This window comes from Sphingopyxis sp. (genome assembly GCF_035565275.1).
Lineage (GTDB): Bacteria > Pseudomonadota > Alphaproteobacteria > Sphingomonadales > Sphingomonadaceae > Sphingopyxis.
On the sequence record NZ_DATMST010000138.1, the window covers coordinates 1 to 56,633 of the forward strand.

Consider the following 56,633-nt stretch of genomic DNA (forward strand, 5'->3'; position numbering starts at 1 on the left):
CTCGGAGGCGCGAGCATCGGCGCGATCCGTGCCGGCACCACAATGGGGAGCGCCGCCTCGACGGCTTACAGGCTCGGCCAGGAAACCTCGGGCTCATCCAGCGTCGGCGCCGGACTTGGCGGCATTGCGACGGCCGCGAAGGGTACGGCGGCCAATCGTTTCCGATCCGATGCGGCTCTTGGCGACGCCGCCGAGCGCGGCCGTCAGGCGGCATGGAATGCTGGGACAACCAGCGCAGCGGGACCGACAAATGCTGCCGCCACCGGCGCGGCCAACGCCGAAGCCGCCAACTCCCCGGGCGGGGCCCCTGCTTGGGCACAACGCCTGCAGAGCGAGCAGGCCGCCCGCCATCGCCGTCAGACGGCGATGCACGTCATCAAGGAAGGCGATCGCGGCGGCGCGGGCGCCGCGCCCGACATCAAGGAAAGGGACTGATCCATGCGATTCAAACGTGCCGCGCAGCGTTATGGACGAACGCCGGAACCCGAGACGCCCTATCAACGCGCGGGTCAGCAATGGGACCTGCGCCTCGGCGAGGCGCGCGTGCAGGCGAAGAACTGGCGCCTGATGGCGTTCGGCGGACTGGCGCTGACCATCGGGCTATCCTCGGCGCTCGTCTGGCAGTCGATGCAGAGCCGCGTCGTCCCCTATGTCGTCGAGGTCGACAAGCTGGGGCAGGCGCAGGCGGTCGCGCCGGCTACGGCCGAATATCGCCCGGCCGATGCCCAGATCGCCTGGCATCTCGGGCGCTTCATCACGAACGTCCGTGCCCGCTCGCTCGACGCGGTGTTGATGCGCGAGAACTGGCTCTCGGCCTATGACTTCGCGACCGAGCGCGGCGCCTTGTTCCTCGGCGAATATGCACGTAGCGCCAACCCGTTCGCCGAGATCGGACGGCGGACCGTGGCGGTGCAGATCAACAGCGTCGTGCGCGCTTCGGACTCGTCGTTCCGGATCAACTGGACCGAGCAGGCCTATGAACGCGGCAGCCTCATCGGGACGTCGCGCTGGACCGCGGTGGCGACGATCAAGATCCAGACCCCGCGTTCGGCCGATGTCCTTCGCAAGAACCCGCTGGGGATTTACGTCGACGCTATCGATTGGAGCCGCGAGCTCGATACGCTCGCACCCCGATCGGCGGTGCAGTCGCTGCCGCCGCAATCCGCGCCCTCAGGGCAGGCGGGGGATTCCTCGCCGCCCACCGGCTTACCGCTCGGCTCGCCGCTTGAACGGGATCCCGGCGAGACCAGCGCCCCCGATGCCGTTCTTCAAGGAGATGCCCAATGATCCGGATATTGATCCTGTCGACCAGCCTTGTCGCGCTTGCACCGCCGGCGCCCGCGCAGTCCGCAGTGGGCGTTGCGGCAGCCAACAAGGCGGCGCTGCGCGAGCCCGCGGCGAGCGGATATCTGCACGCGGTCCAGGTCTATCCGTTCGCCGATGGCGTGCTCTACCGGCTCTATACCGCGCCCGAGCGGATCAGCGATATCGCGCTTCAGCCGGGCGAGACGCTGACCTCGGTCGCCGCGGGCGACACCGTGCGCTGGACCGTCGGCGATACGACAAGCGGGAGCGGCGAGGGCAAGCGCACCCATATTCTCGTGAAGCCGTTCGGCGCCGGCCTCTCGACCAACCTCGTCATAACGACCGACCGGCGCGTCTATCGAATCCAGCTCACCAGTCGCGCTGCGGCGGCGATGAGTGCGATCAGCTGGACCTATCCGGCCGACGAATTGCTCGCGCTTGCGCGCGGGCGGGCTGCAGCCGAGGCGGCGCAGCCGGTTTCGGCGGCGGTCGAGATCGAACGGCTGAATTTCCACTACCGGATTTCGGGGGACAAGCCTGCATGGCTGCCGCTGCGCGCCTTCGACGACGGCCGCCAGACATGGATCGAGTTTCCCCCGGCGATCGCCGTCACCGAGGCCCCACCCTTGTTCGTGCTCGGTGATAAGGGCGAGGCCGAGCTGGTGAATTACCGCGTGTCGGGGCGCTACTATATTGTCGATCGGCTTTTCGGCGCTGCCGAGCTCCGGCTCGGCGCGAAGAAGCAGAAGATCGTCCGGGTTACGCGGCTGGGCGACGGCGTGCGTCGGCAAGGGCGCGGCCAATGACCGACGCAGCCATCCCGCCCGAGGCTCCGGCCCCGAAGGTCGACCCGGAAACACTCGTGCTGCGCGCAAGGCCGGCGCGCGTCACGCGCTTTCGCCGCGGCGCGATTATCGCGATCAGCGGCTTCGGCGCGACCGCCATCGCCGGCGCGGCCTGGCTGGCGTTCAAGCCCGGCGGCTTGGGGTCGATCGGACCGGCGGACGACCGGTCGCCGATTGCCGCGAAGTCGCCGTCCGATGCTCTTGCCGGGGCCCCGACGGGTTATGACGATGTGCCCCGGCTGGGTCCGCCGCTCCCCGGCGATCTCGGCAGGCCGATCCTCAATCACCAGCGTGACATGCAATATTCGGCGCCGGTCGACGCTGTCGACGAGGCCGCTACCAAGGCGGCCCAGGCAGCTGAGGCCGAGCGCCAGCGGATCGCTGCCGAGCGGCGCGCCGCTCGCGAATCCGGGGTGATGCTTCAACTTGCGAATACAGTCGCTCCTGGCGCCGTGCCTGTCGCGGGCGAACCCGCCGGTAGCTCGCAGCCATCGGATATGCCGGTCGCCGCAAGCGATCCCAACGGGCAGGGCCGGAAGAATGCGCTCGCCGGGCGGGCGGGCGCAGGGGATCACATCAGCCCGCACCGGCTCGTCTCGCCGGTGTCGCCATGGACGGTCCAGGCCGGGAGCGCGATAGCCGCGAGCCTGATCACCGGGCTGAACTCGGATCTGCCGGGCCTGGTGACAGCGCAGGTCACCCAAAACGTCCATGACAGCGTGACCGGGCAGCATCTGCTCATCCCGCAGGGATCGCGGCTGATCGGCAGCTATGACAGTGTCGTGGCATTTGGCCAGAGCCGCGCGCTCGTTGTCTGGCAACGCATCATCCTGCCCGACGGATCGTCGATCCGGCTCGACAATACGCCGGCGAGCGACTCGCAGGGATATGCGGGACTCTCCGACCGGATCGACCGCCACACCTGGCAGCTTCTCAAGGGTGTCGCGCTCTCGACCCTGCTCGGGGTCGGAACCGAACTCGGCACCGGGAGCAGCGAGAGCGATCTCGTCCGTGCGATCCGAGAAGCGACCCAGCAGGCCGGCGCGCGTGCGGGCGATCAGATTGTAGGCAAGAGCCTTGATATCCAGCCCACCCTCAAGGTGAGGCCCGGCTGGCCAGTCCGGATCGTGGTGCACAAGGATATCGTCCTGCGGCCGTGGCGCGGAGGCCATGGCTGATGCCCGATCTCAAACTTGCCCGGCTGCCCGATCGCACCCCGATCAAGATCGGGATCGTCGTGATGCCCGAATTGAATGATCGGCTGGCGGCTTATGCCGCCGCTTATGCCGAAGCCTATGGCACCGAGGAGCCGGTGGCAGAACTCATCCCGGCGATGCTTGCCGCCTTCCTCGACAGCGACCGCGCCTTTTCGCGAGCGAAAGCACGAAAGAGCTGAGGAATGCCCCGGCGTTCGCGATACAGGCCGCGGTGGAGCACGCCCGTTTTGCTCGAGAATGACGAGGCGGTCGTCCCTCGCCGCGCGGTGGCCCGCTATTCGGCAGAACTGGTCGCGGAGACGAAGCGAGTCTGGCAGCCCTATTATGCTGCCGCACTCACCGACGAGGACGCGCGGGAGATCATCGAGAATATGATGAGCTTCATGCGCCTGGTGGCGAAGATCGGCGGCCAGCAAAAAAGTTAGATCCAGTTTGGCCCAAGTCGGGGGGTATTTGGTCAATCCGGCATTAGCATTCGAAGCAGCCCTTGCAGTCCGGGTTCGTGCGGCCGTGCCGCCGATCCGATCATCAACGGAGTGAATTCGATATGCGTAATACCCGCCGGCCTGACCGAACTGGACTATCCCAACCGACGACCGCCCGAAGGGCCGTACTCTATGCGCGAGTATCCTCGAAGGAGCAGGACCGGGAGGGATTCTCGATCGACGCGCAGCTCAAGCTGTTGCGCACCTACGCCGCCGAGAATGAAATCCGGATCGTTCAGGAATTTGTCGATGTCGAGACCGCGAAAGCCGCGGGCCGGACCAATTTCAACCAGATGGTGGCTCATCTGCGCCGACATCCGACGGTCGATACGATCTTGGTCGAAAAGACCGACCGCCTGTATCGAAATTTGCGCGACTGGGTGACGCTCGACGATTTCGACATCGACGTGCATCTGGTGAAGGAAGGCGTCGTACTGTCGCCCGACTCCAAATCGTCCGAGAAGTTCATGCACGGCATCAAGGTGCTGATGGCGAAGAACTATATCGACAACCTGTCCGAGGAATCGCGCAAAGGGATGCTGGAAAAGGCCGAGCAGGGGATTTGGCCAAGCATGGCTCCGCTTGGTTATCGAAACGTCATGGGACCGCATGGCAAGAAGATCATCGAAGTCGATCCCGACACCGCCCCCGGCGTGACCCGGCTATTCGAATGGTATGCAACGGGCCGATATTCGCTGAAGGAAGCCGGCAAGAAGGCCCGCACGATGGGGATGGCGTACCGCAAGAGCGGAAAGCCGCTCGGCGTCAGCACCGTCCACAAGATTTTGCGGTCGCGAATCTACACCGGCGAGTTTGAATGGGCTGGACGCCGCTATCGGGGTTCGCACCAGCCGCTGGTCAGCCTCGACCTTTGGGAAACTGTCCAGAATATTCTGGACGGTCGGAATCACCCCCGCGATCATGGCGAGGAAAAGGGCTTCCTGTTTCCGGGTCTCATCACTTGCGGTCATTGCGGCGGCATGCTGGTCGGCGACATCAAGAAGCAGAAGTATATCTACTACCGGTGCAGCCGGTTTAAGGGAAATTGCAAGGAGCCTTACGTGCGCCAGGAGAAGCTGCTCGAGCAGTTTGTCGATGCCGTCGCGCGGGTGTCAATGACGCCGCAGATGCATCGGTGGCTTGGCCAGGCGCTGAAGGAAAACAGCGACCTCATCGAAACAGAACACGCCCGGGTGCTCGATCGTCTCCGCCGCGACCAAGACGACATCCGTGAGCGCATGAAGCAGGCTTATCTCGACCACGTGGACGGCAAGCTCGACGAAGCGCTCTTCGCCCGAATTTCGGAAGACTATCGTGAGGACCTGAAGGGCCTTTCGCGGGAGTTCGATCGCCTGTCGGACGCTGATCATGCTTGGCTCGACGATGGTATCGCGCTGCTTGGCATCGCCAAAGATGCCCGAAGGATGTTTGCGGAGGCGGATTTCGCCGGCAAGCGAAATATCCTGAACCACCTACTATCGAACTCTTCCTACAAGGACGGAGAGGTGACGGTGACCTTCCGTAAGCCCTTTGATATCATTGTAGAAAGTGTGCCGCCGAGCGGTCGATCCCAACGCGCGAAAGACGTCGATTTGTCTAAAAGTAAGAAATGGCTCCCCGGGTAGGATTCGAACCTACGGCCGCTCGATTAACAGTCGAGAGCTCTACCGCTGAGCTACCGAGGAACATTCCGCCGAAGCGGACAAGGCGGTCCCTTTGCCGTCGGTCGCAGGATTAATCAAGCCCTCAAACGATAAATTGTTCCATCGCGATGCGTTCGTCCAGTCCCTGGTCGGGATCGAACAGCAAAGTCAGCGGCCGGCTGCGGTCGGTGGTGACCAGAACTGTTTTTACATCGCGGATTTCGCGCTGGTCGGCGACCGCGCTGACGGGGCGCTTCGCGGCTTCGCGGACGTTGAAGCGGATGCTCGTCGATTCGGGGACCAGCGCGCCGCGCCAGCGTCGCGGGCGGAAGGGGCTGATCGGGGTGAGCGCGAGCATTTCCGACTCGAGCGGCAGGATGGGACCGTTCGCCGACAGGTTGTAGGCCGTCGATCCCGCCGGGGTCGATACGAGTACGCCGTCGCATGCCAGCTCTTCCAGCATGGTTTTTTCGTTGATCATCACCTCGAGCTTCGCCGCCTGACGCGTTTCGCGCAGCAGCGAAATCTCGTTGATCGCGGGCAGGATATGGCGCTCGCCGCTGATCGTCGTGATGTCGCCCGACAGGGGATGGATGAGGAACGGGCGGGCCGCCGCAATCCGGTCGAGCAGCCCCTCGATTCGAAACTCGTTCATCAGAAAACCGATTGTGCCGCGGTTCATGCCGAAAACGGGCAGGCTGCGACGCTGGTCGAGCAACTGGTGCAGCATGTGGAGCAGAAAGCCGTCGCCGCCGAGCGCGATCAGCAGGTCGGCTTCGGCGAGGTCGACGAAGTCGTAGAGCGGCCGCAATTCGGCCTCGGCCTCCATGGCCACGGGCGCGTTCGACGCAACAAGCGCGATCTTGCGATGCATATCGGTCCGTTCCCCCGTGCCTTCAGATATTGGAGCGGCGTGTCAGCCGCCCGTTGCACTCATGTGACGCGCGACCGCCGGTTTGGACTCTCGCTCGATGTGAAAGTCATGCGCGCGGGGTTTGCCAGCCAATGCCGCATCAATCAAGCCGTCGACGTCGCCCCCTTCGCGCAAGCCCGCGCGCAGGTCGACATGATCGTCCTGGCCCAGACACATATAGACGCGGCCCTCGACAGTCAGGCGGATGCGGTTGCACGTCGCGCAGAAATTGTCGCTGAGCGGCGTGATCAATCCCAACGTGACCGGACTGCCTTCAACCGCAAAATAACGGGCGGGACCGCCTGTGCGCTGATCGACGGGGCAGATGGCGCGGGCGGCGCGCAGCGGAGCGATGAAATGGTGGAGCGGGATATAATGATCGCTGCGGTCCTCGGTGACTTCACCGAGCGGCATCGTTTCAATGAGCGTGAGATCGCAGCCCGCCGCGGTGCAATAATCGAGCATCGGCAGCAGCTGGTCTTCGTTGAGGCCGGCAAGCGCGACCATGTTGATCTTGACCGCCAGCCCGGCGTCTTGCGCCGCACCGATTCCGCGCAGCGCGATGTCAAGGTCGCCGACGCGCGTGATGTGCCGGAAGACCGCTGCGTCGAGCGTGTCGAGACTGACGTTGATGCGGCGTATGCCCGCCGCTGCCAGCATCGGGGCGTGCTCGGCGAGCCGCATCGCGTTGGTGGTCAAGGTCAGTTCGTCGAGACCGTGGCCGATCATCGCCCCCAGCCGCATCGCGAGCGTGTCGATTCCACGCCGCACGAGCGGTTCGCCACCAGTCAGCCGGATACGGCGGATGCCGCGTGCGACGAAGCGCTCGGCAAGCTCGCCCATTTCCTCGATGCTGAGCACCGCCGACTTTGGCAGGAAGGTCATGTCCTCGGCCATGCAATAACGACAGCGCAAGTCGCAGCGATCGGTGACCGACAGGCGCAAATAGCTGATCCGGCGGCCATGTCCGTCGATGAGCGGCGCCGCGGATGCGGCATCGGGAGAGAATGTGACAGCCACGCGCATCTTGTGATGCAAAAGGCAAGCGTTTGGCAAGCAAAGCCTGTTAGAGGGACGTCATGAATCGACCGTCCGAATCCCTTTCCGCCTGTGTCCGAAAACTCGAAGGCCTGCACGCGCGCCACGATGCCGATGCCGGCGTCATTCTGGTTCAGGTCGACCAGATGGCGCGCATCAACAACAGCGCCGGAACCGCGGCAGGCGACGCCGTGCTCGACGAGATCGGGCGGCGGCTGAAGAATTTCGCGAACGACGAATTCGGACAGGGCTCTTGCGTCGAGCGCCTCGAAGGTCCGCGCTTTCTGATCGTCCCGTCGATGCCGCTGTCGCTGGGAGCGCTTCGCGCGCAGGAACGCGCCCTGCACGTCGCGCTCGCCGAGCCGATCGTCGGCGATCCGAACGGCCGCCTGTCGATCCGCATCGCCGCCGCCCTGATCACGCGCGACGAGTCGGTTGCCGAGCAACTTCGGGCAGCCGGTGACCAGTTGTCGCGGCCGGCATCGGCACGCGATGGCGCGATGGTGCACGCCGCACTGTCGCGGAACGAGGTCGTGATTCATTATCAGCCGCAATATGATGTCGGCACCGGCGCGATGACCGGGGTCGAAGCGCTGCTGCGATGGCAGCACCCCGAACTCGGCCTGCTCGGTGCGGGACCGCTCGTTACCGCCGCGCGCGCGGCGCGGCTCGAATGCGAACTGACCGAACATGCGCACCGCGTCGCGCTCGCCGAAATGGCCGGGTGGCCGCGGGAACTTTCGAAGCTGCGTGTCTCGCTCAACATCACCGCCGCCGATCTGGGTGATCCCGAATTCGCAGGCCGGTTCGCGGGCATGGCGAACGCGGCGCGGGTCGATCCCGACCGGCTGACGCTCGAATTGACCGAACAGGCCATGCTGAGCGACCCGGCGAGCGCCGCCGACCAGCTGGCGCAGATTCGTCGGCTGGGGTCGGCCATCGCGATCGACGATTTCGGCACCGGCTATTCGAGCCTGTCGCTGCTCGCGCGGCTGCCGATCGATTATCTGAAGATCGACAGCGGTTTCACGCGGACGATCGACGGGAGCGACCGCGATCGTATCGTCGTGCGCGCGATCGTCGATCTCGCGCGCGCACTCGGCCTGCTCGTCGTCGCCGAAGGGATCGAGAACGAGCGCCAGCTCGAACGGCTGAAAGAACTGGGCGTCGCGACCTGGCAGGGTTTTCTGCGTTCGGGGCCGGTGCCGGCGGATCAGCTCGTGGGGTTGATGCGGGCCTAGCTCGCCTGCCTTGCCAGCTTCCCCAGCCCCTTCGACAGCTGCAGCGCCCCGTTCAGGCGCGCGCCCGTGCTCATCCAGTCGCCGCTGACCGACAGCTTGTTGTCGGGACGGATGCGCGCGCGGCCCTTCAGCCTTTCGACATAGGCGATCAAACCGGGGACGTTGGCGAACTGGTCGCCGTGGAAGCTGACGAGCGCGCCCTTGGTGCCGACGTCGAGCTTCGCGATCCCCGCCAGCTTGGCGTTCGCCTTGATTTCCATCAGCTGGATCAGGTTCGCGGTCTCGGGCGGTAACGGGCCGAAACGGTCGATCATCTCGGCCGCGAAGGCATCGAGCGCCGGGCGGTCGCTTGCCTCGTTGAGGCGGCGGTAAAGCGCCATGCGCAGCGGCAGGTCGGGGACATAATCCTCGGGGATCAGGATCGGCGCGTCGACCGTGATGACCGGCGAGAGCGCTTCGCGCGGCGGTGCGGCACCCATGCCTTCGGCCTTGGCTACCAGAATCGCCTCTTCGAGCATCGACTGATAGAGTTCGAAACCGACCTCGCGGATATGTCCCGACTGCTCGTCACCGACGAGATTGCCCGCGCCGCGAATGTCGAGGTCGTGGCTCGCCAGCTGGAAGCCCGCGCCGAGCGTATCGAGATCGCCGAGCAGCTTCAGCCGCTTCTCGGCGGTATCGGTGATCGCGCCGCCTTCGAGCGTGGTGAGATAGGCATAGGCGCGCGTCTTCGACCGCCCGACGCGGCCGCGCAGCTGGTAGAGCTGCGCCAGCCCGAAGCGGTCGGCGCGATGGACGATCAGCGTGTTCGCGCTCGGGATATCGAGACCGCTCTCCACGATCGTGGTCGAGACGAGCACGTCATATTTGCGGTCGTAGAAGGCGCTCATCCGCTCCTCGACCTCGCCCGGCGCCATCTGGCCGTGCGCGACGACATATTTGATTTCGGGGACCCGCGTGCGCAGGAATTCCTCGATATCGGGCAAGTCCTTGATCCGCGGGGTAACGAAGAAGCTCTGTCCACCGCGATCATGCTCGCGCAGCAGCGCTTCGCGGATGACCACGGGATCCCACGGCGCCACATAGGTGCGCACCGCAAGCCGGTCGACCGGCGGCGTCTGGATCACGCTGAGCTCTCGCAGCCCCGACATCGCCATCTGCAGTGTGCGCGGGATCGGGGTCGCGGTCAGCGTCAGCACATGGACGTCGGTTTTGAGCTGCTTCAGCCGTTCCTTGTGGACGACCCCGAAACGCTGCTCCTCGTCGACGATGACGAGGCCGAGATTCTTGAACTCGACCGATTTCGCGATGACGGCGTGCGTGCCGACGACGATATCGATCGTTCCCGCAGACAGGCCGTCGCGCGTCTTCTGCGCTTCGCTCGCCGGCACGAGGCGCGACAGGCGGCCGATGTTGATCGGGAAGCCTTTGAAGCGCTCGACGAAATTCGTGTAGTGCTGGCGCGCAAGCAGTGTCGTCGGCACCACGACCGCGACCTGCACCCCGGCCATCGCCGCGACGAAAGCGGCGCGGAGCGCAACCTCGGTCTTGCCGAAGCCGACGTCGCCGCAGACGAGCCGGTCCATCGGGCGCCCCGACGCCATATCGGCAAGGACGTCGCCGATCGCGCGGTCCTGATCGTCGGTTTCCTGATAGGGGAAGCGGTCGGCAAAGGCGGGGTAGGCGGCGTCCTGCGCGAGCAATTCGCCCGAGCGCAAAGCGCGTTGCGCCGCGGTCGCGAGCAGTTCGCCCGCGATCTCGCGGATGCGCTCCTTCATCCGCGCCTTGCGCCGCTGCCACGCTTCGCCGCCGAGCTTGTCGAGACCGACGCCTTCGCTCTCGCCGCCGTAGCGCGAGAGGACATCGAGATTTTCGACGGGAACGTAGAGCTTGTCACCGCCAGCGTAAGTCAGCGCGACGCAGTCGTGCGGGCTGCTCCCGACCGGGATCTGGGTCAGTCCCTCATAGCGCCCGATGCCGTGGTCGAGGTGGACGACAAGGTCGCCGACGCTGAGCGTCGCGAGTTCGGCGAGGAAGGCATCGGCGCTCTTGCGGCGCTTCTGGCGGCGGACGAGGCGTTCGCCGAGGATGTCCTGCTCGGTGAGCAGGCTGATCGCGTCGCTCGCGAAGCCATGATCGAGGGGCAGGACGACCATCGCGGTCGCGCCGCCGCTCTCCGTCGAAGCGGTGCCGAGGGCTTCCTGCCAGCCGTCCACGGGCGCGAGCGAGGTCACTCCATGATCGCGGAGCAACCCGGACAGGCGCTCACGCGCGCCACCCGAATAGCTGGCGATGATCGTTCGGCGCCCCTTGCGGCGCTCGTCCGACAGATGGTCGGCGACCTTCGCATAGACATTTTCGTCGGCGGTCCGCTCGGGGGTGAAATCGCGCGCGGCGAAGGTTTCGAGATCGACCACCGTGGCGGACGGGGGCACGTCAAAAGGCGTGATGATATGGATCGGGCGATCTTTAGCCGCTCCAGCCCATTCGCTTGTCATCAGATAAAGTGTCTCGGGCGCGAGCGGACGGTAACTGCCCGGCGACTCGCGTTCTGCGGCAACGCGATTGGTGTGATAATCGGCGATCGCGGCAAAGCGTGTCTCGGCGGTCGCCTCGGTGCGGTGCCCGCGCAGTACCGGCGTCGCGGCGTCGATATGGTCGAACAGCGTCGCCAGCCGTTCCTCGAACAGCGGCAGCCAGTGATCCATTCCCGCCTGCCGGCGCCCGTCGCTCACCGCCTGATACAGCGGGTCGCCCGTGGCCTGCGCGCTGAACAGCTCGCGATAGGTCGAGCGGAAGCGCTTGATCGTCGCCTCGTCGAGCAGCGTTTCACTGGCGGGCAGGAGTTGCAGCGCCTTGGCGGGGCCGAGGCTGCGCTGGTCGGCTGGGTCGAAACGGCGGATGCTTTCGATCTCGTCGCCGAAGAAATCGACGCGCAGGCCATTTTCCTCGCCTGCCGGGAAGAGGTCGAGGATGCCGCCGCGCACCGCGAACTCGCCTTGATCGGCAACTGTGTCGACACGGCTGAAGCCGTTCGACACGAGCAATTCGGCGAGCGCGTCGCGGTCGATCCGCTGGCCCGGCGCGAGCGTCGTCGCGAGCTGTCGGATGCGGAAGGGCGTCAGCGTGCGCTGCGTGATCGCGGCGACGGTGGTGAGGATCAACTCGCCGCGCTTCGCGGGGAGTTGCAACGCCGACAGCGTCGCAAGCCGGTCAGCGCTGACGCGCATCGAGGGGCCGGCGCGGTCATAGGGTAGGCAGTCCCACGCCGGGAAGCGGTGGACGATGAGGTCGGGTGCAAAGAAGGGCGCGGCGTCGGCGATCGCCTGCATCGCCGCATCGTCGGTCGCGACATAGACGAGCCTTTTGTCGCTCGCGCGCGCAAGGTCGGCGAGTAACAGCGGCAGGAAGCCGTCGGCCGCCCGCGCCAGCGTCAGCGGCGCCGACGCCGATCCGATAGCGGCAAAAATGTCGGCGGCGGAGATCGTCATGGCAGCGGGATATAGTCCAAGCGGCGCATCGCCGCGATGAGGGTTGGGTGGTCGAGATGCGCGGGCGGCTCGCCGGTACCGAGCGCCCACGCCATGATGTCGACGTCGTCTTCCTCGACAACGGCTTCGTACCAGCCGAGTTCCTCTTCGCCCCATTCCGCCGAATAGCGATCGAAAAAGCCGCCGATCATATAATCGGCCTCGCGCGTGCCGCGATGCCATGCGCGGAATTTCAGGCGTTTCAGGCGGTCTTGCATGGCGGGCCTTTTATACGTCTCAGTCGATCTGGCAACGGGGACGGCATCGGCGATTTTTCGCTGTCCTACATCGTCGCTGCGGGATAGCGTCGCCGGATGACGCAGACGATTTTCCTGTCCATTGCCACTGCTGCCGCGCCCGGTTCAAAGCTCGCCAAAGAGGGCCAACAGAAGGGGTACCTGGTGTGACCTTTGTGACCTTCCGGAAAAAATTCGGCCGTGAAAAATCACGCAGGTGGCGGCAGGGTTGATCGAGGCCCATGCGACCTGAAATCCTGAACCCGTTATTCGCCGCGCTCACCGACCTGAAAGGGGTGGGGCCGCAGCTTGCCAAGCCGCTCACCCGGCTGGGGCTGGAGCGCGTCGTCGATGTGCTCTTCCATCTGCCGACCGGACTTATCTCGCGTTTTCCGGTCGAACGGCTCGATCAGGCGCAGGCTGGGCAGACGATCATCGTCGAACTGACCGCGCAGGATTATCGTCCGGGTCGAAGCCCGCGTGCGCCGTTCGGGGTCGAGGCGTTCGACGATGCGGGCGATCATGTCCGTCTCGTCTATTTCGGCCGGACCTCGGGGCTCGCACGCAAGCTCTTCCCGCTTGGCGAGAAGCGCCGCGTATCGGGGCGGCTCGACCTTTATGGCGACATGCGCCAGATCGTGCATCCCGATCATGTTGCCGAGCCCGGTGACGAGGCTGGCATTGCGGAGCATGAGCCCGTCTATCCGCTGACCGAAGGGCTGACGAATGCGCGGTTGTCGCAGCTCGGGCAGGTCGCGCTCGAACGGCGCCCCGAACTTGCCGAATGGATCGATGCGCCGTTGCTTGCCGCCCGGAACTGGCCGGCGTGGAACGGGGCGATCGAACGCGCGCACGCCAGCCCGCGCGACGAAGCCGCGCGCGACCGGCTCGCCTATGACGAGATTTTCGCAAGCCAGGTCGCGCTGATGCTGATCCGGCAGGGCCTGCGCACGCGCAAGGGCAGGGCGATCGTCGGCGATGGCCGGCTGACCGATGCGCTCAAGCTGCCATTCGGGCTGACGGGCGCGCAGGAACGCGTCGGGCGCGAGATTGCGGGCGACATGGCGCAGGACACGCCGATGCTGCGGATGCTGCAAGGCGACGTTGGATCGGGCAAGACGCTTGTCGCGCTGCGCGCGATGCTTGGGGCGGTCGAGGCGGGGACGCAGGCGGCGCTGCTCGCGCCGACCGAAATCCTCGCGCGCCAGCATTTTGCGACGCTGCAACGCATGCTTGGCGGGCTGCCGGTCAACCTCGCGATCCTGACCGGCCGCGACAAGGGAAGGGCACGCGAATCGACGCTGATGGGACTCGCCGACGGCAGCATCGACATTCTCGTCGGCACCCATGCGATCTTCCAGCAGGCGGTGGCCTACAAGGACTTGGCGCTTGTCGTCGTTGACGAACAGCATCGTTTCGGCGTCGCGCAGCGGCTGATGCTGACGCAAAAAGCGTCGCGGCCGCCGCATCTGCTGGTGATGACCGCGACCCCGATTCCGCGCACGCTGCAACTCGCCAACCATGGCGAGATGGACGTGTCGCAGATCGACGAGATGCCGCCGGGGCGCACACCGGTCGATACGCGCGTCATTTCGCTCGACCGGATCGACGACGTCATCGACGGCCTCGACCGGCACCTTGCGGGGGGCGCACAGGCCTATTGGGTCTGCCCGCTCGTCGCCGAGAGCGAGGGAAGCGAACTCGCGGCGGCTGAAGACCGCGCTGTATTGCTTCGCGAACGGCTGGGCGAGGCGCGCGTCGGCCTCGTCCACGGCCGGATGAAGGGGCCGGAGAAGGACGAGGTCATGGCGCGTTTCCAGGCCGGCGAGATCGGCGTCCTCGTCGCGACGACGGTGATCGAGGTCGGGGTCGACGTGCCCGCCGCCAGCCTGATGATCGTCGAACATGCCGAGAATTTCGGGCTTGCTCAGCTCCACCAGCTTCGCGGCCGCGTCGGGCGCGGCGCGGCGAAATCGGTGTGTCTCCTGCTGCGCTCGCAGAACCTCTCGGAAACCGCACGCGAGCGGCTCGCGCTGATGCGCGAGACGAACGACGGCTTCGTGATTGCCGAGAAGGATCTGGAGCTGCGCGGCGGCGGGGAATTGCTAGGGCTCAAGCAATCGGGCGATGCAGACTACCGGCTGGCGACGGCCGAACAGCTGGTACGGTTGCTGCCCGCCGCGCACGATGATGCGCGGCTCTTTGTCGAGCGTGACGGCGGAATGGATGGCGCACGGGCCGAAGCGGTGAGGCTCTGCCTTTACCTGTTCGAACGCGATGCGGCGGTGCCGTTATTGCGGAGCGGGTAAATGTCGCCCCTGCGAAGGCAGGGGCCGCTGGCAACATGGCGCAACGACGATCGCGGCTCCCGCCTTCGCGGGGGGCGACGATTTTAGTAGTCGCCTAATTCACATCCCCGCGTGCGCCCATGGCACGGATCATCGGCAGATAATCCTCGACCGAGATCGACTTGTCGAACTGCACGCCGGTCTTGCCGCCCAGCGACCAGACGACCTTCGCTGCGGTGCGGCCGATGATCGGCATCCGGAACACGACAAGATCGCCGGGTTCTAGCCCGCGTTCGAACCGCATCAGCAGGCCGTCGGAGCTGATGTTGACGCAGGTGCACATTTCCTGCCGTCCGTCGGGCATGACGAAGGGCAGGCGACAATAGACGTCGCTACGCGGAGCGATCCGCTGGTCGAGGCCGACATAATGGGCCTTGCTGGTGTCGATCTTGCGCATTTTCGTGGACCTTGTTGATTTGGGCATGACGATCCACTGGATAGCTGAAGAAGTGGTAAACGCTTTTTGCGCCTTACCGGGTCACGAGACCATGTTTTTTCGACCCGAGGCTCAGCGGAACGTCGCCGGCCGACGGTATGATCCGGTGCGCCGGATCGCGAACGACGACGCCATCGACCTTCACCGCGCCCTCGTCGAGCTTGCGGCGCGCCTCCTTGTTCGATGCGGCGAAACCGAGTTCGCGCAGCGCGTCGACGATGGTGATACCGTCGGCGGGCGCCGCGACCTGCGGCAGGTCGCCGCCAATCTGCCCCTTTTCAAAGGTTTGCGTCGCCGTCTCGGCAGCGGTCTGCGCAGCGTCCCCGCCGCGGCACATCGCGGTGGCTTCGTTGGCGAGGATTTTTTTCGCTTCGTTGATCTCCGCGCCGTCGAGCGCTTCGAGCCGCGCGATCTCGTCCAGCGGCAGGTCGGTGAACAGCTTCAGGAACTTGCCGACGTCGCGGTCGTCGCAGTTGCGCCAATATTGCCAATAGTCAAAATGGGACAGTTGCGCGGGATTAAGCCAGACAGCGCCGGCGGCGGTTTTGCCCATTTTGGCGCCCGCAGCGGTGGTGAGCAGCGGAGTCGTCAGGCCATAGAGGTCGGCGCCGTCCATCCGGCGGCCAAGCTCCATCCCGTTGACGATATTGCCCCACTGGTCCGACCCGCCCATCTGCAGTCGCACGCCCATATCTTTCGACAGATGACGGAAATCATAGCCCTGCAGGATCATGTAATTGAATTCGAGGAAGGTCATCGGCTGTTCGCGTTCAAGCCGCAGCTTGACCGAATCGAACGTCATCATGCGGTTGATCGTGAAGTGCGTGCCGACTTCCTGCAGCAGCTCGATATAGCCGAGCCGGCCGAGCCAGTCCTGATTGTCGACCATCACTGCGTCGGTCGGGCCGTCGCCGAAGGTCAGGAACTGCTGGAAGATGCTGAAGATCGAAGCGATATTCGCGGCGATCGTCTCGTCCGACAACATCTTGCGGCTTTCGTCGCGACCCGTCGGGTCGCCGATCCGCGTCGTCCCGCCGCCCATCAGGACGACAGGCTTGTGCCCGGTCTGTTGCAGCCGGCGGAGCATCATGATCTGGACGAGGCTGCCGACGTGCAGCGACGGCGCGGTCGCGTCGAACCCGATATATCCCGGGACGATCTGTTTGGCGGCGAGCGCATCGAGCCCTTCCGCGTCGGTCGTCTGGTGGATATAGCCTCGTTCGTCGAGCAGGCGCAGCAGGTCGGATTTGTAACTGGTCATAGCGGGCGGGCGCTTAGCATGGGGTTTGATATTTGGATAGCATGCGCAGGGAACTGATCTGTCATCCCGATACGCCGGGAAAGGCGGTGCGGTCGGTCGCGGTCGACGTGAGCCTGTCGTTCGACGACGGTTTTGCGCTGCGTTATATTGTCGAGGGTGCGATTGGCGAACTGGTCCTGCCGAACGGCGAGGGCGAACTGGTCATCGCCGACAGCGCGACCGACGGACTGTGGCAAAGCACCTGCTTCGAAGCGTTCCTGACCGAAGAGGGGCAGCCCGACTATACCGAATTCAACTACAGCCCCGATGGCCGCTGGGCCTGTTACCAGTTCGACGACTACCGCTCGCTGCTGCGTTCCGACGAACTGGCGCCATGGGAAATATCCGCCGAACGCAGCGAGCAAACCTATGCGCTGCACATCGAGCCGGGCATTTTTCCCGACATGGGCGCGAAGCTCGCACTCTCCGCCGTGATCGAGGAAGTCGGGGGCACCAAAAGCTATTGGGCGCTCGCGCACCCGCCCGGCAAACCCGATTTCCATCATCCCGATTGCTTTGCGCTCACGCTTGGGGCACCCGACGCGGCATGACTTTCCAATTCGGTATTGACCGCCTGCTCGCCGATCCGGCGCTTCGCAAACCGCTCGAAGGCAAGCGCGTCGCGCTGCTCGCGCATCCTGCTTCGGTCACCGCCGATCTGACCCACAGCCTTGATGCGCTCGTCGCTGCCGGGCTTGATATTACGGCCGTTTTCGGGCCGCAGCATGGCGTACGCGGTGACCTTCAGGACAATATGATGGAGTCGCCCGACTTCACCGATCCGACCTATGGCATGCCGGTATTCAGCCTGTACGGCGAGGTGCGGCGGCCGAGCGGGCAGTCGATGCACACGTTCGACGTGATGCTCGTCGACCTGCAGGATCTGGGTTGCCGCATCTACACCTATGTGACGACCCTGCTCTACATCCTCGAAGCCGCCGCCGCGCACGGCAAGGCGGTGTGGGTGCTCGACCGGCCCAACCCCGCGGGGCGCCCGGTTGAAGGCACACGGCTTCTGCCCGGCTGGGAGAGTTTCGTCGGCGCGGGACCGATGGTGATGCGCCACGGCCTTACGATGGGCGAGATGGGGCACTGGTTCATCCGCCACTTCGGCCTCGACGTCGATTACCGCGTGATCGGGATGGAAGGCTGGGATCCGAAGGGACCCGGTTTCGGCTGGCCGGAAAGCCGCGTGTGGATCAACCCCAGCCCGAACGCCGCGAACATCAATATGGCGCGTGCCTATGCCGGGACGGTGATGGTCGAAGGGGCGACCTTGAGCGAGGGCAGGGGGACGACCCGCCCGCTCGAACTGTTCGGCGCGCCTGATATCGATGCTAGGGCGGTTATCGCCGAAATGCAGCGCCTCGCGCCGCAATGGCTCGGCGGATGCAAGCTGCGCGATATCTGGTTCCAGCCGACCTTTCACAAGCATGCGGGGGAGCTCAACAGCGGCGTGCATATCCATGCCGACGGCCCTTGGTACGACGACGATGCGTTTCAGCCGTGGCGCGTGCAGGCGCTGGGCTTCAAGGCGATCCGCAGCATCTATCCCGATTATCCGATCTGGCGCGGTAAGGATTTCAAATATGAGTACACTGACGATGTGCTTGCCATCGACGTGATCAACGGCGGCCCGGGCCTGCGCGAGTGGGTCGACGACGCGGGCGCAGGGGCCGGAGATCTTGATGCGCTGGCGCTGCCCGACGAGGCGGCATGGCGCGAAGAGACCGCCGACCTGCTGATATATTGACGAGGGGAAAGGTGATGCAGCGACGGCAATTTCTGGGCACCGCGGCAATCGGCGGGCTGGCAGCGGCGTTACCGGTGCCGGTGCTGACAGCCGATACCGCCGCTCTTCCCAACCTTGCCGCCAAGGCGGTCCCGATCGGCAAGGCCGAGCGCATGGCGCGGATCGCCAAGGCGAAGGAGCTGATGCGCGCGAACGATATCGGAGCGCTGCTGATCGAGCCGGGGTCGAGCCTGATCTATTTCACCGGCGTCGAATGGTGGCGCAGCGAGCGGTTGACGGCCGCGGTGCTGACGCGCGAAGGCGAGGTCGCAATCGTCACACCCTTTTTCGAGGAACCGTCGGTGCGCGAAAGCCTGGGCGTCGAGGCCGAAGTGCTGACGTGGAACGAGGACGAGAATCCGCTTGCGGCGGTTGCGGCGTGGCTCGGCAAGCGCGGGCTGGCGAAGGGCAAGATCGGCGTCGAGGAAACGGTGCGCTATTTCGCCGTCGATGGCCTCGAGAAAGCGATGCCGCAGGCGACGGTTGTCAATGGCGCGCCCGTCGTGCGCGGGTGCCGCATGCACAAGTCGCCTGCGGAAATCGCGCTGATGCAGATCGCCGCCGACATCACGCTCGCCGCCTATCGGCATACCGCGCCGCGGGTCGAGGCGGGGATGACGCCGGCCGACATAGGCGCGATCATGGCGGCCGCGACGAGGGCGCTCGGCGGCAAGAGCGAGTTCGAACTGATCCTGCTCGGCGAGGCGAGCGCTTATCCGCACGGGTCGGGCAAGCCGCAGGCGGTGAAAAGCGGCGAAGTCGTGCTCATGGACTGCGGCGCGACGGTGCACGGCTATCAATCCGACATCTCGCGGACCTTCGTCTATGGCAAGGCGACGGCACGCCAGCGGCAGGTATGGGACCAGATGCGCAAGGGGCAGGACGTTGCCTTCGCCGCCGCGAAACCCGGTACGCCCGCGGGCAAGGTCGATGATGCAGTACGCGCCTATTATGAAAGCCTCGGCTGGGGTCCCGGCTACAAGCTGCCCGGCACGTCGCACCGCACCGGCCACGGGATCGGTCTTGATGGGCACGAACCGGTCAACCTCGTGCGCGGTGAAATGACGAAGCTCGCGCCGGGCATGTGCTTCTCGAACGAACCCGGCATCTATATTCCCGGCGAGTTCGGCATCCGGCTGGAAGATTGCTTCTACATGACCGACAGCGGGTCGAAGTGGTTCAGCGAGCCGCCGCCGTCGATCGACAAGCCGTTCGGTTAGTCCGGCGCCTTCGGTTGCTGGACGAGGCTGACGAGCACGAAAGAGATGATCATCAGCAGATACCAGCTGCCGAGTTTTTCGAGGCCCACCATGTGCCAGCCATCATCCTGGCTGGGGTAGGTCCACGCGCGCGCGAAGGTGCCGATATTCTCGGCGAACCAGATGAACAGCGCGACGAGCGCCCAGCCGACGAGCAGAGGCATGCGCCGGTGGACGTGGAGCGGGCGGAACCACACCTGACAGCGCCAGAAGAGCAGCGCGGTCGCGGCGAACAGCAGCCAGCGAATATCGGGCAGCCAGTGGTGCGCGAAGAAGTTGACGTAGATGGCGGCGGCAAGGACGAAGCTCATCCACGTCGGGGGATAGTCCGAATAGCGAAAGTCGAAGATGCGCCAGACGCGCGCGATATAACTGCCGACCGCGGCGTACATGAAGCCCGAGAAGAGCGGCACGGCGCCGATGTGGAGCAGGCTGGCCTCGGGATATTGCCACGATCCGGCGGCAGTCTTGAACAGCTCCATCACCGTGCCGACGATGTGAAAGATCAGGATGACGAGGGCCTCCTTCGGCGTTTCGAGCCGGAAGGCAAGCATGCCGAGCTGGATCAGCACCGCGCCGATCGTGATCGCGTCGTAGCGGTGGAGCGGGGCGTCATCGGGCCAGAACAGATGCGTGCCCAGCAAGAGCGCGAGCATCAGCGCGCCGAACAGGCACGCCCAGCCCTGCTTGAAACCGAAAACGAGGAACTCGAGAAACCAGCCGCGCGGTCCGGACGTGACCGCCATCGCTTCCAGCCGCGAGCGGACGGCATGGAAGCGGCTGTGAGCCCCGCCGGGCTCAGACATAGACGGCGACGTAAGCGATCAGCGCCGCCGCGGGGAGCAACAGCGCCTGCGCGAGCACCGTGCCGGCAAGGCGGCTCAGCGAGATGAAGGTTATGGCGCGGCGGAAATCGGCTTCGTCGACTTTGCCCTCGACCGCGTCGTCGGTCATTACCGAGAGCTGCGGATCGATGAAGGCAAACAGGAGTATCGTCGCGAAGCCGTTGATCAGCGCCGAAAGCTGCGAGGCGGTGACGCGAAATTCGGGCGCGAGATAGCCGGCATAGAGCGAGGCGACGACGCCGACGGCGAGCAGGGACTGGGCGAGACAATTGGCGATCAGCACGCCCCAGCCGATCCCTTTCGGCATCTGCCACCCCTTGAGGTGCGCGAGGCTGGGGAAGGTCAGCGAGCGGCGCAGCGTGCGCAGCCCGCTCGGGCTCACCGCCTTCAGCGCGAGTTTCGTCGTCGAGCGGTTGTCCTGATACCAGCCGATCGCGGTGGCAAACATCCGCTGCCCGGTGGGAACAAGCAGGATGCCGATCAAGGTCGCGACACTTGCGGCGGCGAGGACGAACTGCATGTCGATGAAGAGCGACGCGCCGCTACCGTCGTGAATGCGCGTTTCGATCCGCTTGGCGAGGAAAGGGCCCAAAAAGCTGTTCGACGTGCGCGAAAAGAGCACGAGGATGTTGAACAGCGCGAACGACATGGCGATCCGACGCGTGCGAACACCTGCGATGCGCGCGGCATAGGCGAGCGCGCCGATCAGGTTGATGAAGCCCGTGAGGAGCAGGATGGTGACGAGGGGGAGGTCGATCATCGTTGCGGATTAGCCGGAGCGGTGGACGATTTCGAGACGTTTCACTCGGAATCCTCGACCGGCATTTCCGCCGGGACGAACAGCCCTGTGCCCGGGTCGCGCTCGAATGCGCTGCCGACCGGCTCATCAATCAGGTGTAGCCAGCTGTCATCGCGGTTGAGCACGGCGCCGAGCGCAACATAGCTGAAGGGCGGATTGCCGCTATCGACGTCGAACGCATCGGGCGGGTCGCTCTCGATCCGCCAGCCGCTGTCGGGAAACTTGTCGCCCTCGCGCGGTGGATCGGGCTCCTCGCGATAAAGAAATTCGACTTGGCGCTGCCCGTCGAGGATCGCATTGTCCACGAAACAGCGGTCCCAATAATCCCGGCTGGCGGATGCAGGCGGGGGAGGCGTCGCGCGATCCTCGTTCCAGCTGATATCGATGATATGGCCGCGATCGAAACGTATGCGGTCGCCGGCCTTGAGCTGCGGCATGTCGGCGGGTTCATTATCGAGCGTCCCCGTCATGCGTACGCCATCGGTGTCGGTGACGATGACCCACATGCGTTCTCTTTCCCATTCGCCCGCTGGAATCGATCGGAACAACAGCTTGACGAGGTCACCCGGCGCGACGGCAAGCAATTCATTTTCGGACGGAAGTTCGAAAGTATAGGGTGCGTCTGCGGCGATCGGCCGCGGGTCGCTGATTTCGTAGCGGCCGAACCAACGCTGAAATTGTCGGCGAAGCGTCATGCGCCGGTCAATGCTTTCGCGTCAGCTCGCGCATCGCATCGTCGAGCCCGGCGAGGCTGAGCGGATACATGCGGTCGTTCATCAGCTGTTTGATCAGCTTCACCGACTGTGTGTAGCCCCAATGCGCTTCGGGCACCGGGTTCAGCCAGACCGCGGCAGGATAGACATGGGTGATGCGCTGGAGCCAGACCGCGCCGGACTCCTCGTTGAAATGTTCGACACTGCCGCCGGGATGGGTGATTTCATAGGCCGACATCGATGCGTCGCCGACAAAGATCACTTTATAATCATGGCCGTATTTGTGGAGAATGTCCCACATCTGGTGGCGTTCGGACCAGCGGCGCTTGTTGTCCTTCCACACGCCTTCGTACGGACAGTTGTGGAAATAGAAGAATTCGAGATTCTTGAATTCGGTGGTTGCGGCGCTGAACAGCTCTTCGCAGAGCTTGATGAAGGGGTCCATCGATCCGCCGACGTCGAGGAACAGCAACAGCTTGACCGCATTGCGCCGCTCCGGGCGCATCTTGATGTCGAGCCAGCCCTGCCTTGCAGTGCCGTCGATCGTGCCGGGAATGTCGAGCTCGTCCGCCGCGCCCTCGCGCGCGAATTTGCGCAGGCGGCGGAGCGCGATCTTGATGTTACGGGTGCCGAGTTCCTTGGTGTTGTCGAGATTCTGGAACTCGCGCTTTTCCCAAACCTTGAGCGCGCGTTTGTGCTTGCTCTCGCCGCCGATGCGCACGCCCTCGGGATTATAGCCCGAATTGCCGAAGGGCGAGGTGCCGCCGGTGCCGATCCACTTGTTTCCGCCCTCGTGGCGTTTCTGCTGTTCCTCGAGCCGCTCCTTCAGCGTCTCCATGATCTTGTCCCAGTCGCCGAGCGACTCGATCGCGGCCATTTCCTCGGGGGTGAGGAATTTCTCGGCGACCGCTTTCAGCCAGTCGGCCGGGACGTCGACCGGGTTCTGGCCATAGTCGGAGATGATCCCCTTGAAGACCTTGTTGAACACCTGATCGAAGCGGTCGAGCAGGCCTTCGTCCTTCACGTAGATCGCGCGGGAGAGATAGTAAAATTGCTCGGGACTGCGGTCGATCACCTCGCGGTCGAGCGCCTCCAGCAGCATCAGATGCTCTTTCAGGCTGGCGGGAATGCCCGCGGCGCGAAGCTCGTCGAGAAAGCCGAAAAACATGGGCAAGGGGTATCGCTTTCGAGGCGCGTGCGCAATCACTTTACGTGAACGTAAAGCTATGCCGGGTTGACGCCCCGTTAACCAATGTCGGGCATATCCCGTCGATCATTCAGGGACGTGGGCAAGCCAATGAAATTCGATCCGATCAACCCCGCCGCGCAGATGCTCGACCAGTCGGTCGCGAGCGATTGTGGCGAACTGGCCGTCGGGTGCAGCGACGCGGCAGGGCGTATCGAACGTGCGACCGACCAGATGGATCGGCAGGTCGCCGAACTTGGCCGGCTCGAGGAATATGTCGTCAGCCTCGAGGCCGACCAGCGCCAGATCGCCGATTCGACCGACGAGGCGAAAATCCTGTCGGCGCGAGCGTGCGAGCAGCTCGATACCGGCGCCGAACGCGTCAACGCCGCGGTGACCGAATTCCGGTCGGTCATCGACCTCGTCGCGCGGCTGGGCACGCACGTCACCAATTTCGCCGCGGTGATGGAGCAGGTTCAGCAGGTCAGCCAGTCGATTGAATCGATCGCCAAGACCACCAACATGCTCGCGCTCAATGCCGCGATCGAGGCCGAGCGCGCCGGCGATGCCGGCCGCACCTTCGCGGTCGTTGCCGCCGAGGTGAAGAAACTCGCGCAGAACACGCGCAGCGCCACTGACGAAATCCGTCGCAGCATCGGCAGCCTCGCGACGGAGGCGAGCGGACTGGTCGCCGAAATCCAGTCGGGGGTCGAGCAGTCGAGCCGCGCCGAAACGCAGTTCGAAACGATCACCGACGCGCTGCACGATGCGACGCACCTTGTCGCGCTTCTCGACGACCAGAGCGACCGCATCGCGCAAAGTTCGGCTATGGTGCATGCCAATGGGGCGAAGGTGCGCGAGGCGCTCGACAGCATCGTAACCTCGGTGCGCGACAATAGCTCGACGCTGGTAGGCACGCGCGATTCGATCCTGTCGATGGAGCATGTGTCAAACCGCATGTTCAACGCGGTGATCTCGGCGGGCGTCTCTCCGCAGGATTCCGCGATCGTCGAACTGGCAGCAAAGGTCCGCGACGAATTCGTCGGGCTGGCCGAACGCGCGGTTGCGCACGGCGAACTGTCGATGGAACAGCTTTTCGACACCCACTATGTCCGCGTGCCGAATTCGAACCCCGAACGTTTTCGCACGACGCTCTGCGACTGGGCCGACGCCCATTGGCGCCCGCTGTTCGATCGCATCGTTGCCAGCCATCCCGAGATCAAGATGTCGTCGGCGGGCGACATGAACGGCTTTTTGCCGACGCACATCACCGAATGTTCGCGCGCGCCGACCGGTGACCTCGAACATGATACCGCGCATTGCCGCAACGGCCGTATTCTGCTCGACGAAACCGACATGGCAGCAAAGCGAAGCACCGCGCCCTTCTTCATGACTGTCTATCGGCAGGAAGGCGACGGGATCAATTATGTCACGGTGCGCAACGTCTACATGCCGGCCGTCATCAACGGTCGCCGCTGGGGCGATGTCGAGGTCGCTTACCAGCTATAACGCCGCACCCTGCTATTCGTCTCGGCTAGCGATCCTGCTGCGACGGTGGAGGCGGGGCTTTCGGAAAATGCGGCAGTGCGGGATCGAGGGCCGCCCAGCTTGGCGCGCTGTCGGTCCAGATGACTGCTTGCGGCGGAAAGGCATTGCTGTCGTCGAACATGCTGACACGTATGCCGCGAAATCCCGGCGCGCCCGACCCCATGGTGAAGACATGCGATCCGCAATTGGAGCAAAAGGCGCGTCGCGTGACATTGCCGCTGTCCGCGATATTCTCATACCAGCTCAGTTCGCCTTCGGTCGCAATGGCGTCATCGCGAAAGAAAGCGTTGGTTGTCCCGTTGCCGCCGCCGAATTTCTGGCACGTCCGGCACCAGCATGTCCGCCCGCCAAGAGCGTTGCCTTCGACCGCAATCTTTACCGCGCCACAAAGGCATTGGCCGGCAACGGGCATCGGCCTATCCCTGACGCCGCGCCATGAACGCCAGCTTTTCGAACAGCATCACGTCCTGTTCGTTCTTGAGCAGCGCTCCGTGAAGCGGCGGGATCGCCTTGCCGACATCGCGGTTCTGCAGAACCTCGAGCGGCATGTCCTCGTTCAGCAGCAGTTTCAGCCAGTCAATGAGCTCGCTCGTCGACGGCTTTTTCTTCAGGCCCGGCACCTCGCGGACCTCGTAGAAGATGTCCATTGCACGGGACACCAGCGTTTTCTGGATACCGGGGAAGTGGACCTCGACGATCTCGGCCATCGTGTCGCGATCGGGGAACTTGATATAGTGGAAGAAACAGCGGCGCAGGAACGCGTCGGGCAGTTCCTTTTCATTGTTCGAGGTGATGACGACGATCGGCCGTTCCTTCGCGGTCACCGTCTCGTCGGTCTCGTAGACGTGGAACGCCATGCGATCGAGTTCCTGAAGCAAGTCGTTCGGGAATTCGATGTCGGCCTTGTCGATCTCGTCGATCAGCAGAACGGGCAGCTTGGGGCTGGTGAACGCCTCCCACAATTTGCCCTTGCGAATGTAATTGCGGATGTCGTGGACGCGCTCTTCGCCGAGTTGGCCATCGCGCAGGCGCGCGACCGCGTCATATTCGTACAGGCCCTGCTGCGCCTTCGTCGTCGACTTGATGTTCCAGGTGATCAGCGGCGCGTCGAAGGCCTTGGCGATTTCCTCCGCCAGCACGGTCTTGCCGGTGCCGGGTTCGCCCTTCACGAGCAGCGGGCGGCGCAGCAGGGTCGCGGCGTTGACCGCGACCTTCAGATCGTCGGTGGCGATATAGGCGCTGGTACCTTCGAAACGCATCGTGCGCTGCCTTTCCCTTAACGTGAACGTCAAGCGGGCATAGCGGTGACGGAGGGAGGGTGCAACCCAATCTCCCCTCCCGCAATCGGGAGGGGAGATCGGGATTATGGATGCAGGCGGCTGGCGGCGCGAGCGGACATCAGGTCCCACAGTCCGCTATGCTGGGCGATCAGTTGCTGGGCCCCGAACACCATCGCGCGTTCGACCGCCGGCGTGTCGGCGACGGCGCCGGCGAGGCGTGCGGTTTCGCGGAGATCGGGAAGCGTGCAGGTCGGCGGTGCGAGGTCGAGCCGCTGCGCGCTGATGTCGAGCAGGACACGGATGGTGCGCCAGTCGAGCGCCAGCGCGATCGCGGCACCGAGGGCGCAACCGTGCCGGTCCGATTCGGCGAGCATGTCGATCGCCTTGCGCTGCGCCGCGACCGCAGCCTCGCATTGCGCTTGGCCCTGCGTGCTCGGCACGGGGCCGACGGCGGAGGCGATCTTCGACAGGAAGGCGCGTTCCTGCGCAAAGGCTTCGGCTGCCTCCTCCATCCACTCGTGCGATGCGGGATCGACTGCCTTGCGCGCGGCATTGTCGATGACGCCCGGATAGCGCCCGTGGAGAAGGCAAAGGAAATGGACGGCATCGGCGAGGTTGCGCATCGCTTCGGGGGCGCTCGACAGCGCGCCCGAGCGGACATGCGGATGCGCGCCCGTGCCCTCGCTGGCGACCAGCGAATCGAGCATTTCGGCGACGCCGCGCGTCTGCACCTTGGGCTGGGTCGACTGGCTCAACGCTTGATCCTCGCTGGGGCCGGGGCGCGCGAGCCCAAGCCGATGGAATTGCTGAGAATCGGTCATAGGGCAACGTCGTAAACGTCGCGTTTATATGCGGACGCCGATTTGCCCGACCGCCTGTTCCAGTCAGGGACAAGGCAAGGAGGCCGGCAAACTCCAGGGGAAGCTTGCCGGCCTCATCATACGGGCGAACGGCCGGACTGGGGAGAGAGTGTGTCCGGCCGGTTCCGCCTTATGCTGCGATCGCGAACTCCTCGGTCTTTTCACCCTTGGGCGCATTGGCTTCCACCCCGCTCAGCGCCGGCTGGGCAGCCGTGGCCTTCGCCGGAAAGAGCAGGCGCGAGGCCAGCACGATGAGGCCGAGCGCGAAATAGGCCATGAAGGTCTGCGCCGGGAAGAAGAAGAGCGGCGCGATGAACGCGAGGCGAAGATACAGGGGGTTGAAGCCGAAGTCCTGGCCCACGGCCTCGCAGATACCGAAGAAGGTGTCGCGGCGGCGGAAGAGATTGGTGGTTTCGTTTTCCATTTTTTCGTCTTTCCCTTTGGCTGCGAGCACTGCCCCGCGCCGATGCCCGATGCATCGCAAAGGCCGTGCCAGTTTTTGCGAGCCCCAGGATTTTCAAGCTTTTTTGTGTCAGCCGCGTCGGGCCGCCTGCTCTGAACCGTGAATCATTTCCCGTTTGATGGGACTGGTTGCCATTTGATGGGTGGAGCCTGAACCGCTCATGAAGCCCCGCATGCCGACCAAGCGCTATCTGGTGGACAAATATGAAGATTTAAAGAGTGGTGGCGGAAAAAATTGTGCGTCGCAGCATTTTCGCCGTGGATCACCCGCCGCCAAGCCGGTCAGGCGTCGCATTCATCCGAAGCGGATCGATCGAGGATTCTTCCCTTGCAAATGGGTCTTTTCCTCCTTCGGGAATTTGGTATTATTGGAATGGTTACTTTCGGGGGGAAGTAAATGATTCACCGCATATGGATAATCGTCGCCATTGTTCTGGCACTTTCCGGATGCTCGGGCGCAATATATCGTCAAACGGCAATTATAGGCACGGATCCTGTCGCGATCAGCGTCGACGCCCGCCAGAGAATACTTCTCAGTCAGTGGGAAAAAGCCGGCGCAAATGATCCCGTCTTTCGGCGTTTCTGTGCGGAGGCCAGTCCGGATGTCTTCACGGTGCTGGGCGCGTCGGCGAGTGGTGGTGGCAGCTTCGGTATTGAAAACAGTCCGAAAAGTGTCAGCGCTGCGCTGCAGGCGGCCTTTTCCAGCGCTGAAACGGGTGCGACGATCGCGCGCACGCAAACCGTGACGATGCTTCGCGAAATGATGTTCCGGACCTGCGAACGCTATCTCAGCGGTGCGATCAGTCGCGACGAGCTTCCGATTGTCGCTGTGCGCGACCAGCGGGTCATGGTGTCGATTCTCGCGATCGAGCAGCTGACGGGATCGATCACGCCCCGGGCGGTTTCGATTGCCGCCGGCGGCAGCGCTTCCACCGGATATAATCCGACCGAAATGGTGAAGCTTCTCGTCGCGGGGCAGACCGAATTGAAGACGGCCGAAGAAGAGGTTGCTGCCAAAGTCAAGAAACTGGCCGAAGCCGACGTGCCGGCAGGGAATTGCGCCGCACTGCGACAGAAGAAGGCGGCCGGTACGCCGGCGCTTGCCGCCGACGAAACCACCAGGCTGACGGCATGCGACGACGCGCAGGGCGCGCTCGACAAGAGCAAGACGGCGCGCGACCTCGCGCAGGCGCGCTACGACGATCTGGTCCGCGGAAGCCGCAGCGGGCTGGGCCTGTCGTCGGCTTCGACGACCGGGATGGCGGATTTCGCCGACGACGACGCACGCGCCGACGCGGTTGCCGCCGTCGCGCTGACCGTCGAAAAGATCGTCGGGAACACGTTCGCGCAGGATGAAACGCAGCTTTTCTGCATTCGCACGATTTCCAATCCCGACGCGCCAGGCGCGATCCAGCAGCAATGCCTGAATTATCTGATGACGCGGGTCGCGGCGGACGAGGCTGCGCTCGCCCGACAATATGGGCTTACGCCCGCTGTAGTCCGGTCGAGCTTCGATGACGGAACCAGAATCGGTCAGAATCGCGCATTGTTGGTACGCGCCATCATGACCTGTTTCGCTCGTCCTGATCAGGGTGCGCCCTTCAAGTCCGGATTGACTGCCGACGCGGTGTTGGCGCCCACCGCCGACGCGCTGCTGGCCGCTGCGCGCGAGGGAGAGCCCGCGCTCACCGACTATTTGTTCGATCAGGACGCCGACTATGAACAGCGCGTGAGACAAATCGTCGCCACCCATTGTACGGCAGGGAATTGAGCAATGACGATCCAGATTTTCATTTGCGATACGCCGGCCGCATTGGTGACGACGCTCGGCGAACTTGCAGCGACGGGGAGGAGCAAGGTCATTTACCAGACCCCCGATGCCGCGGCCGAAACCGGGGACGTAATACGCTATCTGGTGAAACCGCCAAGATCGCCGGGGGCGAAGCTCGAAAGCTATGCCGGCAAATATCTGATCGTCGCGGTCAGGGACTGATCCGGTTCCATCGCGGCGGCCCGGGGATCGGCATTCTCGACCGCGTCAGCCCTTGAAGGTCAGTCCTTGAAGAAAAACGGGCGGCCTTGCGGCCGCCCGTGTGATCTTCGATTTTTTTGCGCCGTTACTGGTCGAGGAAGCTGCGCATCTTGCGGCTGCGCGACGGGTGCTTCAGCTTGCGGAGCGCCTTCGCCTCGATCTGGCGGATACGTTCGCGCGTCACGCTGAACTGCTGACCCACCTCTTCGAGCGTGTGGTCGGTGTTCATCCCGATGCCGAAACGCATGCGGAGAACGCGCTCCTCGCGGGGGGTAAGCGACGCCAGAACGCGGGTCACCGTTTCCTTGAGGTTCGACTGCACCGCGGCGTCGACCGGGATGACGGCATTCTTGTCCTCGATAAAATCGCCGAGGTGGCTGTCTTCCTCGTCGCCGATCGGCGTTTCGAGGCTGATCGGCTCCTTGGCGATCTTCATCACCTTGCGAACCTTTTCGAGCGGCATCGACAGACGCTCGGCCATTTCCTCCGGTGTCGGCTCGCGGCCGCTTTCGTGGAGGAACTGGCGGCTGCAGCGGACGAGCTTGTTGATCGTCTCGATCATATGGACCGGGATGCGGATCGTGCGCGCCTGGTCGGCGATCGAGCGGGTGATCGCCTGCCGGATCCACCAGGTCGCATAGGTGCTGAACTTGTAGCCGCGGCGGTATTCGAACTTGTCGACCGCCTTCATCAGACCGATATTGCCTTCCTGAATGAGGTCGAGGAACTGCAGGCCGCGGTTCGTATATTTCTTCGCGATCGAGATCACGAGGCGCAGGTTCGCCTCGACCATTTCCTTCTTGGCGATGCGCGCTTCGCGCTCGCCCTTCTGGACCATATTCACCACGCGGCGGAATTCGGTCAGGCTCATGCCCGCGGCCTGCGCGATTTCCGAAATCTCGATGCGGATACGGTCGACCGCGCCCGCTTCATTCTCGGCGAAGGCGGCCCATTTTTTGTCGATGCCGCTGACGCCCTCGATCCAGTTTTCTTCGAGCTCGCGCCCGACATAATTGTCAAGGAACGACTTGCGCGGCACCTTGTGGCGTTCGGCAAGGCGCAGCATCTGGCCGCCGAGCGCGGTCAGGCGGCGGTTGTAGCTGTAGAGCTGATCGACGAGATATTCGATCTTGGTGCCATGGAACTGCACGCTTTCAACCTGCGCGGTGAGTTCCTCGCGCAGCTTGTGGTACTTCTTTTCCGATGCCGCCGGGAATTCCTCACCGCCCGAAAGCGACTCAAGACGCGCGTCCTGCAGCTTCGAGAAGGCCTTGAAGCTCTTGGTGATGTTCGCGAACTTTTCGAGGGCGTCGGGCTTCAGCAGCTCTTCCATCGCGGCGAGGCTGAGGGTGTTGTCTTCCTCATCCTCTTCGAAGCTCTCGCGCTTGCCCGACGAACCTTCGCCGTCCTCGTCGTCGCCATCGGCGGCGGGTTCTTCCTCGACCTCGTCCTCGTCCTTGAACGAGACGCCGGCGGTCTTTTCGCTGATCTCGCCGTCGTCTTCGGCGCCTTCCTCATCGAGATTTTCAGGCGCCGGGTCCTTCGACAGCATCGCTTCGAGATCGACGATCTCGCGAAGCTGCATCTCGCCGTTGTTGAGCGCGTTCGACCAGTCGATGATCGCGTTGAAGGTCAGCGGGCTTTCGCAAAGCCCGAGGATCATCGTGTCGCGGCCGGCCTCGATGCGCTTCGCGATCGCGATTTCGCCTTCGCGGCTGAGCAATTCGACCGCGCCCATTTCGCGCAGGTACATGCGAACGGGATCGTCGGTGCGATCGACCGTTTCCTTCTTCTTTTCGATTGCGGGGTTCGAAACCGATCCGGTGCCGGCGCTGACGTCGACGTCGTCGTCCTGCTCCTGTTCGGCTTCTTCCTGCACATCCTCGTCGCTTTCGACGATGTTGATGCCCATGTCGGAGATCGCCGACATGATATCCTCGATCTGCTCGGACGACATCTCGTCCTGCGGCAGCGCCGCATTCAGCTCGTCATAGGTCAGGTAACCGCGCTTCTTGCCGCGCGCGATCAGCTTTTTGACGTCGGCCTCGTTGAGGTCGATCAGCGGAGCGTCGGTGTCGGTGTCGGCGGCGGTGCTTTTGGTGGCCATATATTGTTCCTGCCTGCGGGCATTAAAGTTGGTCGTTACTGGCTGCTGCTTTCGGACAGCGCGGCCAGTCGGCGGGTCAAATCCTCATCCATCGCGCGCAGCTTTTGCTGCCGTGCATGGCCTTCGTCGTCCATCGTGCGCATGTAATCCGCGGTGGCTTCGGCAAGCCGAGAGCGGATTTCGGGCTGCGTCACGAGCACGCCGATATATTCGTCAAGGTCGCGAAGCGCCGTTTCCCGCGCCGCTGCGGCCTCTTCCTTGCTGTCCAGCCTGCGATTGAACGAGAAGTGCATTCGGTCGGCTCTGAGCAATGTCGTCGCCCTATTATACACTTTCATTGGCTCCAATATGGCAAGCAACCCCTCGCAATCAAGCCCTTCCTGACGCATTGCGTTGTCAAGCATTGCCCCGAGCAGTTCGGCGTCGCCTGAATCGCTCACCGGCAACCGTGTCAGCGCCTCCTCGTTGCGCCGGAGCGCCTCGGGATAACGCAGCAATCCGCCAATCAATGCAGCGACATAGGGCGCTGAAATCCCGGCCTGTCCGATGGAACGCGTTTCATCGGCCGGAGGTTGCAACCGCGGGTCGGGACCGAAGCGGCGATTGCTCCCCCCATATTGTCCGCCGCGCGGCGGGTTCGGGGCCCACGGCTGGCGTGTTCCGCGCTCGGGCTGTTTGCGTGCGAACAGCGCATCGAGCCGCTCGCGAAAGGCTTCGCGGTAATGATGGCGGACGTCGGCATCCTCGATCGCGTCGGCGTGGGCGAGCAGGCGGGTCTTGAGCGCGGCACGTTCCTCGGGCGTCGCAAGCGGCCCTGCCGCGACCTCATGCGCCCAGAGGCGCTCGACGAGCGGCTGCGTCTCATCGATGATCGCATCGAAGCCCTCGGCGCCCCGGGCGCGAACGATATCGTCGGGATCCTGCCCGGCGGGCAGCGTCGCAAAGGCGAGGCTGAAGCCGGGGCGGAGGAGGGGAAGGGCGCGCATCGCGGCGCGCATCGCGGCTTTCTGTCCTGCCGCGTCGCCGTCGAAGCAGAGCACAGGCACCGGCACCATCCGCCAGATCAGCCCAAGCTGCGCTTCGGTGAGCGCGGTGCCGAGCGGTGCGACGGCGTCGGCGATCCCCGCTTCGGCAAGCGCGATGACGTCCATATAGCCTTCGACCACGATGATGCGGTTCGTTTGCCGCGACGCGGGTGAGGCCTTGTCGAGGTTATAGAGAACGCGGCCCTTGTCGAAGAGCGGCGTGTCGGGGGAGTTCAGATATTTGGGTTCGCCGTCGCCGAGAATGCGCCCGCCGAACGCGATGACGCGCCCGCGCGCATCGCGGATCGGGATCATCAGGCGGCCGCGGAACCTGTCGTAAGGCTCTTTCTCTTCGACCGCGATCAGCATCCCCGATTCGACGAGCATCGCGGTCGGGAATTTCTTGAGCGCTTCCTTCAGCGCGCTCCGGCTGTCAGGCGCGAGGCCGAAGCCGAAGGCTTTGCGCGTCGCTTCCGAAATACCGCGTTTCGCCAGATATTCGCGCGCCGGGGCGCCGTTGCTGCTGCCGAGTTGCTGCGTGAACCAGTCGGCCGCCCCCTGCACGACATCGCGCAGGCTCGCCTGCTCCTCGGCTTTCTTCGCGGCGCGCGGGTCGGCGGCGGGAACCTCCATCCCGGCTTCGGCGGCGAGTTCCTTCACCGCGTCCATGAACGACAGCCCGCGCTGGTCGGTCATCCAGCGGATCGCATCGCCGTGCGCTGAGCAGCCGAAGCAGTGGTAGAAACCCTTTTCGTCGTTGATCGTGAAGCTGGGGGTCTTCTCGTTATGGAAGGGGCAGCAGGCTTTATACTCGCGCCCGGCACGAATGACCTTCACCGTGCGTCCGATGAGGGTCGACAGCGTGACACGCGAGCGCAGTTCGTCCAGCCATTGCGGGGTGAGGCTCATCGTCGAAATATGCCCACGCCCGCCCACGCCCGCAAGCGGGCGCGTGGGGCGAAGATCAGGACAGCGCCGCCTTCACCCAACCCGATGCCTTGCTCATATCGAGCTGGCTGCCGAGCCGGTCCTTCACCGCGGCCATCACCTTGCCCATATCCTTGAGGCTCCCGGCGCCGAGTTCCACGACGATCGCCTTGATCGCCGCCGTCGCTTCCTCGTCCGAAAGCTGCGCGGGCAGGAAGTCCTCGATCACCACGACCTCGGCCGCTTCGATGTCGGCGAGTTCCTGGCGGCCCCCCTGTTCGTACATGGCGATCGATTCGCGGCGCTGCTTTACCATTTTCTGCAGCACATCGGTGACGAGCACATCGTCGTCGGCCGGCGCGGTGCCGGTGCGCAGTTCGATGTCCTTGTCCTTGATCTTGGCCAGCATCAGCCGGATGGTGCCCAGACGCGCCTTGTCGCCGGCTTTCATCGCGGCGACCTGCGCAGCCTTGATGTCGTCACGAATCATGCGTGTCCCCATGCGCTGCAAATTTCGGAAAGGCCCTCTCTAGCGGCAAGATTCATAATCCGATAGCTTGTGAATCACTTTTTTGCCGCCTAATTGGTCGGCCGTTTAGCCCCCCGTCCGGAGCATGTTGAATGGCACCTGCCAACCCCCCAGTGGCGCCTAAAGTCGCGCCCAAAACCCAGCCTTCCGGGGCTACGGGTGTTCTTGTCCTTGCCGATGGCACGATCCTGTGGGGCGTGGGTTATGGCGCGAGCGGCGCCGCTGTGGGCGAGATTTGTTTCAATACGTCGATGACGGGCTATCAGGAAATCCTGACCGACCCGAGCTATGCGGGGCAGGTCGTCACCTTCACCTTCCCGCACATCGGCAACGTCGGCGCGAACCCTGAGGATATGGAGCGTGGCGTGCATGGTGCGCTCGGCGCGATCACGCGCGAGCTGCCGACGGCGCCGAGCAATTTCCGCAGCGTCCAGACGCTCCCCGAATGGATGACCGAGCAGGGCGTCATCGGGCTCGCGGGCATCGACACGCGCGCGCTGACGCGCCGCATCCGCGATGCGGGCGCGCCGAACGGCGTGATCGCGCACAGCCCCGACGGCAAATTCGACATCGACGAGCTGCTCGCCAAAGCGCGCGGCTGGGCGGGGCTCGAAGGTATGGACCTTGCGAAGGCGGTCAGCCGCACCGACACCGGCGACTGGACCGGCGGCGCGTGGACGCTGGGGCATGGCTATGCGACCGAAGAGGGCGGCGAACGCCCGCATGTCGTGGCGATCGACTATGGCGCAAAGGACAATATCTTCCGCAACCTCGTGAAGGCGGGCGCGCGCGTCACCGTGGTGCCCGCGACCGCGAGCCTCGACGAAGTGCTGGGGCATCAGCCCGCGGGCGTGTTCCTGTCGAACGGCCCCGGCGACCCGGCGGCGACGGGCGACTATGCGGTGCCGGTCATTCAGGGGCTGCTCGAACGCGACGTGCCGATCTTCGGCATCTGCCTCGGCCACCAGATGCTCGGCATCGCGGCGGGCGCGAAGACGGTGAAGATGCATCAGGGCCACCGCGGCGCGAACCATCCGGTGCAGCGCGCCGAGGATGGCGTCGTCGAGATCACCAGCATGAACCACGGCTTCGCGGTCGACGCCGCGACGCTGCCCAAGGGCGTGGTCGAAACGCACAAGAGCCTGTTCGACGGATCGAACTGCGGCATCGCGATCACGGGGAAAAATGCGTTCAGCGTGCAATACCACCCGGAAGCGAGTCCGGGTCCGCAGGACAGCTTCTATCTGTTCGAGAAGTTTGTCGGTGGGCTGCGGTGAGGCGCCAAGCCTTGACCTGGATTACTATTGGTGCGGTTCTGGCATCTGCAAGCTGGATCGGGGCACAGATGCTATCGAAGCCCAAAGCTGAGCTTGGGTTAGTGATCAAAGACGATTTTCCGGCGGCCTTCTTTGAGACACGGAAAAGCGAAGCTCGGCAGCTTTTGGGACGGTCGGCGCATCGCTGCCAAGTTAGGGAATACTCGACTGAAATGCCGCCTCCGGATGGATATGGAACCTTGTCCGTACCCATCGAGCAGAATTCGAAATCCTCGATCAATTGCCTCCTTGCTGTGGCAAAGGAATGGCAGCTGTCGGTACAAATTGCTGAAATGAAACGGCCGGTGGCCGACGAAACAGAGAAAAAATAATGCCCAAAAGAACCGACATCCAATCCATCCTCGTCATCGGCGCCGGTCCGATCGTTATCGGTCAGGCGTGCGAGTTCGACTATTCGGGGACGCAGGCGATCAAGGCGTTGAAGGAGGAGGGCTATCGCATCGTCCTCGTCAACTCCAACCCGGCGACGATCATGACCGATCCCGACCTCGCCGACGCCACTTATGTCGAGCCGATCACGCCCGAGATCGTCGCGAAGATCATCGCGAAGGAGCGCCCCGACGCGGTGCTGCCGACGATGGGCGGGCAGACCGCGCTCAACACCGCGCTGGCTTTGTTCAACGACGGGACGCTGGAGAAATATGGCGTCGAGATGATCGGCGCCGATGCCGAGGCGATCGACAAGGCCGAGGACCGGATCAAGTTCCGCGACGCGATGGACAAGATCGGGCTGGAAAGCGCGCGCTCGGGCATCGCGCACACGCTCGACGAGGCGTTCGCGGTGCTCGAACGCACCGGGCTTCCGTCGATCATCCGCCCCAGTTTCACCATGGGCGGCACCGGCGGCGGCATCGCGTATAACCGCGAGGAGTTCGAACATATCGTCCGCGGCGGCCTGATCGCCTCGCCGACCACCGAAGTCCTGATCGAGGAATCGCTCCTCGGCTGGAAAGAATATGAGATGGAGGTCGTCCGCGACCGCAAGGACAATTGCATCATCATCTGTTCGATCGAAAATGTCGATCCGATGGGCGTCCATACCGGCGACAGCATCACCGTCGCGCCGGCGCTGACGCTGACCGACAAGGAATATCAGATCATGCGCAACGCGAGCATCGCGGTGCTGCGCGAGATCGGCGTCGAAACGGGCGGGTCGAACGTGCAGTTCGCGGTGAACCCCAAGGACGGCCGCCTGATCGTGATCGAGATGAATCCGCGCGTGTCGCGTTCGTCGGCGCTCGCGTCGAAGGCGACGGGCTTTCCGATCGCGAAGGTCGCGGCGAAGCTCGCCGTCGGCTACACGCTCGACGAAATCATGAACGATATCACCGGCGTGACCCCGGCGTCGTTCGAACCGACGATCGATTATGTCGTCACCAAGATCCCGCGCTTCGCCTTTGAAAAGTTCAAGGGCGCCGAGGCGACGCTGTCGACCGCGATGAAGTCGGTCGGCGAGGTGATGGCGATCGGCCGCACGATCCACGAGAGCCTGCAAAAGGCGCTGCGCGGGCTGGAAACCGGCCTCTCGGGCTTCAACTTCGTCGAGCGGCTGAAGGGCGCGAGCCACGATCAGCTGCGCAACGAGCTGGCGCAGCGCACCCCCGACCGGCTGCTCAACGCCGCGCAGGCGATCCGCGAAGGGCTGCCGCTTGCCGAGATCAACCGCGTCGCGGGCTACGACATGTGGTTCCTCGAACGGATCGCCGAGATCGTCGCGGCCGAGCAGGATGTATGCAAGAACGGCCTGCCGCGCGATGCCGAAGGCTTGCGCAAGCTCAAGGCCATGGGTTTCTCCGACAAGCGCCTCGCCTATCTCGCGCTCCAGTCGGCGAACCTGCGCCCCGGATCGAAAAGCGCGGCCGCGCACGGCAGCGGGTTGATCCACGAAGCGGTGAAGGCGATGACCGGCGGCGTCACCGAGGCCGAGGTGCGGAGTCTGCGTCACAAGCTTGGGGTGCGACCCGTCTTCAAGACGATCGACACCTGCGCCGCCGAGTTCGCTGCACAGACCCCTTATCTCTATTCGACCTACGAAGCGCCGACCTTCGGTGAGCCCGAGAATGAGGCGAACCCGTCGGACCGCAAAAAGGTTGTTATCCTTGGCGGCGGTCCGAACCGGATCGGGCAGGGGATCGAGTTCGATTATTGCTGCTGCCACGCCTGCTTCGCGCTCGAAGAGGCGGGCTATGAAACGATCATGATCAACTGCAACCCGGAAACGGTGAGCACCGATTATGACACCTCGGACCGGCTCTATTTCGAGCCGCTGACCGCCGAGGATGTGCTGGAAATCCTGCACGTCGAAATGTCGAAAGGCGAACTCGTCGGGGTGATTGTGCAGTTCGGTGGTCAGACGCCGCTCAAGCTCGCACAAGCGCTGGAGGAAGCGGGCATTCCGATCCTCGGCACCTCGCCCGATGCGATCGACCTTGCCGAAGACCGCGAGCGTTTTGCGGCGCTGGTGAACAAGCTCGGCCTGAAGCAGCCCGAAAACGGCATCGCGCGCAGCCGCGAAGAGGCTGTCGCCGTCGCGGCGCGCATCGGTTATCCGGTGCTGACGCGTCCGTCCTATGTGCTTGGCGGCCGCGCGATGGAGATCGTCGACGATCAGGCGCAGCTCGAAAATTATATCGAGACCGCGGTGCAGGTGTCGGGCGACTCGCCTGTGCTGATCGACCGCTATCTGCGTGACGCGATCGAGGTCGATGTCGATGCGCTTTGCGACGGCACCGATGTCGTCGTCGCCGGCGTGCTCCAGCATATCGAGGAAGCCGGCGTCCATTCTGGCGACAGCGCCTGCTCGATCCCGCCGTACAGCCTGTCGGCCGGAATCGTCGCCGAGATCGAGCGCCAGACCGACGCGCTCGCACGCGCGCTTGAAGTTCGCGGGCTGATGAACATCCAGTTCGCGGTCAAGGGCGACGAGGTCTTCTTGATCGAGGTCAACCCGCGCGCCAGCCGCACCGTGCCCTTCGTCGCGAAGGCGGTGGGCTCGCCGATCGCCAAGATCGCGGCGCGCGTGATGGCGGGCGAGAAACTCGCCGACCTGCCGAAGATCAACCGCGACATCGCGCATGTCGCGGTGAAGGAAGCGGTTTTCCCCTTCGCGCGCTTCCCCGGCACCGATCCCGTGCTGTCGCCAGAGATGAAGTCCACCGGTGAAGTCATGGGAATCGATCGCAATTTCAACCTCGCCTTTGCAAAGGCGCAGCTCGGTGCGGGCGACCGCCTGCCAACGGCCGGCCGGGTCTTCGTATCGGTCAAGGACAGCGACAAGCCGCGTATCATCGGCGCAGTGCGTCAACTGACCGACTGGGGCTGGCAGGTGATCGCGACCGGCGGCACCGCCGACTATCTGGCAGGGCAGGGGATCGAGGTCGAGCGCGTCAACAAGGTCGCCGAGGGCCGCCCGCATATCGTCGACCGGATCAAGGACGGCGATGTGCAGCTGATCTTCAACACGACCGAGGGATGGCAGAGCCTGCAGGACTCGCAATCGATCCGTGCGTCGGCGCTCGCCGCCGATATCGCCTACTACACGACCGCTGCGGCAAGCGATGCGTCGACCCAGGCGATCGGGGCATTGCGCGCGCACAGTCTTGAAGTGAAGCCGCTTCAGGACTATTATTGAAGGCACCGCTCCACCCCCCGACATTTACGGAACAGCGGCGCAGCCGCCCGGCGCAGTTTCGCTGGCGCTGTATTATTGACGAAGGACAACAGGATAATGGCAAGCGTTGAAAAGGTACCGATGCTGGCAGAGGGTTACGAGAAGCTGAGCACACAGCTTTCTGCCCTCAAAGCCGAGCGCCCCCTGATCGTCGATGCGATCGAGGAAGCGCGCGCGCATGGCGACCTTTCGGAAAATGCCGAATATCACGCCGCGAAAGAACGTCAGGGGCAGGTCGAAGCGACGATCGGCGATATCGAAGACAAATTGTCGCGCGCGCAGGTGATCGATCCGACGACGCTGTCGGGCGACCGCATCGTGTTCGGCGCGACGGTGACCCTCGCCGACGAGGACGACAAGCCGGTGCGTTACCAGATCGTGGGGCAGGCCGAAGCCGATGCGAAGGACGGCAAGATCAGCTACAATTCGCCGCTCGGCCGCGCGCTGATCGGCCGCCGCGTCGACGACGAGATCGAAGTCACCGTGCCCGCGGGCGACAAATATTATCTGGTGACGAAAATCGAATTCATTTGACGAGGTCGGGGCGATGAAGCCGCAGCACGCACCGCTCGTCACAGGCTATGCGCTCGTCTGTGTTGTCGTTTTCGTGCTCCTGTCGATCACCGGGTTTCAGATCGATGCGATTGTGCGCGCGGGGTTTGTCCCTGCGCGTTTCGGTAGCGAGCTGATCCTTCCGCCCGGAACGATGGTTCCTGCCGTGCTGACGCCGCTGTCGTCGGCCTTTCTGCACGGCGGGGTTCTGCACATCGCCTTCAACATGCTCGTGTTGCTCTTCATCGGCCGCCAGCTCGAGGCACCGCTAGGCACCAGGGCGATGGCGGTTCTGCTTGTCGCCGGCGCCTATGGCGGCGCACTTGCGCAATATCTTGCCGATCCGGCATCGGCGGTGCCGATGATCGGGGCCAGCGGCGCGATCTCGGCACTGATCGCGGTCTTCGCGCTGATCTTCAGCCGCTCGCGGGCGCCTGCTATCGGCCCGATCCCCGGTCATTGGGTCCGTGCCCTGTGGCTTGCCGCGGCGTGGATCGGGCTCCAGTTGCTCATCGGTTTTGCGGGCGGCGGCGGGTTCGGCGCGGTCGCGATCTGGGCACATGTCGGCGGCTTTCTCGCCGGCCTTGTGTTGGCCCGCCCGCTACTCCGCTGGCGTTTCGGCGCGCGCTAGGCGGCGAGCAGCCCGCCCGCGAGCAGCATCGCGACACGTACGTCGATCCCGCAGCCTTCGGCTCGCTTTGCCGCGACGAAATCGGCTATGCCGTCCAGCGGGATGCGGTGAACGACGATGTCTTCGCCGTCGACCCCGCCGCCATCGCCGACTTTGGTCAGTCCGGTCGCGACGAGCAGGGTGAAGCTTTCGCTGACCATCCCCGGCGAGCTGTAGAATTCGCCGACGATGCGCCAATGATCGGCGTGATAGCCGGTTTCTTCTTCCAGTTCGCGCTGCGCCGCACTCTCGGCCGCTTCGCCCGCGGTATCGTCGCCGACCAGCCCGGCGGGCAGTTCGAGGCACCTGACCTTCAGCGGCACGCGATACTGCTCGACCAGGATGACGTGACGGCCGTCGGCATCTTCATCGATCGCGAGGATCACCGCGGCATGAATGCCGCGCGACCGCGAGACATATTCCCACGTCCCTTGCTGTCTGACCGCGATGAAGCGGCCTTCCCACCGCGTCTCGATGGGGGTGTCGGGGGAGGGGCGGGTCATGGATTGTCCTGTCAGAGTTCGATCAGGCGATCGGGCAGTTCGTTCGGATTTTCGCTGCCGCGCGGGAAATGCTCGGCGAGCACGATACCCATCTGGCGCACCGCCTCGGCCATGCCTTCGCCGGGCCGGCCGGCGCGAACGCGTTCGACGAGCGCCGCCATCGCGTCGCCCCAGACTTCGGGCGCGACCTTTGCGGCGATCGCTTCGTCGGCAACGATGTCGGCGCGATGTTCCTTGAGGCTGAGGTAAAGAAGGACGCCGGTGCGGCCGATCGTCTTCGCCTCGGTCCCGACCTTGAACAGGTCGATCGCGCGGGCGCGGACGCGCTGCGCCTTGATCGATCGCGGCGTCAGCGCCATGCGCAACGGGCGCCATAGCAGAATCAGCCACATGCCGATCCATTTGAGCACGCCGACGGCAATCACCGTCCCAAGCCATTGATTGGCAGTAAGTTCATGACCCCAGCCACCGGTCAGCCGGTCGTAAAGGGTGCGGTAGAATTCGGGGAAGAGCGCGATAACCGACATCGCGAGGAAAGCGATGATGCTGGCCCAGACGAGCGCGACGTCGTCATAATCGTTCGACTTTCCGGCAACGACGGTGACGATCTCGCCGCTGGTATGCGCCTCGGCAGCCGCGACCGCTGTGGTGACGATATCGTGATCGGCCTCGTTCACATGGCTGACTTTCGTTGGCATGTCCCGCGTCCCCTACCAGCCGCCCGAGGCGCCGCCGCCGCCGAACGATCCGCCGCCGCCTGAAAAGCCGCCGAAGCCACCGCCACCGCCGCCGCCCCAGCTCGATCCGCCGCCGCCCCACGAAGAACCGCCGCCGCCTCCGCCCCAATCGTCGCCCCCCCAGATGATGATGGGAGCGCCCCAGGGACTGTGCTTGCGCCGTTTGCCGCGCCGCCCGAGGCTGGAGAGCATCGGCAGGATGAAAAAGAAAAAGACGATAAAGCCGATGAAGAACAGCCCGCCCCAATTGCCATCGTCGGCGCGGTCGCGTTCGGCCTTGTCGGCAGCCGCGGCGCGCGCCGCGGCCTCCTCGGGCGGCAGCTGGATCTGCTGCGCGATCGCGCTGACTCCGGCCTGGATACCGCCGGGCATGTCGCCAGCCTTGAATTTCGGGGTCACGACGTCGCGGATGATCCGCCCCGACAGCGCGTCGGTCAATATGGGCTCGAGGCCGAGGCCGACCGAGATGTTCATCCGCCGCTCGTTCGGCGCGATCAGGAAGACGACGCCGTCGTCCCTGGCTTCGTCGCCGATCCCCCAAGCGCGGCCGAGCTTGTAGCCATAGTCGGCGACGTCATTGCCTTCGAGGTCGCTCACCGTTGCGACGACGAGTTGGTGGCCCGTTGTCCTTTCCAGTTCCAGAAGCTGTGCATTGAGCGCGGCTTCCTCTGCAGCAGGAATGATGTCCGCCTGGTCGACGACGGGGGCGCCCGCGAGCTTGGGGAAGGTCTGCGCCGCGACGGGGCTCGCCAGCAACAGCAGCCCCGTGAGGGCCGCTGTTGCCAGCGAACGGAAAAGCGTGGGCATGCCCAACTTACTGCCCGAAGTCGACCTTCGGCGCCTGATTGGCGTTGGGCGTCACCGCGCGATACGGCGTCATCGGCTTGGCGCCATGGACGATCTTGGCGCCGATGATGTCGGGGAAGGTGCGGATCGTCGTGTTATAATCCTGCACCGCGCCGTTATAATCCTGAACCGACACGTTGATCCGGTTCTCGGTGCCTTCGAGCTGCGTCATCAGGTCGGCGAAGCGCGCCTGGCTCTTGAGATCGGGATATTGTTCGACGGTAACGAGCAGGCGGCCCAGCGCGCTCGATACATTGCCCTGTGCCTGCTGGAATGCCTGAACCTTTGCAGGGTCTTCGAGGTCGTCGGTGCCGAGTTTGACCTGCGTCGCCGATGCGCGGGCCTGGATCACGCCTTCGAGCGTCGACTGCTCGATCTTCGAGGCGCCCTTCGCAGTCTCGACGAGGTTGGGGATCAGGTCGGCGCGGCGCTGGTAGGCCGCCTCGACGTTCGCCCACTTCGCCTTGGCGGCCTCTTCCTTCGTGGGAACGCTGTTGATGCCGCAGGCGGACAGGCTCATCGCGGCGATGGGCAGGATCAACCAGCGGGCGTTACGATAGGTCATGGTCACAGACTCCCTCCGGCGGCGTTTTGCCGCAACAATACACATAATAGGATGCCGCTTGCCTTTGCGCAATCCACGCGGCAGTTTCGGCGTTCGGGGTCAACAGTCCGGGGAATGACAAGATGTTGAGTGAATTCAGGGAATTTATCGCGCGCGGCAATGTCATCGACCTCGCGGTCGGCGTGATCATCGGCGGCGCCTTCGCGACGATTACCGGCTCGCTGACCGAGGATCTGATCATGCCGGTCGTCGGCGCGATCTTTGGCGGGGTCGATTTTTCGAGCCAGTTCATCCTGCTCGGCAGTGTTCCGGATGGCATCGCCGCGACCGATTATGCCGCGCTCAAGAAAGCCGGCGTGGCGATGATCGGCTATGGCGCGTTCATTACTGCGGTGATCAATTTCCTGATCCTCGCGTGGATCATCTTCCTGATGGTGAAGATGGTGAACCGCGTGATCCGCAAGGCACCCGATGCGCCTGCGGGGCCGACCGAAGTCGATCTGCTTACGGAAATCCGCGACGAGCTGAAAAAGAAGTAGTTCCCTGTCCACGACAAAACGCCCGCCCGCTCTTTCCAAATGCGGGCGGGCTTCCTATATAAGTCATGCCGGTTTCGGCCGGCTATGGTGATAAATGGTGTCGTGGAATAGACACAGCGGACCCGGGGGCAGTACCCGGCGGCTCCACCACAAACCCGCGTTTCTTGATGGGGACACGGGTTTCTGACGGGGCCGAACCAGGATCGACGTGTGTTCAAAGACGATGTTTTTGCCCGGGCTGAGTAACCCGTTCAAGGCTCAAACCTATAAGTGCTAACGATAACGAAGCACTCGCTCTGGCTGCGTAACCGATAAGCTTCACGGCCTAAGGTTATTCAAATAGAACGCGGTTCGGACCGAACCGGGCAACAGAATCGGATACCAGCGGCTGGGGACGAGCCGGGCAACAGAATCGTCCCACCTTTCCTTTTTCTGTCCCCGATCTTCTCCCGTCGCGACGCGTTGGGGAGGCGGACCGTATGCGTCGCGGATGGTGGAAGGGCTGCAACGTTCTTCCGGCGGAGCCCTTCCGCCATCTCCCATGCCTTCGGCACAGGAAAATCCTCAGCTGCCTTGCGGTGCGAAGGACGTGCTGTCGACGCGCAGGTTATTCTGCACATGTTTGACGCCCGTCACATCGTCGGCAAGGTCCTCGGCGCGGCGTTTGGCGCGCTTTCCGTCCACCGTGCCGTCGAGCGTGACCTCCCCGCCCGACACAATCACGCCGATGCGCGAGGCGTCGACCCAATAATCCTCCGTCAGCCGGTCGTTCACATCGTCGCGGATACGGTCGTCCGAACGGACATAGTCGGCGGGCCCGCGTCCCCGGTGATCGCGCTCGCGACGGCGCTGGGCATCCTCGTCGCCGAACCACGACAATACCTCGTCGCCCGCGCGCTCGAAGAAGCCGCGTTCATGGCGGCTGCGCGGCGCATAACCGCTGCGGTCGTAGGTTGACCGTCCGAAATCGGCGCTTGCATAGGGCATATAGGTGGGCCAGCCGTAAGGATCGGCGTAGCTCATATAAGCCCATGCCGGTTGACGTTCATCCTCGTCGCGCCAGTTTCGCTCGCGCTTGCCGCCGCGATAGCGATCGCCGTCGTCGCGGTCGGTATGGCGTTGATCATCGTCCCGATAACGCCGCGAGCCATAGCCGCGGTTCCAGTCGTTGCCGGCGTAGTCGCGCGGGCGATTGGCGCTGTAATGCCCGCGTTCGGTGCGTTCGCGCCCGCTGCGGCCATAGTCGCCGTAGCGTCCTGCGTCACGCGGGCTGAACCCCGCCTCCGGATAACTGCCATAGGCATAGCCGTCGTCGTTGCGGTTTGTTTCCCGGTCGTGGAATGGGTCCACCTGCGTCTCGCGCTCGCTGTCTGCGTTGCGGCTGTCCCTGTATGTTTGCCTTTCCATTTTCCGTCTCCTCGTTTCGCTGGGGAACGGTTGGCAGGCGTCGGGGGCGACGCCCCCAACCTGTTCGACCGACGCGTGCGAGCGGCGCGAGTTCCGGCGCATAAGACGAACCGAGTGGAATTGAACGGCAGTCCTTGACCTATGTTGGTTGCCTCTGCCCTTGCCGAAGGGTGGCCGGACCGCCCTGGTGCGCGCTTTCGCAGTGGCGGTGATCGCCGAGAGCCTCGATCACGCGGCAATCGGCAGAAACGCCGCCGCGGCAGCGCCCGACGATGCGCGCCAGTTCGTCGCGGAGCAATGCCAGCTGCGCGATTTTCGCTTCGACCTGTTCGAGATGCGCGGTCGCGATACGGTCGGCTTCGCCGCAGTCGCGCGCAGGATCGTCGGAGAGGTCGAGCAGCGAGCGGATTTCCTCGATCGTGAAGCCGAGGTCGCGCGAATGACGGACGAAGCTGAGCCGCGACCGGTGCGCGTCGCCATAGCTGCGGTAATTCGCCGCCGTGCGATCGGGCGCGGGGAGCAGCCCGATGCGCTCATAATAGCGGATGGTTTCGATATTGGTCCCGGTCGCCCGCGACAGTTCGCCGATTTTCATTGCTTGACCCTGTAGTGGCTACAGGGTGCATATAGGATGCCGACTCGAAGATAACAGGAGATTTCGGCGATGGCCGATCAATGCTGTGCCGGTAAAAGCGGCAAGACCGCGCTCAATGACCCCAAGTGGCGGCGTATCCTGTGGATCGCGCTGATCATCAACGCCGCGATGTTCGGTGTCGAGATCGTTGCGGGCGTTGCCGCGGACTCACGCGCGCTTCAGGCCGATGCGCTCGATTTCCTTGGCGACAGCGCCAACTATGCGATCAGCCTCGGCGTGGCGGGCATGGCGCTGGCGTGGCGCGCACGCGCCGCCTTGCTGAAGGCGGGGACGATGCTCGTCTTTGGCCTCTGGGTGTTCGGATCGGCGGTCTGGGGTTTTGTCACCGGATCGGCGCCGCATGCCGAGACGATGGGGTTGATTGGCGCGCTCGCGCTCGCCGCCAATGTCGCGGTCGCGCTGATGCTCTATCGCTACCGCACCGGCGACGCGAACATGCGCTCGGTGTGGATCTGCTCGCGCAACGACGCGATCGGCAATATTGCCGTTATGGGCGCAGCGCTCGGCGTCTTCGGTACGGGGCGCAGCTGGCCCGACCTTGCTGTGGCCGCGATCATGGCGATGCTGGCGATCTGGGGCAGTATCGAAGTGTTCCGGCAGGCGCGCGGCGAACTCGCCGCGACGCCCGCCTAGAACTTACGCGAGGCTGTTGCCGAGACCGATCACGACGGTCGAGGCCATCAGCACGGCGATCCCGAGCCAGACGAGTGCGCGCGTTCGCTTTCCGGCGGGCGCCCATTCCCTGAGCGCGAAGCCCCAGAGCGTCGAAAAGAGGATGATGCTCGCCATGTGGAGCGTCCAGCTCGAAAAGCCGAAGCGCCCCATCTGGCTTTCGCCCATCGTGTAGAAGAAGAACTGGAAATACCAGAGCGTGCCGCCGAGCGCGGCGAGGCCGTAGTTGATCGCAAGCGGTGGGCGTTCGGTCGCGCCCGGTGCGGCTTCACCGACGAACTGGCGCGCGCTGCGGTTGCGTGCGATCAGGATGCCGCACCAGATCAGGTTGGTGGTGAGCCCGCCGAGGAGTACGACGCACAGCACCGGCAGGCCCTGCCACAACGGATCGGTTCCGGCGGCGAGCGTCAGTTCACGGATCGGCGCCCCGGCATCGAGGCCCCATGCGAAACAGCCCGACATGATCCCCGAGAAGACTGCGATCGCGAGCCCCTTGCGCAGGTTGAATTCGGACGCGTCGGACGCCGCCCGATCGCTCATCTCGCGTTCCTTGCGGCGCCCGGCCTGCGCGACGATGATGATCCCGACCAAGGTGATCGCTATGCCGAGGAACACCGTCTGCCCGCTCGTCGTCGCGAACAGTTCGCCCAATGTGCCGCGAAAGATCGGCGGCCCCATCGTCCCGATCACCGTCGTCAGCCCAAGCGCGACCGCCATGCCGAGCGACAGCCCGAGGTAGCGCATGGTGAGCCCGAAGGTCAGGCCGCCAAGCCCCCACATTGCGCCCCAGAACCAGCACCAGAACCAGATGTCAGTCGGCGTCCGGCTCAGTACGCCGATCAAATCATGCGTCTGGATCGACGCGAACAGCCATGGTGCGATGAGCCACGAGAAAATACCGCCGGTGATCCAGAAAATCTCCCACGACCAGGCACGGATGCGCTTGTACGGCACGTAGAAGCTAGCCGAAGACAGCCCGCCCAACCAGTGAAAGAACACGCCAAGCAGCGGGTTCGCATCCATCCTTTTTCTCCCCTCGTTCCCGTCTTTGTCGTCGTCAGGCGGCCAGCGTCTCCGCGCCGATCTTGTTGATACTCGTCACGCCAGTCAGCGCCATGGCAACGCGCATCTCGGCTTCGATCAGATCGAGCACATGGCGAACACCGCGCGCGCCGTCCGCTGCGAGCGCAAAGGCCCAGGCGCGGCCGAGCAGTACGCCCTGCGCGCCGAGTGCAAGCATGCGAACGACGTCGAGCCCCGAGCGCACGCCGCCGTCGGCGAGCAAAGTCAACCGGTCGCCGACTGCATCCGCGATTGCCGGAAGCGCGCGTGCTACCGAGGGCACACCGTCAAGTTGCCGCCCGCCATGGTTCGACACGATGATGCCGTCGACGCCCGTCTCCGCCGCACGACGCGCATCGTCGGCATCCAATATGCCCTTGATGACGATCGGCCCGTTCCAGTGCGCGCGAACGAAATCGAGGTCGGCCCATGTCACGCTCGGGTCGAAATTATCCTTCATCCAGCCGAGGAAATCCTCGAGCCCCGATTTGGGCCCGAGCAGCGGCGCGACATTGCCGAGCTGGTGCGGGCGGCCGTGGATGCCGACGTCCCACGCCCAGCCGGGGCGGCTCATGGCCTGACCGACGCGCCGCATTTGCCCGCGCAAACCCGTAGCGCCGGACAATCCTGAACGGGTATCGCGATAGCGTGCGCCGGGCAGCGGCATGTCGACCGTGAACACGAGCACCGGGCAAAGGGCCGCGCTTGCTTCATTGAGTAGCGTCCGCATGAAGCCGCGGTCGCGCACCATATAGAGCTGGAACCAGAAGGGCGCCGTGCACCCGCGTGCAACTTCGGCAAGCGAACAGGCCGATACTGTCGAGAGGGTGAAGGGCACGCCCTTCGCTGCCGCTGCGCGCGCCGCCTGCACCTCGCCGCGCCGCGCCGCCATGCCGGCAAGACCGATCGGGCCGAGCGCGACGGGCATTGCGAGCTGCTGGCCGAACAGCGTCGTCGACAGGTCGATCGTCGAGACGTCGTTCAGCACGCGTTGGCGCAGTGCGATATCCTGCAGGTCGTCGATATTCGCGCCCAGCGTGCGCTCGGCGTAGGAGCCGCCGTCGAAATATTCGAAAAGGAAGTGCGGCAGACGCCGCCGTGCGGCTTCGCGGTAATCGCCGATCGATGCCGGCCTCACGCGGTTTCTTCCATCCGTCCGGCTTCCGCGCGCCACCGATCGCGATAGGGCGCTAGGTCGACGTCGAGCGGTTCCACCAGTTCGAGCGCTTCGGCAGGCGGCAGTGCCGCGTCGAGCAGGCGCAGCGCGCCATAGGAGACGTCGTTGTGCGCCTTGCCGACATAGACGCGAAGGTCGGGCCGCAGCGTGGCGAGTGCGCGCACGAAAACCTGCCCTTCGGCGAAGCGGCCTTCGATCAGCAATCGTTCCTGCGTGCCGATCAGGTCGAGCGACGCCTCGGCGACAAGCGCTGCGTAAAGCGACACCGCGGTGCGGCGCGTGGCATGATCTGCGGGTTCGGCGACCCAACGGCCGCGGCCATGCGGGAAGGGGCCGAAGCCCGGTGCGAAGCTCGGCAAGACCATCGCGCCATTGTCGAGCACCTCGGGGAGCGCCGCGAGCAACGCGGGCTGGTCGGGGGCGATATCGATCCGGCGCGTGTCGAGGCCGATCAGCGTCTCGATCTCGCGCCCGCCCATGAAGCGTGCCGAGGGGATCGGCTTGCCGAACGCGTCGACATTTATAAGGCAATCGCGCGCTTCGTCGAGTCGGCTTGTATCCATCGACGCGGCATCCCGGGGCGAGCGCATCGCGACGAACCAGGTGCCTGTCGACAGCACGGTCGATTCGCTGTCGGCGATTTCTGCAAAGCCGCGTGCCGCGATCAGCGCGGCGTTCGAATCGTGGAGCCCGCAATAGACTTCGGTATCGACGGGCAGGCCGGTGCGCTGGGCCCATGCGGGCGTCAGCGTACCGAGCACCTCGCCTGCGCCGCGTAGCGGAGCCAGCCGGGCGGCCCAGCCGCGCCGCTCGGCGAGGGCGGATGCCTTGCCGGCGAGGGGGGTCCAGAGGTCGGTGTGACAGCCAAGGCTCGTCACTTCGGATGCCGCGACGCCGCAAAGCAGCCAGCTCCAATATTGCGCCCACGGAAGAATTTGCGTGCCATTGACGAGATTGGTGTCGAGCGATTCGAGGCGGAAAATCTGCGCACCGAGGTTCAGGCCGTCCGGAAGCGAAGGCGAGCCGGTATCGGAAAAGGCGTCGCGTTCGGCGTCATATAGCGCGCGCAGGCTTTCGGGCATCGCGTCTTCATAATCGAGCGGCGGACAGGCGAGGCGGTCGCCGCGGATGATCGCGGCAGCGGCGCCATGGCCGACGGGGATGATCGCGCCGACATCGGCCAGTCTCGCAAAGTCGCGCAGCACCTCGGCCATCCATGCCTCGATGCCTTCCGCATCGAGCGCGGCATAGCTCCCCGTCGCAACGCGCGCATTGGCGCGCACGCGGCGTTCGATCATTGCGCCGTCGGCAGACCAAAGGCTCAACTTTGCCAAGGTTTTTCCGATATCGAGGACTATGGTTGCGCGGCCCTTCATTCCTCCCCCTTTGCTTCATCGCGACCGAATTTGATCGAACTTTATCGAAACTGATTGCAGGACGCCAGTGATTTCGATACAAGCCGTCAAACACCGAAACAACGAGTTTCCTATATGCCCAATCTTCTGGACGTACCGACACCATCGAACGCCGCCGCGCTGCTTTTCGCCATCCCGGCGAATCGCTGGTCGGATGAAGAGGCGGAAGGAAAGTCGCCCGAAGATCTGCTCCTCTATCGCTCGAACCGCCTCGGCTCCGACCTCACCGTCACGAATTTCGGCGGCGGCAATACCTCGGCCAAACTCGAAGCATATAATCCGCTGACCGGCGAAGCCGTCCCTGTCCTGTGGGTGAAGGGCTCGGGCGGTGATATCGGTTCGATGAAGCTCGACGGCTTCTCCACGCTTTACCAGGACAAGCTGCTGGGCCTCGAAAAACTCTATCGCGGCCTTGCGCACGAGGATGAAATGGTCGGCTATCTGCCGCACTGTACTTTCGCGCTCAATCCCCGCGCGGCGTCGATCGATACGCCCCTCCATAGCTATCTGCCCTTCGCGCATGTCGATCATGTCCACCCCGACGCGATCATTGCGCTCGCCGCGTCGAGCGAAGGCGAAGTCGCGACGAAGGCAATCTGGGGCGGGGCGGTGGGCTGGTTGCCTTGGCAGCGCCCGGGTTTCGACCTCGGATTGAAACTGCGCGATTATGTCGCTGCGCATCCGGGCCTCCGCGGCGTGATGCTGGCGGGGCACGGCATCATTTGCTGGGGCGATAGCGCCAAGGCTTGCTACGACAACACGATCGCGCTGATCACCGACGCCGCAAATTATCTGAACGCGAAGCTGGCCGGTGCGTCCGCCTTTGGGGGCGAGGTCGTCGCGCCGCGCCCTGCCGCGGAACGTGCCGCTGCGGCGGCGAAGCTGATGCCGCTGCTGCGGGGGCTGATGGGCGGACGGCGCGTCGGGCATTTCGCCGACGACGCCGAAACGCTCGAATTCACCGGCAGCCGCGATTTTGCGAAGCTTGCCGCAATCGGCACGTCCTGCCCCGACCATTTCCTGCGCACCAAGATCGCGCCGCTCGTCCTCGACCCGGCGCGGGTCGACGATGCCGCCTATCTCGGCGAGCGGATCGATGTCTATCGTGCCGATTATGCGGCCTATTACCAGCGCTGTGCGCGGCCCAATTCGCCCGCGATGCGCGACCCCAATCCGGTCGTCGTCCTCGTTCCGGGTATCGGCCGCATAACTTTTGCCGGCGACAAGACGACCGCGCGTCTGGCTGGCGAATTCTATGCCAATGCGATCAACGTGATGCGCGGCGCCGAGGCGATCGGCGCGTACGTCGGGCTCGACGAGCAGGAAGCGTTCGACATCGAATATTGGCTGCTCGAGGAAGCGAAGCTCCAGCGCATGCCGAAACCCAAGCCGCTTGCGGGTCGCATCGCGCTTGTCACGGGCGGGGCGGGCGGTATCGGTGCCGCGACCGCAGAGCGGCTTGCCGCGGACGATGCGTGCGTGCTGCTCGTCGACCGCGACGCCGATGCGCTGACCAAGGCCGCGCACGAACTCGAAGGACGCTTCGGACGCGACCGGATCCGCTCGGCGGTGTGCGACGTCACCGACGAGACACAGGTTGCCGCAGCCTTTGCGACGTGCGCGCGCGAATTTGGCGGGCTCGATATTCTTGTCGCCAACGCGGGCATCGCGTCGTCGGCGGCGATCGAGGACACCACCCTCGAGTTGTGGCAACGCAATTATGACGTGCTTGCGCAGGGCTATTTCCTGACCGCGCGCGCCGCTTTCCCGCTGATGAAGACGCAAGGCGGCGGGTCGATCGTCTTTATCGGATCGAAGAACGGCATCGCCGCCGCGACCAATGCTTCGGCCTATGCGTCGGCAAAGGCTGCAGCGCTGCACCTTGCGCGCTGCCTTGCGCTGGAGGGGGCGCCGTTCGGCATCCGCGTCAACACGGTCAATCCCGACGCGGTAATCAAGGGATCGCGGATATGGGACGGCGACTGGCGCCGCGAGCGCGCGGGCGCGCACGGGATCGATTCGGGCAGCGAGCTCGAGGAACATTATCGTAATCGCTCGATGCTGAAGCGCGACGTGCTGCCGGAGGATGTCGCCGAGGCGGTCTATTTCCTCGGCTGCGACATGTCGGCAAAGTCGACGGGCAACATGATCAACGTCGACGCGGGCAATGCGCAGGCATTTACGCGATAAGATACGAAATCAGGAGAGAGTTATGGCTGGCGATCTGCCGCTCGCACAGGACGATATCGAGCGATTGAACGCCGGTCTGACCGACGCGCTCGAAGACGATTACGGCAGCCTTGGTCGCCAGCTTGGCCGGCGCGGGATCGATATCGACGCGGTGAAGGCCATGGTTGCGGGCTTTTCGGTCGCCGTGCCGAGCTGGGGCGCTGGCCGCGGTGGCACGCGCTTTGCCAAATTCCCGATCGCGGGCGAGCCGACCAATATTCACGAAAAGCTCGAAGATTGCGCGGTCATCCAGCAGCTCGGTCGCGCGACACCGCGCGTCAGCCCGCATTTCCCTTGGGACAGGGTCAGCGATTATCGCGGTCTGCGCGACGAAGCCGCCGCGCTCGGCCTCGGCTTCGACGCGGTAAACAGCAACACCTTCCAGGATCAGCCGGGGCAGGCGGTGAGCTATGCGACAGGCTCGCTGTCCTCCACACGCGCCGACGTGCGCGAACAGGCGGTCGCCCATAACATCGAATGCATCGAGATCGGCCGGCAACTCGGCGTGACCGACCTGACGGTATGGGTAGGCGACGGCACCAATTTTCCGGGGCAGCAGGATCTCGGCCGCAGCCTCGACCGTTACCTTGATGCAGCCGCACAGGTTTATGCGGCGCTGCCCGGCGACTGGCGGATGCTGATCGAGCACAAGATGTTCGAGCCGGCCTTTTACTCGACCGTGATTTCCGACTGGGGCAGCTCGATCCTCGTCGCGCAGGAACTGGGCGACAAGGCGAAATGCCTCGTTGATCTCGGGCACCACGCGCCAAACGTCAACATTGAACAGATCGTCGCGCGGCTGCACCGATTCGGAAAGCTCGGCGGCTTCCACTTCAACGACAGCAAATATGGCGACGATGATCTCGACAGCGGATCGATCAATCCACACCAGCTTTTCCTCGTCTTCAACGAATTGATCGAGGCCGAGGTGAACCCGCGCGGCGACTTCCGCCCCGCCTATATGATCGACCAGTCGCACAATGTGACCGACCCGATCGAGAGCATGTTGTCGTCCGCCGAAGCGATCGTTGCGGCCTATGCCAAGGCTTTGCTCGTCGACCGTGAAGCATTGCTCGCCGCGCAGGAAGCAAATGACACGATGCTGGCGTTCCAGACCCTGCGCATGGCATACCGCACCGACGTCACGCCGATCCTCGCCGCGGCGCGCGCCGAAGCGGGCGGCGCGATTGATGCCATCGCCGCCTATCGCTCTAGCGGGTGGCGTGGTCGCAAGGCACAGGAACGCAAGGCTGCGGGTGCTGCGGCAGGGATCGTCTAATCATTCGATTGCAACTCGGCGCAGCTCCCGTCAAAAGGCATAATCAGACAGGGACCGAAATGCACGCAGCCGAACGCGAAAAAATGATCCTCGACAGCCTTGGAGAGAGCGGTTTCGTCTCGTTCCGCGACCTTGAAGGCCGCGTCGCTGCATCGCCCGCTACGATCCGCCGCGACCTTGATCGGCTGGAAGACGCGGGCGTTATCACGCGTGTACGCGGCGGAGCCAAGCGTGTCGGGGCAGCCAGCGGAGCGGCAACCGTGCCCGAAGAAGGGCTGTCGGGTATCCCCTTCCATGAAAATATCGGTCGCAATCGTAGTGCGAAGGAAGCGATCGGGCGCGCAGCCGCGCAACTCTGCATCCCGGGCGAAGGCGTGATGATCGACGGCGGCTCGACGACGCTGCAAATGTGCCCGCATCTCGACGGCCTCGCGCTGCAGGTGCTGACCAACTCGCTGCATATCGTCAGCGCGCTCCTCCCGCAGCCGACGACACGTATCCTCGTGCCGTCGGGGCAGGTGTTCCGCGAACAGAATATCGTCCTGTCGGCGGCCGGCGACGACGGGATGCCGCGGTTTCACGCGCCGAAGCTGTTCATGGGCGCGGCGTCGATGGGCCCCGCAGGGCTGATGCAGGCAGACGTGATCCTCGTCGCCGCCGAGCGCCGCCTGATCGAACGTGCCGACGAGATCATCGTACTCGTCGACAGCTCGAAATTTTCGGGCCCCTCGGGAAACGTCGTCTGTTCGCTCGACGAGATTGATGTGGTCGTGACCGACTCCGCGATTGAAACGCGCCATGTCGCGATGATGGAAGCCGCCGGCATCCGCGTCGTCCTCGCCTGAATATTCCGCAGCCTTGGAAGAAAAACCGCGGCTTGCCGCGCTATCGGTGTTCTGTATGATTGAATTTGATCATTGACGTGATTGCTAAAGACAAATAATGAGCAGTGATGCGAAAACGTTCGGAGAAGCGTTGCATCGGAGGAGTAGGATTGCCGTGCAGGCACCTCCGTCGAAAAGGGACAATCCGCAATGCGGATGCAGGGAGGATGCGATGATGGCGATGAATGCTGCGGGTCGGGATATTGTTGCGCGGCGTCGCGCGTGGCGGCGAGGTATTTCGGTGCTGGCCTGCGCCGGGGCGCTGATCGGCGCAAGCGGCGCCTACGCGCAGGACGTCGATCCCGATGCGCCGACCGACGCCGATATCATCGTCACCGGCACGCTGCTGCGCGGCGTCGCGCCCGTCGGGACCAATGTCGTCGGCATCGATCGCGAAGATATCCTTGCGACCGGTGCGGCCTCGACGAACGACCTGCTCGCCTCCATTCCCCAGGTCGGCAATTTCGCGACCGTGCCCACGGGTACGGGCAGCTTTGCATTGCCGATCGTACGCCCCAATATTCGCAATCTTGGTGCCTCGGGCGGGACGACCACGCTGGTCCTGCTCAACGGCCATCGCCTCGTCGGGGCCGGCGTGTTGCAGACGAGCGTCGATCCGTCGATTTTCCCGCCCGAAATCATCGACCGTGTGGAAGTGGTGCCCGACGGCGGTTCCGCGGTTTATGGCTCCGATGCGATCGGCGGCGTGATCAACTTCATCACCCGGAAGCGCTTTGACGGCGTCGCGGTCAACGCGCGTTATGGCGTTGCGGACAATTATCAGACTGTCGATGGCAACGTCACCGTCGGAAGGGATTGGGGCAGCGGTTCGCTCTTTGCCACCTATTCCTATGCGTGGCACGACAATATCCAGAATATCGACCGCGATTATACGCGGGCGGATCATACGGCGCGCGGGGGCAGCGATTTCAGGACGCAGCTCTGTTCGCCGGGCAATATCATCGACAACCCCACCAATCCGCTGACGGGCTTGCCGTTGGTTCCTTTCTTGCCGGGCAACGTCCCCTATGCCTTACCCGGCATGGCGCCCAACACGACCAATTTGTGCGAGGGGGCCCTTTATACCGACCTTTATCCGAGGGAAGAGCGGCATAGTGTTTTTGCTTCCCTGATCCAGCAGCTGTCCGATGATCTCGAATTTTCGGCTACGGCCTATTGGTCACAGCGCGATACGACGACATTGACCCAGCAACCGGGCTTCTCGGGCTTTGTAACGGCCGCGAACCCCTATTTCCGGCCGGTCAGCTTTTCGCCCGCGCAATCGGTATCGATGGCATTCGATGACGTGTTCGGCCATACGGTGACGAGCAAGGCGCGCTTCGAATCCTATGGCATCACGCCTGCTTTCAAGCTTGATGCCGGCGGCGGTTGGCAGATCCGCGCCCAGGCCAATCTGGGACGAAGCTATAATCTCATTCTCGACGATACCATCAACAGCGCCGCGGCGACAGCGGCGCTGGGCGGAACTACCCTCGCGACCGCGCTGAACCCTTATGATCCCGCATCGAGCAATCCCGCGGTGCTTGCCGCGATCGGGGATTTCCAGAATTATGGCCGTGCGGTTCAGGAGCTCGCCGAGCTTCGTATGATCGCGGACGGTTCGCTGGCCACGCTTCCGGGCGGCGATGTGCGCCTCGCGATCGGCGCCGAATATCATTATGAAAATCTGGATTCGCTGATCAATCTCGACCGCCGCGGCGTTTTCACCAATGCGATCGATTCCTATACGTCGCGCGATGTCAAATCGGCCTTTGGCGAGCTGCTGATCCCGATCTTCGGCGAGGGCAATGGCAGCCCCGGAATGCGCGCGCTCAGCATTTCGGGCTCGATCCGCTACGACGATTACAACGACATCGGCGGTACGACCAATCCCAAGATCGGCTTCATCTACAAGCCCTTCGACGATTTCACGATCCGCGGCAATTACGGCACATCTTTCCACGCGCCCAGCCTTGCGGACACCACCAGCACATCGGATTCGCGTGCGCAAATCCTGCTGTTCAGCCCGTTCCGTGGCCCGCCCGAAACCATTCCCGGGCTGACACCGGCGCAGGTCGATCAGCTAAACTCGGCGCGGCCGACGATCATCCTTGCCGGCGGCAACCCCGATCTCAAACCTGAAAAGGCCAAGACCTGGTCGCTGGGTTTCGACTGGAAGCCCGATATGGCCCCGGGTCTGGTGGTCAGTGCGACCTATTACAATGTGAAGTTTACCGACGCGATCGCCGTTCCGCCCTTCCTTTCGCCGATCCTGTTTTCGGATCCGGGCTACAGCAGCTTCTATAATACGAACCCCACGCTCGCCGAAGCGCTCGCGGCGGTCGGAAGCCTCCAGCTGAACGGCGCGCCGAGCATCCAGTCGCTCTATGCCGGCACGTCGCCTTATATTCTGATCGACGCGCGGCGCACCAATCTCGGTTCGATCAAGACCGACGGCATCGACTTCAACGTGGCATATGTGCGGCAGACGGGCTTCGGCTCGATCAATGCGAGCATTGCGGGAACCTACACG

52 protein-coding genes, 1 tRNA gene, 1 other RNA gene and 1 pseudogene (1 of these 55 running past the window's edge) are annotated in these 56,633 nt (G+C 64.1%); 28 read left to right on the forward strand and 27 right to left on the reverse strand.

Translation table 11 applies throughout. The annotated features are described in order from the left end of the window. The 7 genes and pseudogenes from VN047_RS09325 to VN047_RS09355 form a co-directional block, all read left to right on the forward strand. Positions 1-435, forward strand: a pseudogene (locus VN047_RS09325) (P-type conjugative transfer protein TrbL); the annotation flags it as partial. A gap of 3 nt (positions 436-438) precedes the next feature. Further along, the gene (gene trbF, locus VN047_RS09330) at positions 439-1,287 is read left to right on the forward strand and encodes a conjugal transfer protein TrbF (protein WP_325542009.1); all 849 of its coding nucleotides are present in this window, start codon (positions 439-441) and stop codon (positions 1,285-1,287) included. Then, a complete protein-coding gene (gene trbG, locus VN047_RS09335; RefSeq protein WP_325542011.1) occupies positions 1,284-2,111 on the forward strand; it encodes a P-type conjugative transfer protein TrbG in 828 nt (275 codons plus the stop codon). The genes trbF and trbG overlap by 4 nt, the downstream gene beginning before the upstream one ends. Next, positions 2,108-3,328 carry a TrbI/VirB10 family protein gene (locus VN047_RS09340; RefSeq protein ID WP_325542013.1) on the forward strand — a complete coding sequence of 407 codons (1,221 nt, stop codon included), beginning with the start codon at positions 2,108-2,110 and terminating at the stop codon, positions 3,326-3,328. The genes trbG and VN047_RS09340 overlap by 4 nt, the downstream gene beginning before the upstream one ends. Then, on the forward strand, positions 3,328-3,546 hold the full coding sequence (locus VN047_RS09345; protein WP_325542015.1) for a DUF2274 domain-containing protein: 219 nt from the start codon (positions 3,328-3,330) through the stop codon (positions 3,544-3,546). The genes VN047_RS09340 and VN047_RS09345 overlap by 1 nt, the downstream gene beginning before the upstream one ends. A 3-nt stretch (positions 3,547-3,549) precedes the next feature. Next, on the forward strand, positions 3,550-3,792 hold the full coding sequence (locus VN047_RS09350) for a hypothetical protein (RefSeq protein WP_325542017.1): 243 nt from the start codon (positions 3,550-3,552) through the stop codon (positions 3,790-3,792). Between the two features lie 122 nt (positions 3,793-3,914). Next, positions 3,915-5,477 (forward strand): recombinase family protein, encoded by a 1,563-nt coding sequence (locus tag VN047_RS09355; protein ID WP_325542019.1) that lies wholly within the window; start codon positions 3,915-3,917, stop codon positions 5,475-5,477. On the opposite strand, the gene VN047_RS09360 is transcribed toward VN047_RS09355, so the two are convergent. The 3 genes from VN047_RS09360 to moaA form a co-directional block, all read right to left on the reverse strand. After that, a tRNA-Asn gene (locus tag VN047_RS09360) sits at positions 5,463-5,537 on the reverse strand. The genes VN047_RS09355 and VN047_RS09360 overlap by 15 nt on opposite strands. Before the next feature lie 61 nt (positions 5,538-5,598). Further along, on the reverse strand, positions 5,599-6,369 hold the full coding sequence (locus VN047_RS09365) for an NAD kinase (RefSeq protein WP_325542021.1): 771 nt from the start codon (positions 6,367-6,369) through the stop codon (positions 5,599-5,601). A gap of 42 nt (positions 6,370-6,411) precedes the next feature. Further along, positions 6,412-7,434 carry a GTP 3',8-cyclase MoaA gene (moaA, locus tag VN047_RS09370; RefSeq protein ID WP_414712690.1) on the reverse strand — a complete coding sequence of 341 codons (1,023 nt, stop codon included), beginning with the start codon at positions 7,432-7,434 and terminating at the stop codon, positions 6,412-6,414. Positions 7,435-7,487: 53 nt separating this feature from the next. On the opposite strand from moaA, the gene VN047_RS09375 reads away from it, so the two are divergent. Beyond that, complete coding sequence (locus tag VN047_RS09375) at positions 7,488-8,687, forward strand: GGDEF domain-containing phosphodiesterase (RefSeq protein WP_325542025.1); 1,200 nt, start codon at positions 7,488-7,490, stop codon at positions 8,685-8,687. Here VN047_RS09375 and mfd read toward each other — a convergent pair. Together mfd and VN047_RS09385 are read right to left on the reverse strand one after the other, a co-directional pair. Next, positions 8,684-12,178 carry a transcription-repair coupling factor gene (gene mfd / locus VN047_RS09380; RefSeq protein ID WP_325542027.1) on the reverse strand — a complete coding sequence of 1,165 codons (3,495 nt, stop codon included), beginning with the start codon at positions 12,176-12,178 and terminating at the stop codon, positions 8,684-8,686. The two genes, VN047_RS09375 and mfd, sit on opposite strands and share 4 nt — an antisense overlap. Further along, positions 12,175-12,435 carry a succinate dehydrogenase assembly factor 2 gene (locus VN047_RS09385; RefSeq protein ID WP_325542029.1) on the reverse strand — a complete coding sequence of 87 codons (261 nt, stop codon included), beginning with the start codon at positions 12,433-12,435 and terminating at the stop codon, positions 12,175-12,177. Before VN047_RS09385 ends, mfd begins: the two co-directional genes overlap by 4 nt. Before the next feature lie 260 nt (positions 12,436-12,695). On the opposite strand from VN047_RS09385, the gene recG reads away from it, so the two are divergent. Beyond that, entirely contained in the window at positions 12,696-14,762 is a 2,067-nt protein-coding gene (recG, locus tag VN047_RS09390; RefSeq protein ID WP_325542031.1) for an ATP-dependent DNA helicase RecG, read from the forward strand. A 94-nt stretch (positions 14,763-14,856) separates the two neighbouring features. On the opposite strand, the gene VN047_RS09395 is transcribed toward recG, so the two are convergent. Next, positions 14,857-15,198 (reverse strand): PilZ domain-containing protein, encoded by a 342-nt coding sequence (locus tag VN047_RS09395; protein WP_325542033.1) that lies wholly within the window; start codon positions 15,196-15,198, stop codon positions 14,857-14,859. A 73-nt stretch (positions 15,199-15,271) separates the two neighbouring features. Continuing rightward, positions 15,272-16,498, reverse strand: coding sequence for a tyrosine--tRNA ligase (gene tyrS, locus VN047_RS09400; RefSeq protein ID WP_325542035.1), 1,227 nt, complete (start codon positions 16,496-16,498; stop codon positions 15,272-15,274). A 41-nt stretch (positions 16,499-16,539) separates the two neighbouring features. On the opposite strand from tyrS, the gene VN047_RS09405 reads away from it, so the two are divergent. From VN047_RS09405 to VN047_RS09415, 3 genes are read left to right on the forward strand one after another with little or no spacing between them, the layout of a single operon-like run. Next, the gene (locus VN047_RS09405) at positions 16,540-17,088 is read left to right on the forward strand and encodes a DOMON-like domain-containing protein (RefSeq protein ID WP_325542037.1); all 549 of its coding nucleotides are present in this window, start codon (positions 16,540-16,542) and stop codon (positions 17,086-17,088) included. After that, positions 17,085-18,290, forward strand: a complete 1,206-nt coding sequence (locus tag VN047_RS09410) for a DUF1343 domain-containing protein (protein WP_325542039.1) — start codon at positions 17,085-17,087, stop codon at positions 18,288-18,290. The genes VN047_RS09405 and VN047_RS09410 overlap by 4 nt, the downstream gene beginning before the upstream one ends. A gap of 14 nt (positions 18,291-18,304) precedes the next feature. Continuing rightward, entirely contained in the window at positions 18,305-19,549 is a 1,245-nt protein-coding gene (locus VN047_RS09415) for a Xaa-Pro peptidase family protein (protein ID WP_325542041.1), read from the forward strand. On the opposite strand, the gene VN047_RS09420 is transcribed toward VN047_RS09415, so the two are convergent. Genes VN047_RS09420 through VN047_RS09435 form a run of 4 tightly spaced genes read right to left on the reverse strand, consistent with a single transcriptional unit; the run spans position 19,546 to position 23,113 of the window. Next, entirely contained in the window at positions 19,546-20,394 is an 849-nt protein-coding gene (locus tag VN047_RS09420; RefSeq protein WP_325542043.1) for a DUF817 domain-containing protein, read from the reverse strand. The two genes, VN047_RS09415 and VN047_RS09420, sit on opposite strands and share 4 nt — an antisense overlap. Continuing rightward, positions 20,387-21,193 carry a lipid II flippase Amj family protein gene (locus VN047_RS09425; protein WP_325542045.1) on the reverse strand — a complete coding sequence of 269 codons (807 nt, stop codon included), beginning with the start codon at positions 21,191-21,193 and terminating at the stop codon, positions 20,387-20,389. The genes VN047_RS09420 and VN047_RS09425 overlap by 8 nt, the downstream gene beginning before the upstream one ends. 41 nt (positions 21,194-21,234) lie before the next feature. Continuing rightward, positions 21,235-21,927: an immunity protein Imm33 domain-containing protein gene (locus VN047_RS09430; RefSeq protein ID WP_325542047.1), complete on the reverse strand. Its 693-nt coding sequence runs from the start codon at positions 21,925-21,927 to the stop codon at positions 21,235-21,237. 7 nt (positions 21,928-21,934) lie between these two features. After that, on the reverse strand, positions 21,935-23,113 hold the full coding sequence (locus VN047_RS09435; RefSeq protein ID WP_325542151.1) for a VWA domain-containing protein: 1,179 nt from the start codon (positions 23,111-23,113) through the stop codon (positions 21,935-21,937). Positions 23,114-23,242: 129 nt separating this feature from the next. Between VN047_RS09435 and VN047_RS09440 the strand changes: the two genes are divergently transcribed. Further along, complete coding sequence (locus tag VN047_RS09440; RefSeq protein ID WP_325542049.1) at positions 23,243-24,640, forward strand: methyl-accepting chemotaxis protein; 1,398 nt, start codon at positions 23,243-23,245, stop codon at positions 24,638-24,640. A 25-nt stretch (positions 24,641-24,665) separates the two neighbouring features. Here the strand turns inward: VN047_RS09440 and VN047_RS09445 are convergent, their stop codons facing one another. The 4 genes from VN047_RS09445 to VN047_RS09460 all read right to left on the reverse strand — a co-directional run bounded on the left by VN047_RS09445 (position 24,666) and on the right by VN047_RS09460 (position 27,273). Further along, on the reverse strand, positions 24,666-25,091 hold the full coding sequence (locus tag VN047_RS09445; protein ID WP_325542051.1) for a GFA family protein: 426 nt from the start codon (positions 25,089-25,091) through the stop codon (positions 24,666-24,668). Between the two features lie 4 nt (positions 25,092-25,095). Then, entirely contained in the window at positions 25,096-25,938 is an 843-nt protein-coding gene (locus tag VN047_RS09450; protein WP_325542053.1) for a MoxR family ATPase, read from the reverse strand. A gap of 104 nt (positions 25,939-26,042) precedes the next feature. Beyond that, complete coding sequence (locus VN047_RS09455) at positions 26,043-26,714, reverse strand: DUF6975 family protein (protein WP_325542055.1); 672 nt, start codon at positions 26,712-26,714, stop codon at positions 26,043-26,045. Positions 26,715-26,949: 235 nt separating this feature from the next. Continuing rightward, positions 26,950-27,273: a PspC domain-containing protein gene (locus VN047_RS09460; RefSeq protein ID WP_325542057.1), complete on the reverse strand. Its 324-nt coding sequence runs from the start codon at positions 27,271-27,273 to the stop codon at positions 26,950-26,952. Between the two features lie 181 nt (positions 27,274-27,454). Here VN047_RS09460 and VN047_RS09465 point away from each other — a divergent pair, with 181 nt between their 5' ends. From VN047_RS09465 to VN047_RS09475, 3 genes are all read left to right on the forward strand, one after another. Beyond that, positions 27,455-27,682: a hypothetical protein gene (locus VN047_RS09465; protein ID WP_325542059.1), complete on the forward strand. Its 228-nt coding sequence runs from the start codon at positions 27,455-27,457 to the stop codon at positions 27,680-27,682. Positions 27,683-27,894: 212 nt separating this feature from the next. Further along, complete coding sequence (locus VN047_RS09470) at positions 27,895-29,052, forward strand: hypothetical protein (RefSeq protein ID WP_325542061.1); 1,158 nt, start codon at positions 27,895-27,897, stop codon at positions 29,050-29,052. A 3-nt stretch (positions 29,053-29,055) separates the two neighbouring features. Continuing rightward, a complete protein-coding gene (locus VN047_RS09475) occupies positions 29,056-29,274 on the forward strand; it encodes a hypothetical protein (protein ID WP_325542063.1) in 219 nt (72 codons plus the stop codon). 124 nt (positions 29,275-29,398) lie between these two features. Here VN047_RS09475 and rpoD read toward each other — a convergent pair whose 3' ends face one another. From rpoD to VN047_RS09490, 3 genes are read right to left on the reverse strand one after another with little or no spacing between them, the layout of a single operon-like run. Next, positions 29,399-31,420, reverse strand: a complete 2,022-nt coding sequence (gene rpoD / locus VN047_RS09480; RefSeq protein WP_325542064.1) for an RNA polymerase sigma factor RpoD — start codon at positions 31,418-31,420, stop codon at positions 29,399-29,401. A 35-nt stretch (positions 31,421-31,455) separates the two neighbouring features. Next, positions 31,456-33,354 carry a DNA primase gene (gene dnaG, locus VN047_RS09485; RefSeq protein ID WP_325542066.1) on the reverse strand — a complete coding sequence of 633 codons (1,899 nt, stop codon included), beginning with the start codon at positions 33,352-33,354 and terminating at the stop codon, positions 31,456-31,458. 55 nt (positions 33,355-33,409) lie between these two features. Further along, positions 33,410-33,862: a GatB/YqeY domain-containing protein gene (locus tag VN047_RS09490; RefSeq protein WP_325542068.1), complete on the reverse strand. Its 453-nt coding sequence runs from the start codon at positions 33,860-33,862 to the stop codon at positions 33,410-33,412. 131 nt (positions 33,863-33,993) lie between these two features. On the opposite strand from VN047_RS09490, the gene carA reads away from it, so the two are divergent. The 5 genes from carA to VN047_RS09515 all read left to right on the forward strand — a co-directional run bounded on the left by carA (position 33,994) and on the right by VN047_RS09515 (position 40,091). Further along, a complete protein-coding gene (gene carA / locus VN047_RS09495) occupies positions 33,994-35,178 on the forward strand; it encodes a glutamine-hydrolyzing carbamoyl-phosphate synthase small subunit (RefSeq protein ID WP_325542070.1) in 1,185 nt (394 codons plus the stop codon). Between the two features lie 11 nt (positions 35,179-35,189). Next, positions 35,190-35,549 (forward strand): hypothetical protein, encoded by a 360-nt coding sequence (locus tag VN047_RS09500; protein WP_325542072.1) that lies wholly within the window; start codon positions 35,190-35,192, stop codon positions 35,547-35,549. Next, positions 35,549-38,869 (forward strand): carbamoyl-phosphate synthase large subunit, encoded by a 3,321-nt coding sequence (gene carB, locus VN047_RS09505; RefSeq protein ID WP_325542074.1) that lies wholly within the window; start codon positions 35,549-35,551, stop codon positions 38,867-38,869. Before VN047_RS09500 ends, carB begins: the two co-directional genes overlap by 1 nt. A gap of 96 nt (positions 38,870-38,965) precedes the next feature. Next, on the forward strand, positions 38,966-39,442 hold the full coding sequence (greA, locus tag VN047_RS09510) for a transcription elongation factor GreA (RefSeq protein WP_325542076.1): 477 nt from the start codon (positions 38,966-38,968) through the stop codon (positions 39,440-39,442). 13 nt (positions 39,443-39,455) lie between these two features. After that, the gene (locus VN047_RS09515; protein ID WP_325542078.1) at positions 39,456-40,091 is read left to right on the forward strand and encodes a rhomboid family intramembrane serine protease; all 636 of its coding nucleotides are present in this window, start codon (positions 39,456-39,458) and stop codon (positions 40,089-40,091) included. On the opposite strand, the gene VN047_RS09520 is transcribed toward VN047_RS09515, so the two are convergent. Genes VN047_RS09520 through VN047_RS09535 form a run of 4 tightly spaced genes read right to left on the reverse strand, consistent with a single transcriptional unit; the run spans position 40,088 to position 42,787 of the window. After that, on the reverse strand, positions 40,088-40,633 hold the full coding sequence (locus VN047_RS09520; RefSeq protein ID WP_325542080.1) for an NUDIX hydrolase: 546 nt from the start codon (positions 40,631-40,633) through the stop codon (positions 40,088-40,090). The genes VN047_RS09515 and VN047_RS09520 overlap by 4 nt on opposite strands. Positions 40,634-40,644: 11 nt before the next feature. Next, positions 40,645-41,331: a hypothetical protein gene (locus VN047_RS09525; RefSeq protein ID WP_325542082.1), complete on the reverse strand. Its 687-nt coding sequence runs from the start codon at positions 41,329-41,331 to the stop codon at positions 40,645-40,647. A gap of 12 nt (positions 41,332-41,343) precedes the next feature. Then, on the reverse strand, positions 41,344-42,177 hold the full coding sequence (locus VN047_RS09530) for a TPM domain-containing protein (RefSeq protein ID WP_325542084.1): 834 nt from the start codon (positions 42,175-42,177) through the stop codon (positions 41,344-41,346). 7 nt (positions 42,178-42,184) lie between these two features. Continuing rightward, positions 42,185-42,787: a LemA family protein gene (locus VN047_RS09535; protein WP_414712691.1), complete on the reverse strand. Its 603-nt coding sequence runs from the start codon at positions 42,785-42,787 to the stop codon at positions 42,185-42,187. Between the two features lie 116 nt (positions 42,788-42,903). Here VN047_RS09535 and mscL point away from each other — a divergent pair, with 116 nt between their 5' ends. Both mscL and ssrA read left to right on the forward strand, forming a co-directional pair. After that, positions 42,904-43,320: a large conductance mechanosensitive channel protein MscL gene (mscL, locus tag VN047_RS09540; protein WP_325542088.1), complete on the forward strand. Its 417-nt coding sequence runs from the start codon at positions 42,904-42,906 to the stop codon at positions 43,318-43,320. Positions 43,321-43,348: 28 nt separating this feature from the next. Further along, positions 43,349-43,703: a transfer-messenger RNA gene (ssrA, locus tag VN047_RS09545) on the forward strand. Positions 43,704-43,884: 181 nt separating this feature from the next. Here ssrA and VN047_RS09550 read toward each other — a convergent pair. Both VN047_RS09550 and VN047_RS09555 read right to left on the reverse strand, forming a co-directional pair. Next, the gene (locus VN047_RS09550; RefSeq protein WP_325542090.1) at positions 43,885-44,727 is read right to left on the reverse strand and encodes a BON domain-containing protein; all 843 of its coding nucleotides are present in this window, start codon (positions 44,725-44,727) and stop codon (positions 43,885-43,887) included. Between the two features lie 139 nt (positions 44,728-44,866). Then, the gene (locus VN047_RS09555; RefSeq protein ID WP_325542092.1) at positions 44,867-45,322 is read right to left on the reverse strand and encodes a helix-turn-helix domain-containing protein; all 456 of its coding nucleotides are present in this window, start codon (positions 45,320-45,322) and stop codon (positions 44,867-44,869) included. A gap of 69 nt (positions 45,323-45,391) precedes the next feature. On the opposite strand from VN047_RS09555, the gene VN047_RS09560 reads away from it, so the two are divergent. Beyond that, on the forward strand, positions 45,392-46,015 hold the full coding sequence (locus VN047_RS09560; protein WP_325542094.1) for a cation transporter: 624 nt from the start codon (positions 45,392-45,394) through the stop codon (positions 46,013-46,015). A 3-nt stretch (positions 46,016-46,018) separates the two neighbouring features. Here VN047_RS09560 and rhaT read toward each other — a convergent pair whose 3' ends face one another. Genes rhaT through VN047_RS09575 form a run of 3 tightly spaced genes read right to left on the reverse strand, consistent with a single transcriptional unit; the run spans position 46,019 to position 49,591 of the window. Next, complete coding sequence (gene rhaT / locus VN047_RS09565; protein ID WP_325542095.1) at positions 46,019-47,077, reverse strand: L-rhamnose/proton symporter RhaT; 1,059 nt, start codon at positions 47,075-47,077, stop codon at positions 46,019-46,021. Positions 47,078-47,111: 34 nt separating this feature from the next. Further along, entirely contained in the window at positions 47,112-48,254 is a 1,143-nt protein-coding gene (gene lldD / locus VN047_RS09570) for an FMN-dependent L-lactate dehydrogenase LldD (RefSeq protein ID WP_325542098.1), read from the reverse strand. Next, entirely contained in the window at positions 48,251-49,591 is a 1,341-nt protein-coding gene (locus tag VN047_RS09575; RefSeq protein ID WP_325542100.1) for a carbohydrate kinase, read from the reverse strand. The genes lldD and VN047_RS09575 overlap by 4 nt, the downstream gene beginning before the upstream one ends. Positions 49,592-49,783: 192 nt before the next feature. Between VN047_RS09575 and VN047_RS09580 the strand changes: the two genes are divergently transcribed. The 4 genes from VN047_RS09580 to VN047_RS09595 form a co-directional block, all read left to right on the forward strand. Next, complete coding sequence (locus VN047_RS09580; RefSeq protein ID WP_325542102.1) at positions 49,784-51,898, forward strand: bifunctional rhamnulose-1-phosphate aldolase/short-chain dehydrogenase; 2,115 nt, start codon at positions 49,784-49,786, stop codon at positions 51,896-51,898. A gap of 22 nt (positions 51,899-51,920) precedes the next feature. Beyond that, positions 51,921-53,216, forward strand: a complete 1,296-nt coding sequence (gene rhaI, locus VN047_RS09585; protein ID WP_325542104.1) for an L-rhamnose catabolism isomerase — start codon at positions 51,921-51,923, stop codon at positions 53,214-53,216. A 59-nt stretch (positions 53,217-53,275) separates the two neighbouring features. After that, complete coding sequence (locus VN047_RS09590) at positions 53,276-54,061, forward strand: DeoR/GlpR family DNA-binding transcription regulator (RefSeq protein WP_325542106.1); 786 nt, start codon at positions 53,276-53,278, stop codon at positions 54,059-54,061. 211 nt (positions 54,062-54,272) lie between these two features. Further along, a protein-coding gene (locus tag VN047_RS09595) for a TonB-dependent receptor (RefSeq protein ID WP_325542108.1) crosses the window boundary here: on the forward strand, positions 54,273-56,633 show its 5' portion. Its footprint extends 375 nt past the window's final position; the window shows 2,361 of its 2,736 coding nt (coding positions 1-2,361); its start codon is at positions 54,273-54,275; the stop codon falls past the right edge of the window.

Bases quoted from the DNA above. Each gene is read 5' to 3' on its own strand.
- trbF (WP_325542009.1), top strand. From the start codon at position 439: ATGCGATTCAAACGTGCCGCGCAGCGTTATGGACGAACGCCGGAACCC.
- trbG (WP_325542011.1), top strand. From the start codon at position 1,284: ATGATCCGGATATTGATCCTGTCGACCAGCCTTGTCGCGCTTGCACCG.
- VN047_RS09340 (WP_325542013.1), top strand. From the start codon at position 2,108: ATGACCGACGCAGCCATCCCGCCCGAGGCTCCGGCCCCGAAGGTCGAC.
- VN047_RS09345 (WP_325542015.1), top strand. From the start codon at position 3,328: ATGCCCGATCTCAAACTTGCCCGGCTGCCCGATCGCACCCCGATCAAG.
- VN047_RS09350 (WP_325542017.1), top strand. From the start codon at position 3,550: ATGCCCCGGCGTTCGCGATACAGGCCGCGGTGGAGCACGCCCGTTTTG.
- VN047_RS09355 (WP_325542019.1), top strand. From the start codon at position 3,915: ATGCGTAATACCCGCCGGCCTGACCGAACTGGACTATCCCAACCGACG.
- VN047_RS09365 (WP_325542021.1), bottom strand. From the start codon at position 6,369: ATGCATCGCAAGATCGCGCTTGTTGCGTCGAACGCGCCCGTGGCCATG.
- moaA (WP_414712690.1), bottom strand. From the start codon at position 7,434: ATGCGCGTGGCTGTCACATTCTCTCCCGATGCCGCATCCGCGGCGCCG.
- VN047_RS09375 (WP_325542025.1), top strand. From the start codon at position 7,488: ATGAATCGACCGTCCGAATCCCTTTCCGCCTGTGTCCGAAAACTCGAA.
- mfd (WP_325542027.1), bottom strand. From the start codon at position 12,178: ATGACGATCTCCGCCGCCGACATTTTTGCCGCTATCGGATCGGCGTCG.
- VN047_RS09385 (WP_325542029.1), bottom strand. From the start codon at position 12,435: ATGCAAGACCGCCTGAAACGCCTGAAATTCCGCGCATGGCATCGCGGC.
- recG (WP_325542031.1), top strand. From the start codon at position 12,696: ATGCGACCTGAAATCCTGAACCCGTTATTCGCCGCGCTCACCGACCTG.
- VN047_RS09395 (WP_325542033.1), bottom strand. From the start codon at position 15,198: ATGCGCAAGATCGACACCAGCAAGGCCCATTATGTCGGCCTCGACCAG.
- tyrS (WP_325542035.1), bottom strand. From the start codon at position 16,498: ATGACCAGTTACAAATCCGACCTGCTGCGCCTGCTCGACGAACGAGGC.
- VN047_RS09405 (WP_325542037.1), top strand. From the start codon at position 16,540: ATGCGCAGGGAACTGATCTGTCATCCCGATACGCCGGGAAAGGCGGTG.
- VN047_RS09410 (WP_325542039.1), top strand. From the start codon at position 17,085: ATGACTTTCCAATTCGGTATTGACCGCCTGCTCGCCGATCCGGCGCTT.
- VN047_RS09415 (WP_325542041.1), top strand. From the start codon at position 18,305: ATGCAGCGACGGCAATTTCTGGGCACCGCGGCAATCGGCGGGCTGGCA.
- VN047_RS09420 (WP_325542043.1), bottom strand. From the start codon at position 20,394: ATGTCTGAGCCCGGCGGGGCTCACAGCCGCTTCCATGCCGTCCGCTCG.
- VN047_RS09425 (WP_325542045.1), bottom strand. From the start codon at position 21,193: ATGATCGACCTCCCCCTCGTCACCATCCTGCTCCTCACGGGCTTCATC.
- VN047_RS09430 (WP_325542047.1), bottom strand. From the start codon at position 21,927: ATGACGCTTCGCCGACAATTTCAGCGTTGGTTCGGCCGCTACGAAATC.
- VN047_RS09435 (WP_325542151.1), bottom strand. From the start codon at position 23,113: ATGTTTTTCGGCTTTCTCGACGAGCTTCGCGCCGCGGGCATTCCCGCC.
- VN047_RS09440 (WP_325542049.1), top strand. From the start codon at position 23,243: ATGAAATTCGATCCGATCAACCCCGCCGCGCAGATGCTCGACCAGTCG.
- VN047_RS09445 (WP_325542051.1), bottom strand. From the start codon at position 25,091: ATGCCCGTTGCCGGCCAATGCCTTTGTGGCGCGGTAAAGATTGCGGTC.
- VN047_RS09450 (WP_325542053.1), bottom strand. From the start codon at position 25,938: ATGCGTTTCGAAGGTACCAGCGCCTATATCGCCACCGACGATCTGAAG.
- VN047_RS09465 (WP_325542059.1), top strand. From the start codon at position 27,455: ATGCCGACCAAGCGCTATCTGGTGGACAAATATGAAGATTTAAAGAGT.
- VN047_RS09475 (WP_325542063.1), top strand. From the start codon at position 29,056: ATGACGATCCAGATTTTCATTTGCGATACGCCGGCCGCATTGGTGACG.
- rpoD (WP_325542064.1), bottom strand. From the start codon at position 31,420: ATGGCCACCAAAAGCACCGCCGCCGACACCGACACCGACGCTCCGCTG.
- dnaG (WP_325542066.1), bottom strand. From the start codon at position 33,354: ATGAGCCTCACCCCGCAATGGCTGGACGAACTGCGCTCGCGTGTCACG.
- VN047_RS09490 (WP_325542068.1), bottom strand. From the start codon at position 33,862: ATGATTCGTGACGACATCAAGGCTGCGCAGGTCGCCGCGATGAAAGCC.
- carA (WP_325542070.1), top strand. From the start codon at position 33,994: ATGGCACCTGCCAACCCCCCAGTGGCGCCTAAAGTCGCGCCCAAAACC.
- carB (WP_325542074.1), top strand. From the start codon at position 35,549: ATGCCCAAAAGAACCGACATCCAATCCATCCTCGTCATCGGCGCCGGT.
- greA (WP_325542076.1), top strand. From the start codon at position 38,966: ATGGCAAGCGTTGAAAAGGTACCGATGCTGGCAGAGGGTTACGAGAAG.
- VN047_RS09515 (WP_325542078.1), top strand. From the start codon at position 39,456: ATGAAGCCGCAGCACGCACCGCTCGTCACAGGCTATGCGCTCGTCTGT.
- VN047_RS09520 (WP_325542080.1), bottom strand. From the start codon at position 40,633: ATGACCCGCCCCTCCCCCGACACCCCCATCGAGACGCGGTGGGAAGGC.
- VN047_RS09525 (WP_325542082.1), bottom strand. From the start codon at position 41,331: ATGCCAACGAAAGTCAGCCATGTGAACGAGGCCGATCACGATATCGTC.
- VN047_RS09530 (WP_325542084.1), bottom strand. From the start codon at position 42,177: ATGCCCACGCTTTTCCGTTCGCTGGCAACAGCGGCCCTCACGGGGCTG.
- mscL (WP_325542088.1), top strand. From the start codon at position 42,904: ATGTTGAGTGAATTCAGGGAATTTATCGCGCGCGGCAATGTCATCGAC.
- VN047_RS09550 (WP_325542090.1), bottom strand. From the start codon at position 44,727: ATGGAAAGGCAAACATACAGGGACAGCCGCAACGCAGACAGCGAGCGC.
- VN047_RS09555 (WP_325542092.1), bottom strand. From the start codon at position 45,322: ATGAAAATCGGCGAACTGTCGCGGGCGACCGGGACCAATATCGAAACC.
- VN047_RS09560 (WP_325542094.1), top strand. From the start codon at position 45,392: ATGGCCGATCAATGCTGTGCCGGTAAAAGCGGCAAGACCGCGCTCAAT.
- rhaT (WP_325542095.1), bottom strand. From the start codon at position 47,077: ATGGATGCGAACCCGCTGCTTGGCGTGTTCTTTCACTGGTTGGGCGGG.
- VN047_RS09575 (WP_325542100.1), bottom strand. From the start codon at position 49,591: ATGATCGAACGCCGCGTGCGCGCCAATGCGCGCGTTGCGACGGGGAGC.
- VN047_RS09580 (WP_325542102.1), top strand. From the start codon at position 49,784: ATGCCCAATCTTCTGGACGTACCGACACCATCGAACGCCGCCGCGCTG.
- rhaI (WP_325542104.1), top strand. From the start codon at position 51,921: ATGGCTGGCGATCTGCCGCTCGCACAGGACGATATCGAGCGATTGAAC.
- VN047_RS09590 (WP_325542106.1), top strand. From the start codon at position 53,276: ATGCACGCAGCCGAACGCGAAAAAATGATCCTCGACAGCCTTGGAGAG.